The sequence below is a fragment of the Pseudodonghicola sp. genome (assembly GCF_048268305.1).
GTDB lineage: Bacteria > Pseudomonadota > Alphaproteobacteria > Rhodobacterales > Rhodobacteraceae > Pseudodonghicola.
The window spans coordinates 167,677-224,109 of record NZ_JBLWVT010000006.1; the positions used below are offsets into that span (position 1 = coordinate 167,677).

Here is a 56,433-nt window from a genome sequence, read left to right on the forward strand (position 1 = left end):
GGGAAGCGCCCCCGGGGCTAAGCTCGCCTGCTTCGATCACCGCAGGCGAGGCAAACGTCGCCCCGCGCGGGGCGCGGCTGTCAGCGACAGCAACGCCAAAGCCCCCCGGCGGATGCAACCTGCCGGGGGGTCGTTTTTTTCGCCTTCGGCCTCAGAAGCCGAGCGCCATGCCATCCTTGCGGCTGTCGCTGCCGCCGGTCAGCAGGCCTGCCCCGATGCGGATCGCCTGGCTGCCACCGAGCGGGCTGCCCACCACCTTGAGCTTGTGTCCCCGCGCGGTCAGCTCGGCCCGCGCCTCCTCGCTGACGCCCGGTTCGATCTGCAGCTCACCGCCGAAGGCAAAGCTGCGCGGCGCATCCATCGCCGCCTGCAGATCCATGCCGCGATCCAGCACGTTCGACAGGAAGGCAGCATGGCCGGCGGCCTGGTAATGCCCGCCCATCACGCCGAAGGGCATCACCGCCGCGCCATCCTTGCAGAGCATGCCGGGGATGATCGTGTGCATCGGCCGCTTCTTCGGCCCGATCGCGTTCGGGTGCCCCTCGATCAGCCGGAACGAGCTGCCGCGCGAATGGAACAGTACCCCGGTCGCCGGGTCGAGCCGGGTCGAGCCGAAACCGTGGAAGATCGAGTTGATGAAGGAGATCGCGTTACCCTCGGCATCGACCACGCTGAGATAGATGGTGTCCTTGTGCTCGGGCTCGTCCCACAGCGCCGGCGGCAGCGCCTTGTCCATCCGGATCCGCGCGGCGAGCGTGTCGATCACCTCGTCCGACAGCAATTGGTCCGCCAGCCCCTCGCATTCCGCCGGATCGGCCAGCAGCGCGTCACGGTGGTGATAGGCCAGCTTGGTCGCCTCGGCATTCAGGTGGATGCGATCGGCCTCGGACAGATCGGGCCCCATGTCGAATTTCGACAGGATGCGCAGGATGATCAGCGCCACCAGCCCCTGCCCGTTCGGCGGGCACTCCAGCACGTCATAGCCGCCATAGGGGGTGGAAATCGGCGTCACCCAATGGGCCTGGTCGCGGGCCTCGTGGAAATCCGCCTCGGTGTGCAACCCGCCGAGCGATTGCAGATGCGCCACCATCTTGGCCGCGGTCTCCCCCTCGTAGAAGCCGGCGGCGCCCTTCGCCGCGATCTCGCGCAGACGCGCGCCGAGCAGCGGCTGGGCATGGCGGTCGCCAACGGCCGGCGCCGCGCCCTCGGGCAGGAACAGCGCCGCCGCATGGGGATCACCGGCGATAACCCCGACATGGGCAGCCCAGTCCATGGCGACGCGCGGGGTCACCGGATAGCCGTTCTCGGCATAGCCGATGGCGCGGGCGAAGAGCCGCTCCAAGGGCAGCGAGCCGTGATCGGCGTGCAGCCGGCACCAGGCCGAGATCGCGCCGGGCACGGTCACCGCATGTGGGCTGGTCTGCGGGATCTCGTCGGTCAGACCGGCGGCCTTCAGCGCTGCGACCGTGGCCGCCGCGGGGGCACGCCCCGAGCCGTTCAGCGCCTTCACCACGCCGCCCTTCGGGGCGTAGAGCGCGAAGCAATCGCCGCCGATCCCGGTCATCAGCGGATCGACCACGCATTGCACCGCCACGGCGGCGAGGGCCGCGTCGACCGCATTGCCCCCGGCCGAGAGGATATCGAGCCCCGCCGCGGTCGACAGCGGATGCGAGGTGGCGATCATCGCCTTGGGCGCCAGGGTCGAGGGGCGGCGGGCAGAGAAGAAATCGAAAGTCATATCAGTCCTGTCGTGTTGAGGGGCTTAGGCGCCCGAAGCCTCTGCCCCCTCCTCCTGGGACAGTGCAGAGACGGTTGTGGCGTCACCTGCCTGCGGAAACAGACAGGCGACGAAGCGGCCGGCATCGAGCCGGCCCAGATACGGATCGCGGGCCCGGCAGTCGGCCTGCGCCACCGGGCAGCGGGTCGAAAACCGGCAGCCCTTGGGCAGGTCCAGCGGGCTGGGGATCTCGCCCGGCAGCGGCTCGGGCAGCGGTTCGAAGAACCGCGGCGCCGCGGCGCGCAGCGCGGCGGAATAGGGATGCGCCGGGGCGGAGAGCACCGCGTCGGTCGGGCCGGTCTCGACGATCCGGCCCAGATACATGATCGCGATCTCGGCGCAGAGGAAACTGGCGACGCCGAGGTCATGGGTGATGAAGACCAGCGTCAGCCCCATTTCCCGCTGCAGCCGTTGCAACAGCGTCAACAGTTGAGCCTGGGTCGAGACATCGAGGCCCGAGACCGCCTCGTCCGCGACCAGCACCGAGGGTTCGCTGGCCAGCGCCCGGGCGATCGCAACCCGGCGGATCTGGCCGCCGGACAGGCCCGAGGGATAGCGCCGCGCCGCATCCGCCGGCAGCCCCACCCGTTCGAGCAGATGCGCCACGCGGGCGGCGATCTCTGCCTCGGGCACGATGTCGAAATGGCGCAGCGGCTCGGCGATCAGTGCCCTCACCGTCATCCGCGGATCAAGCGAGCCGCGCGCATCCTGATAGACCATCGCCACGTCGCGGGCGAAGGCCGGCCCTTCGGCGCGCACCTCGCGGATCGGGCGGCCACGATAATAGGCGCGCCCGTCACTGGGGGCATCGAGCCCCAGCAGCACCCGCAACAGCGTCGACTTGCCCGAGCCGCTTTCGCCGACCAGCGCCAGCGAGGTGCCGGCCTCGACCCGCAACCGCACGCCGTCGAGCGCGCGCAGCCCCACGGTTTCGCGGGTGAAGCGGCGGCCGGGCGGGCGAACCTGAAAGATCTTCTCGACGTCGACCAGTTCGAAGACCGGCGGACGGGGGCCGGAGGCCTCCGGCAGAGGGGATGCAATCGGCTTGGTCATTCGGGATTCCAGCAGGCAAAGAGGTGATCGAACGGGCCGCCGTCACCGCCGCCGGCCGGGGTCAGCGGCGGCATCTCGGCGGCGCAGCGCGGCAGCGCCCGCGGGCAGCGAGTGGCGAACCGGCAGCCGGCGGGCATCTGATCGTGCGACGGCACGGTGCCCTCGGGCGCGGTCAGATCGTGCCGGCCGATTTCGAGCACGCAGGATTTCAGCTGTTTGGTATAGGGGTGGCGATGATGCTCCAGCACCGCATGCGCCGGCCCCGCCTCGACCACCTGGCCGGCATAGAGCACCACGATGCGGTCGCAGGACTGGCTGGCCAGCGCCAGATCATGCAGCACGAAGATGCAGCTGGCGCCACGGGTACGGGTCTGCGACAGGATCAGCCGAACGATCTGCGCCTGGATGGTCACGTCGAGCGCCGAGGTCGGCTCATCCGCCAACAGCAGATCGGGGTTGCAGGCCAGGGCGATGGCGACCATCACCCGTTGCTGCATCCCGCCCGAGAGCTGATGCGGATAGGCGGTGAGCCGCGCCTCGGCATCGTTGATGCCGACAGAGGTGAACAACTCCACCGCCTGCGCCCGCGCCGCGTCGCGCGACAGGCCCAGATTGCGGCGCAGCGCGCTGATCAATTGCCGCCCGACGGTATAGGAGGGGTTGAGCGCGGCGCCGGCGTCCTGAAAGATCATCGACAGCCGCCGGCCGCGCAGTTTCACCATCTGCCGTTCGCTCAGCGCCAGCAGATCGCCGGTGCCGGCCAGCTCGACCCGGCCCTCGACCCTCGCGCCGTTCAGCAGCCGCATCAGCGCGGTGGCGATGGTCGACTTGCCGGCGCCGCTTTCGCCGACAAGCGCCAATGTCTCGCCCCGCGCCAACGCCAGATTCACCCGGTCGAGGATCTTGGCCGCGCCGCGATAGACACTGAGGTCGGTCAGGGTCAGGATCGGATCTTCTGCGATCTCGCTCATGCGCCCCTCCTGAGTTTCGGGTCGAATTCCTCGCGGATGCCGTCACCGACGATCGACAGCGCGATCAGCAGCAGCGCCAGCGCAAAACCGGGCATCGCCGACATCCAGGGCGCGAAGCTGACAAAGGCGCGGCCCTCGGCGATCATCAGCCCCCAGTCGGGCGTCGGCGGTGTCACCCCGATGCCGAGGAAGGACAGCGAGGAGGAGACCAGGATCGCCTCGGAGATCCGGATGGTCACCTGCACCGCCAGGGGAAAGATCACATTGGGCAGGATGTGGCGCCAGATCACCAGCAGCCGCGGGATCGACATCAGATAGGCGGCCTCGACGAAGAGCTGCACCCGGACCTGCATCACATCGGCGCGCACGGTGCGCGAGAAGGGGCCGATCATCGACAGGCCGACGGCGATGATCACCTTGTCGACCCCCTGCCCCAGGATGGCGATGAAGGCCACGGCCAGGATCAGCGAGGGCAGCGCCAGGATCGAGTCGATCAGCCGCATTAGCCCCCATTCCAGCCAGCCGCCGGAGAGGCCGGCGGCAAGGCCGATGATCAGCCCGCCGATGGCGCCGATCAGCACCGAGAAGAAGCCGATCGCCAGCGCATAGCGGGCGCCGTAGATCACCCGCGACAGGATGTCCTGCCCGTAGCTGTCGGTGCCCAGCGGGTGGCTGGCCTGTGGCCCCTGCATCATCGCATCGATGGATTGCATCTGGGGATCATAAGGCGCCACCCAGGGCGCGAAGGCGGCGGCCAGCAGGTAGCCCAGCGCCACGATCAGCGCGACGGTGAAGAAGGGCCGGCGCACGAAGATCGACCTGCGCCCGCGGGCGGGTTTCGCGGCGGCAAGCGGTCGCTGCGCCGTGGTGGAGATGTCTTGCGGGCTCACTTGCGGTCCCTCAGTCTGGGGTCGAGCAGCGGATAGGACAGATCGACCAGCAGGTTGACGCCGATGAACAGCGTGGCGGTCATCATCACCCCGGCCTGCACCACGCCATATTCGCGGCCCAGCACGGCGCTGGTCAGCATCTGGCCGATGCCCGGCAGGTTGAAGACGGTCTCGGTCAGCACGGTGCCCTGCAGCAGGGTGCCCAGTTGCAGCCCGAGGATGGTGACCAGCGGCATGGCGATATTGCGCACCCCATGCACCCAGATCACCCGCCAGCCGGGTTCGCCCCGGGCGCGGGCGGCGGCGATATAGGGCTGCTCCAGCACCTCGATCAGGGTGGCGCGGGTCAGCCGGGTGATCATCGCGATGAAATAGGTCGACAGCGTCAGCGCCGGCAGGATGATGTGATAGAGCCCGGTCCAGAAATCCGTCCAGGGCGAGACATAGCCCATCACCGGGAACAGCCCGAGCTTCACCCCGAAGAACCAGATCAGCAGGATCCCCAAGAGAAACGACGGGAAGGCCGTTCCGGTCAGCGCGAAGACGGCGGCGCCGGCGTCAAAGACAGTGTCCTTCTTGACCGCCGACAACACCCCCAGCGGCACCCCGATCAGGATCGCGAAGGCCAGCGAAAAGGACGCCAGCGTCAGCGTCACCGGCAGCGCCTCGAGAAAGGCATAGGTGAAGATATCGGTGCGGGCGACGAAGGAGGTGCCCCAGTCGCCCTGCACGAAGTTCAGCGCCCAATGGGCGTATTGCTGGAAGAACGGCTGGTCGAGTCCCATCTTGGCCACGAGCGAGTCATAGGCCTCCTGCGAATACTCCGAGCCGAGCATGATCTGAACCGGATCGCCCGGTGCCAGTTTCAGAAGACCGAAACTGGCGACCGAGACGATAAACAGCACAACGGCCGTCTGTCCGATCTTGGCAAGAGCCTGTCGGAGCATCAGCTCAGGCTCACCGTGTGCAGGTTCACCAGATCCGCCGGGATGTAATTGAACCCCTGCACCTTCTTCGAGAACACCTTGTAGATCGGCATATGCGCCATGATCGCGATCGGCGCCTCGTCCATCAGCAGATCCTCGGCGGCGTAATAGAGCTTGCGACGCTCCTCGACGCCAAGGATCACCTGCGCCTGGGCGCAGTAGTCGTCGAAGCCGGTGTTCTTCCAGCCGCAGAAATTCCAGGCGCCGTCCGACTTGAACTCAGGATAGAGCGTTTCGTCGGGATCGAGGTCGGCGACCCATTCGAAATCGTACATGTCGAAATCACCGGCGTTGCGGCGCTTGATCCAGGCCGCCGGCTCGATCAACTCAAGATTGGCCTTGATGCCGATCTTCTGCAGCATCGGCGCCACGGTCTGGGCGATCCGGGTGCCGACCGGGCCACGCTCGGCCATGATATAGGTCACCTCGATCTCGCCCTGATTGGCGGCCTTGGCGCGGAAGGCCTTGGCCTTGTCCAGATCGAACCACTGACCACGGCCCGAGGTGGCGATATTGGGATCGAAGAAGCCCGACATCGGCGGCGAGATCGGCGAATAGGCCTGTTGCGCCCGGCCGAAATAGGCCTGTTTCACCAGGGTTTCGCGATCCAGCGCCCAGGCGACGGCGCGGCGCAGGTTGATATCGTCGAACGGCGCCTTGCGGCAGTTCATGCCGACGAAGGTATAGTTGCCCTCGATCTCGCCATAGAGCGTGGCGTTGGGGAAAGCGGCGGCCTGGTTGACCAGCTGCATCGGGCAGTCGGTCATGCCGTCGATCTGGCCCGCCATCAGCGCGGCAAGCGCGGTCGAGGCCTCTTTCATCAGCACGAAGGTGGCGCGTTGCAGTTTCGGCAGGCCGGGTTCGAAGTAATCCGGGTTCGCCTCCAGCTCGATCGCGTCATTCTCGCGCCAGGACACGAATTTGAACGGGCCGGTGCCGACCGGATTGCGGCCGTAATCGACGCCGTATTTCTGCACCGCCGCCGGGCTGACGATGGTGCCCGCGCGCCCGGTCGACCCGGTCAGCGCCACCGGCAGGAAGGCATAGGGTTGCGAGAACTTCAGCCGCACCGTCAGCGGATCGACGATCTCGATCTCGTCGAGCAGCGCAAGTTTCCAGGCGTGCGGCGATTTCGGCTCGCCTTCCTTGACGCGCAGCAGCGAGAATTTCACCGCCTCGGCGTCGCAGGGGGTGCCGTCGTGGAACTTCACCCCTTCGCGCAGCTTGAAGACATGGGTCTTGTCGTCTTCCAGATCCCAGGTTTCGGCCAGATCGGGTTCGAAACGCACCACCGAGCCGTCATAGGTGATCTTCAGCAGGCCGTTGTGAATGTTGTTGATGATCTGGATCGCCGACAGGAAGCCGGTGAAATGCGGGTCCAGCGTGTCGATCACCTTGACCGAGGCGATCTTGATATGGCCGCTCTGCTGGGCGCGGGCCAGCGAGGGAAAGCCGCCGGCGGTTGCTGCGGCCAGAATTCCCGCGCCCGCCCCCTGCAGGAACACCCGACGCCCGAGCCGCGCCGAAAGGCGGTCAGCCAGGACCTTCTTGTGATCGATTTCTGTCATGTCTTGTCTCTCCTGTTGGCATTGCGTCCTCCCATTTTCGGTTGGCCGGGGCGCTGGCCTTCAGCTCTTGTCGCCCCGTCTGCTCGGACGTCTGCAGGTCTCCTCTCCTGCATGGTCCAATCAGATGAATTCAGGTTGACCTCTTATGTATACATATTCAAGATGAAAGCGCACAAAATCCGGGAACAAGTACAAAGTGAGTATTCGGACAGCAGAAAGCATATTCGATGCGATGATCGCCGGGATCGTCGCCGGGCAGATGCGTCCCGGAGAGCCCCTGGTCGAACAGGCGCTGGCCGAACAATTCGGCGTGTCACGCACGCCGGTGCGCGAGGCGCTGCATCGGCTCGAACAGGCCAATCTGGCCGAACGCGGCCCGCGGCGCGCCTTTTTCGTGCGTCAGATGAAGGCGGAGGATCTGGCAGAGCTTTTCGAAGCGGCCGGTGAGGTCGAAAGCGTTCTGGCCGCGCTGGCCGCGCATCGGATGAGCGAGATCGAACGCCTCACGCTGATGGCGATTCTCGAAGAGGGTGACGCCTGCGGCGAGGATCCCAAGGCCTATGGTGAGATCAACACCCGCTTTCACGAAACGATCAAGTCCGGCGCGCATAACGCGATCCTCGCGGCGACGCTGGACGACCTGAATCTGCGCACCACAGCCTGGCGCGCCGCGAACTTCCGCGAGAATCAGCGGCGGCTCGCCACCTCCCGCGCCGAACACCGCGCCATTGCCGAGGCGATACTGGCGCGCGACGCCGACGAGAGCCGGCGCCGGATGTGCAGCCATGTCGCCGCCTCTTACGTTGTGGCCGCCGATCTTCTGGCGCGCCGCGATCTCTGACCCCTTCCCGCCGCTGAGGCGGCCATCTCTTAAGGACCCTGCCATGCCCGACCTGACACTCACGCTTGAACTTCTCGCGGTTCTCATCGTGATCGGCGGCCTTGCCGGCGTATTGGCCGGGCTGCTGGGGGTTGGCGGTGGCATCGTCCTGGTGCCCGCCTTCTTCTTCACCTTCCAGACCCTGGGCTATGACGGGCCGCAGATCATGCAGGTCTGTCTCGGAACCTCGCTCTCCACCATCATCGTCACCTCGATCCGCTCGGTACTGAGCCACAGCCGCAAGGGGGCGGTCGATTGGGAGATCCTGAAAAGCTGGGCGCCGGGCATCGTTCTGGGGGCGATCGTCGGCGTGTTGGCCGCCGCCTCGCTGCGATCGGCGAGCCTGCAGATGATCTTCGGCGTGCTGGCGCTGATCATCGGCGCCTATATGGGGTTGGGCCGCAGCGACTGGCGATTGGCCGAAACCATGCCGAAGGGCGGCAAGCAATATCTGTTCTCACCGGTGATCGGCTTTCTGTCAGTGCTGATGGGCATCGGCGGCGGCAGCTTTGGCGTGCCCTTCATGACCCTGCACAACGTGCCGATCCACCGCGCCGTGGCCACCGCCGCCGGTTTCGGCGTGCTGATCGCCATCCCCTCGGCCATCGGCTTTCTGCTGATGCCGATCGAGGCGGCTTCGCGCCCGCCCTATACCCTGGGCGCCGTGAACGGCCCGGCCTTCCTGGTCGTCATCGCGATGACGCTGCTGACCGCGCCGATCGGGGTGAAGCTGGCGCATTCGCTCGACCCCAAGCCACTGAAACGGATCTTCGCCCTGTTCCTCGCCCTGGTCGCGCTGAACATGCTGCGCAAGGTGCTTCTGGGCTGAGATCGCCCCAGCGGCCGGATCGCCCCGTCGTCATCTGGATGGTCCGGCCAGGGTGGCGACCAACAAGGCGCCTGACGGGGGCGCCGTCTCGCCCCCGTCGAAACGCGATGCCCCGCGCCAAGCCGAAAGATATGTCCCAACGTCCGGCACCAGCCCCGTGCGGTTACCGCAACCGAGCGTAAGGACGCGAGCCAAGTCATTGAAAATGGTGGGTGATGAGAGACTAGAACTTCACAATAAGTCACAAAATACCTTATTTATATGAAAATAGAGGCGCAACCTAGCCGTCCATACGCCCTTTTTGCTATACATTTTCGCCCTGCCTGCTATACATTTGCCCTAAGTAGAGGCGAGGAACGCATGGCAAAAGAGAAAGTGAAATTCGTCACCCGAACCACGGACGGACTGTATCGCTACAACAGACGCGTCCCCGACGACTGCCAGAAGGCGTTGCGAAAGAAGTTGTGGAACCTTTCTCTTGGGCGCGATTATGACGCCGCAGTACAGCGCGCCTCAGCCCTCCGCCGGGATCACGACGCACTGATTGCACGGCTACGCAACCCGGACACAGCGCGGGAGGAGGCGCGCGAACAAGTTGCCGCGCGTGCGTCAGCACGCATCGCCGAACTTGAGCGCCGTGGCGCCCCTGCGGCGGTCGATGGGGAGGAAGGGACGGTTGAGGGCACGCTTGGTGCAATGTGGCAGCGCCTCCCTGCGATCATGCAGGACGCGCGCGGCGACGCGCGGGAGTACGCCCGCTTAGTGATGGTTCAGACCTTCGCGTTTGGCGACAACAGCCGCGCGGAGGGGAGTGGCGCGTCAACGGTGCCGCCCCCAACTGACCCCGTCGAACGCATGCAGTATGACGCCTATCGCGCGATGCTGGCCCAGCGGCTGGCGGAGCTTGCGCCGATGCCGGACCAAGGCGCACCAGAAATGCGCGTCTCGGCACTGATGAACAGATATATCAAGGTGCAGGCCCTGCGCCCCAACACGGCCCGCTCCTATCGTCAAATGGTCAAGAGCCTCATTGCCAACTGCGGTGGTGACCATCCGCTCCCCCACTATAACCGGGACAGGCTGCGGCAGCACCGGGACAGACTGGAGGCGAGTCCAGATATCAGCATCCAGTCAGTGGAGAAGCACTTTGCACCCCTCAAGGCCCTTTGGCGATGGGCCGCCGATGAATATGACGAACTAGCGGACCTACAATTCCCCCGCGTGCGCCTGTCCAAGCGCGACACGACCGTAGAGGATGCCCGATGGCAGGCATTCAGTGATGCTGAAATGAAGACCGTTTGGCAGGCCCTGAATGAGGCATGGGGGCCTAAGAGCGCCAGCAGGATGGCGCCGGGACGCCGTCAGGCGTTCCTGATGGCAATCAGGGTCCTCCTTTACACCGGCCTCCGCCCTGCCGAAGTCTTCCGCCTGACGGCGGAGGACGTCGAAAACGGCATCCTCACCATTCGACGCACGAAAACAACGCCCCGAAAGCTCCCGATCAGCGAACACATTGCAGACTTCCCTACCTTCCTTGAGAATGGTGGATTTGAGGACGAACGAAAGTCAGGAACCATCGCCGTCACCCTGTCGGACAACTTCCGCAAGGTGATCCGCGCCGCCGGTCTCAGCAATGACCGACATGTTCTGTACTCTCTCAAGGATACGCTGGTGGACCGCCTGCAACGCCAGCCCGGCATGAATGATGACATCATTCGCGGGATCATCGGGCACGTTGTAGGTCAAGGAAAGCTGCGACACTATAAGACTCCGTTTGGCGAAACCGCACATGGGCGGGCAGCGATGAAAAAGGCGCTGGACGCAATCACCTACTGGTGACCCACACCCCCTCACCGAACGCAAGGCCCGCTATCCCCGGCGGGCCTTTTCCTTGCCCGTCCGCCGGGTGACCTGCCCCACATTTTGACCCCTTTTTTCCGATTCGTTGACTTCGCAACCCATATATGAGAGAAGAAGTCAATCAACTATTTGCTGGGATGATGATTTTTCTTCTGAAATGAGGGGTGCCGCCTTGCACGTCACGATTGAAAACTACTGCGCTGCAACGGGCGTATGTGCGGAAACCACCGGGCGCCGACTTCAGGCCGTCCCGTATCGTGTCCCGGAACGGCGCGGGGCTTATCGCAAGCTTTTCCCGCTCGCCGCCGCCGCCATGACGCTCAAGCGGCGTGAAATCGACGCCGGGGCGGTTGCCGAGCTGGGCCGGAGCGCCCGGCCTCTGAACAATGATTTGTACGTGGAGCCGGAGGCTTTGCCGATGGCGCGCGAGTTCGCGGATTGGCTCCCCGATCCTGCCATGCGCGCGCGGCTGCGGGCAGCGCAGAACAGCTTTACCGTGGCCGTGGCGAACTCGCGGCTGTGCACGCCCACCATCGTGTCGAACCTCGACCCCCTGCGCGATCTGTTCGCGCTGTGCCCGCAGGTCACCCGGTGGGTGCTGGCAGGCGGCACGCCGCCGGACGTTGATCACATCGGCCCCGCGTTCGCGGTCACGAACAACAGCGCCGCGCTGTCCCTTTACACAAATAAGATGATGGAGGCCGCATAAGATGGCTGAAAACAACTACGAGTCCTTCCTCGATATCGTCCGGGGGTCTGAGGCCGTGCGCGACCGCTGGGCCGCGCTTGTCGAGCGCAGCGTGACCGAGGCCGCAGAGCATGGCGTGACGCTTGAGGCGGACGACATTCTCAATCTTCGCTCGGCACGCGTCGCCGCCCTCGGCGCCCCCCTTGATGAGGACGAATATCGAGCCGAAATTCTGGCCCTCCCGGCCCTGTCCGATGCTGCCCGCCGCCGGGATATTGCCGAGGGCGATGAAGCGGCCCGCGCCGCAGCAGTCGCAGACGTAAATCGCGGCAAGTTCGACGTGTCTCCCGACCGCTGGACCGACAACGCCGCCGCGCGCCTTGCCAAGGCGCGGGACCTCGGAATCGCGGTTCCGCCTGTTGTGACCGAGAGCGCGCTTTCGCGGGACCAGATGCTTGCAGCCATCGCCGAAATGCCCCCGGCCCAGCGGGTCGCGCAGGCGCGGCGCTGGGGGCTGATCTGATGGGCACGGTTGACCAGATCGTCGGCAAGGTGCGTCGCGAGTTTCCCCATGCAGTGCACGCTGGGACGTTTGCCGCGCTCTTTCAGCGTCATGACGCCCCCGCGAATATCCTCGCGGTGCCCGGCGGCCCGCCCGTGGCGGTGGATGTGGCGGCGGGGAGCTACAGTTTTCTGCCCGATGCTTCGATCCTGACCGAACAGGAGTATCAACAGGTCTGCGAGCGACTGCGCGCAATGGCTCGGCCTCATGGCTGACCTCTTCACCGATACCGGCGTGATGAACGAGTCGGGCTGGGGCAGCGCCGGCTATGACGAGTCCGGTGACTTCATGCACCTCCCGCCGAAGCAGCGAAGGGAGGCCAAGCGCCGCCAGCTTGAGCGCCGCGACCGCTGGCAGAAGGCGGCGGCGGTCAGGGCCGACTGGACCCCCGAACAGCACGCTGCCGAGGCTGCCCGCCTCCGTGAGGAGGTGGCGGCGAACCTTGCCGCCCGCGCAGAGGAATACCGCGATGCCGCGTAGTCATGGCCTGCATGACGCCGGGCTCTTCAACGCCGCGATGGCGAAAAAGCAGCGGCGGTGCCAGCTTTGGCACGCGGCGCGGCTGGCCTGTCCGACCTATGAATCCTTCCGGCAGTCCTGCGGCGTAATCGAGCGCGCGATTGCGGAACAGCTCGAACGCGAGTTTTCGGCCCCCTGAGCGCCAACCAGACAGGCGGCGGCACTAACCGCAATCGAGGCGGCGGGTGTTCCTGTGGAAAGTTTCACCGTGCCGCCGCCTGACCGCCGGGGGTGGGCACTGCCATGCCACCCCCGGCCCCTATCCATCCCCCAAAAACAGGAGAAAAACATGGAAACTTCACCGATGGTCCGCGAGCTTGCGGACCTCATCCGAAACGCCGCCTCTCGGGCGGGCGGGCGCGGCATGCGCATCAGCTTTGAATGGTTGTGCGATGTGCTCGACGGGGACCAGCGGTTGACCCGGTGCGTGCTTGTTGCGGCGGGCTTCCAGCCGCCCGAGGCGACCGAGTGGCGCACGGGGCGCGGTGATGCGCGGCTGGCGGATCACGTGTATCCCGAGCTGCTGGCGGACCGCCTCACTGAATCGCTCGACTACTACGCGCCGGTCTGACGCCACGTCACCTTTCGCGGCGCTCGGAATCTTTTAGCACATTCCATTTTCGCACAGGGAGACAGTTGAAAGAGCTATTGGAGCTTCAAGCCTAACTTGAGTCAGCTTGAAGCCTAATTCCACCTTCCAACTGTCTCCGGATTGGAAATTCGAATGTGCTAAAACAATATTTTCATCAATGAAATCAAGGTAATGAGGGGGATATTTAGTTTTGACTCCTCGCTGGGAATCATGATTTTGGGCCATATCGAAACAAAAATGAGAGAGGATAAAGTCATGAATGTAATTGACGTTTCAGAGCGCGAGGACCGGGAAATGGCCCTCGTTTTGGCAACTGACCGGATGGCGAAAATCGCACAGACTCCGAGGTCCGACGCCCGGGAGGAGGAGCTTCGCCAGCTTCACCGGATGGTCGGCGAACTGGTGGGGGTGGTGTGATGGACATGACCGAGAGGTATATGGACAAGCTGGCCGATCTGGAAGCGACGCCCCGGCTTCACATGACGCGCGACACGAACTCGCGCGCCCATCTGCCGAGAGCGGAACGGCTGACCGCCATTGCGCGGCGTGAAAAGCGACTTCGCGACGCCAAGGAAGAGATGCGGTTTGCCATTCCACGAGCAGTTGCGGCGGGGTGTACCCGCTTTTTCGAGGCGGTGGCTTGGATTTGCGAAGAGCTATCGACGCCGGAAGACAGCCGCGATGACCGTTTTCGTGCGAGGGAGATAGTCTGGGAGGTGATGCAGGAGGGGGACGAGGATGCCGAAGGGCTGACCCGCTGGGGCGCTGCTTTGGAGAAGTACGCTTAGCGATGGCCCCCGTGAGGGGGCCGCACGTCAAACATATGGGGCGGCAGGCTTGCCTTGTTTCTGTTGCCGCCCGACGCCCCGCAGGATGGGGCCGAATGAACAGGTCGAAAGGGAGACTGCACATGCAACGTTAACCAAGGAGAAGACAAAAATGGCAGCTACTGCATCGCTGCGTATCAGCAATTGGATGCGATGGAAGGCAGTGTGATGAGCAATGTGATCGCGATGACTCCGCCGGGGCATCCCACGGTTTCGGTCCGAACCAATATGTCTCCGGGGGGAAGGAAGTTCCGGAGCCGATTCAGTGTCCGCGAGATCGAAGAAATCCGGAATGTGCCTACCTATATGGAAATCCAGCTCCGTCAGCAGATCGAAGAACGCAGCGAAGACCACCCCCTCAACAATCTTGAACTGGCCAAGTTCTATATGTCGCTGGTGAAGTCGAACATCGACACCGCCCAGATCAATATCCTTACTGATAAGATCGCCCAGAAGTGGAAGGTGGCATTGCCCAAAATCCACCTGAAGGCCGCTCACAATTTCGCTGAGTATGAGTGGTCTGCAATGGCCGTGGCGAATGACAGGGCAAAGGGTGAAGCTAATGTAAAGGGCACGTTTGGCTTCACCGACCTCGCAGACTACGCATACGGGCGGATCAAGAAGGTCAATGACACTTTCTCGCCCGAAATCTACCGGCATGGGCAGGAGCTTGTCCGGATTATCCGGGATTCCAAGACTGGCAAGGATGAGATGGAAATCTTGTTCCCGCGCAGCCTTCGCCCCATCGTAAATCGGATTGCGCCGTTTTTCGAAGGTCAGAATGGCGAGTCCCAGAGTATCAGCGCGCCGATGGATGTAGTCGAAGAGTTGTTCTATGGTGACTATTCTTTCCCGGAATTGTCACAGATCGCGACCTATCCTATTTTTGCCTCTGACGGGGGCTTGATCGAGGTTGATGGTTACGACGAAGAGACCGGTATCTACATGTCTCTTCCCAGCGACTTGCATATCCCGCGCGTTCCTAAGACCCCGTCACAGCTCGACGTGGACAGGGCTTTGGAGCGCCTCCTCGATGTGTTCGGAGACTTTCCGTTCGACGGGCAGGACTGCCGCCCCGGCGGAGAGACACTGGAGGCCGATGAGGTCCCGTCGAGCATGGCGAATATGCTTGCAATGGTGCTTACCCCCTATTGCAGGCAGATGATCAACGGGCCTCTTCCTCTTGCATTCGTGTCAAAGCCCAAGGTTGCGACCGGTGCGTCTCTGCTGGCAGCCTCTGCGTATGTCATCGCCGCAGGTGTGTCGGAACCGTCTGCCGCTTTGCCTTCGAACGAAGAAGAGCGGCGCAAGGTGATCTTCGCCAGCCTGCGCAAGCAGAAGCCGTATGGCCTGTTCGACAACGTATCTGGTGAAATCACGTCGGATGCGCTGGCGTCGGTTTTGACGGCAACGACCTTCGAAGGCCGTATCCTTCGTAAGGCGATTTTGGAAATGGAGGATTCGCGGTGCGCATTGTCAGCTACATTCGAGTATCGACCGCACGGCAGGGAGCAAGCGGTCTCGGGATCGAAGCCCAGCGGGCCGAAATCGCGGCTTACGCCGCCGCCCAGAATGCCACCATCACCGCCGAGTATATCGAGGTGGAGTCGGGTAAGAAGAACGACAGGCCGGAGCTTGAAAGGGCTATCCGGGAGGCCCGCCTTACCGGCTCAAAGCTAGTTATTGCACGCCTCAACCGACTGAGCCGAAACGCCGCTTTTCTCCTGAATCTAAGGGATTCCGGGGTCGATTTCGTCGCGGCTGACATGCCAAACGCAAACAGCATGACTGTGGGCGTCATGGCCCTTGTGGCGCAGGAGGAGCGTGAGGCCATCAGCCGCAACACAAAGGCTGCGCTCGCCGCTGCAAAGGCCCGTGGGCAGCGTCTGGGCAACCCCAACGGGGCCGCAGCCCTGCGCCGTGCAGGCAAGGGCAACGTGGACGCTGTGCAGGCCGTCAAGACGCGGGCTGACGCCCGCGCTAACCAGATCGCCGACATTCTGGAAGAGCTGGAAACTACGGGATTCACCACCTTGACCGCCATCGCGGATGAACTGAATCGTCGCGCCATCAAGACGGCGCGAGGCGGACGCTGGCATCCTTCCAGTGTCGCCAATCTGCGGAATCGGCTTAATCGGGCATAACCGCCATGCCGGGCCTGCCCGGTCGCCGCGTTAGCGGCAAAAGTCCTTGCTCTTAAAGGGCGAATCGCGATATAAGCCATTGAAAATAAACAAAAAGTAGGGTCCCGCATGGGGGTACCCACCGGGGGTGCATCGGGGCCGCAGGTGCTACCTAAATATGTTGCAGCAACATTAAGTAACGTAGAGCCATTTTTGCGCAATTTTCCTTCTATCTGTGCAACTTGTCCGGGGGACCCAGCCGCCCGACCAAGGGGCCTTTTCGCCCGCCATACCGCCCCCAAAAAATTTCAATTTTCGCCCCAAATAGTTCACATGTTAATGTGACCCGTTTTGGTCCGGTTCCTTCGTGATTCCAGCGCCTTGCTATATACTGGACATGTAAGCGCGGGGGTCTTTGTCGTCTTCTCCAGCCCGCGCCGCGCGGTTCCCAGTCGCGCACAAACTGGCGGGGTCGGTTCCTGACCCGGCCCCGCCCTTTCTCCCCAAAATTCGAGCGGTCAGGAACACGTCAGGAAAATCATAGAAATGGCTGAAACCCACGAACTTCGTCTCAAGATTGACGCGGGGGCGGCGCAGTCCGGCGCCCGCACCTTCAAGGCGGCGGTGGAAACTGTTCGCGCCGCCGTTCGGGACCTCGACCGCGACACCACGGGCGCGTTCACGAAGCTCCGCACCATCAAGCCGCAGGTTGACGTTACCCCGCTGACGCGGGCGCGCACCGAAGCAAATGCCCTCGCCACCGCCACGACCGCCGCCGGGACTGCATCCGACCGCGCGGCGGAACGTATCCGCAAGCTCGCCGTCCAGTCCGCGAACTCGCTTCGCATCTCGACCGATCAGGCCAGCCGTCTGCGCGACCGTCTCCTTTCGGTCGGCGACACTGCCGGGATTGCGAAGATCGAGGCGGCCCTCGACCGACTGCGCGGCAAGCTTATCAACGCGACGTCCAGTTTGGACGTTCAGGAGGCCCGCGCGGAATACAACACGCTTGCCAGCGAGCTGAACCGAACGGCCCGAGAGGCAGAGCGGCTGAACGCAATCGCTAATGCCGAAGCGCGCGCGCAGGAAGAGGCCAGCCGCGCCGCCGCCGATCACGCAGCACAGATGGACCGGCTGCGCGCACGGTATAATCCGCTTTATGCCGCGTCGAAGCAGTATGAGGTGAGCCTTGAAGAAATCGCGCAGGCGGAGAAGGCTGGCGTGATCACGTCCCAGCTTGCTGCCAATGCACGCGCCGAGGCGGCGAACAAGCTGGTGGCCGCGTCAGCGGCGAACGAAAAGGCCACCACCAGCATGTTCGCCATGCAGAAGGGCGCCGGGCGCATGCTGGGCTTGCAGGTGAACCAGATGGCGCAGGTCGCGGGCATGGCCACGTCCGCCGAACAGGCCTTGAAGGGTATCGCTTTTCAGGCGGCAGACGTGGGCCTTGTATTCGGCGGTATGGGCATTGCAATCGGTGCGGTCGCGGGCGTGGCCCTCCCTCTGTTGATTGACCGACTGTTCGCCGTGATCCCGGAAACCAAGACTTTCGCCGACGCGCTGGACGAACTGGAGTCCTCTATTGATGCGGCGCGCGCGGCTGCATCGAAGACGCGGGACTACACCGCCCTGCGCGATGAATATGGCCTTGTAACGGCGAGCGTCCGCGACCTTGTGGACGTGCAGAAGGAACTGGCGCGACTGGACGCCGCCGACACCCTGCGCAGCATGCGCGATGCCATGGCCTCGGACGCGGGAGTCGGCTGGATGGACGCGCTGGCAGGCTATGCCCGGCGCCTGCGTGATGAACTGAGCCTCACCAAGACCGAAGCCGCCGGGCTTGAGGCTCTTTTCCGGGAGTCTCAGATGACGACCGACGCCGGGCGGATCGCCGATATTTATGCCACCATCCGCGAGCGCATTGTTTCCGCCGCTGGCGGGGTCGAAAATCTGACCTCGGAACAGTCGGCAATGGTGCGGAAGCTGGTGGAAGGGGAAGACGCAGCCCGCCACCTCGCTGCGGTGGACTACTCCGGCCCCATCGCCGCCGCCACGGGCCAGACGAACGCGTGGGCCAGCGCCATGGCGGGGGTCAATAGCGAGATTCAGGCAATCATGTCTTCGCTCGCGTCCGTCGGCGGCAGCATGATCAGCAACGCGGCCAAGAGCGCCGAACTGACCGCTCTGCAGGCGGGAAAGACCGTGAGGGAATCCGCAGTCGCGCGCGAGCGGTACCGCAAGGAGGCGGAATGGTCCGCTCGGGAGCAGGCCGCAGGCGGTGGCGTCGGGGGATGGATGCAGCGTCAGCTCATCGACGCGGAACGGTACCAGTTCAACGAGTCCGTTCGTCTCGACTCTGAGCTGGAAGCCGCCCGGACGGCTGCCCGCAAGGCCGCGTCCAGCGGTGGCGGGTCCAAGCGGGTGGAGACGCTGGGCGACGAGTCCCGGCAGCTCGAACGCCTGATTAAGCAGATGAATAATCGCGTCTTTTCTCTCAATCAGGAGAATGAGGCGCTGGCCCTTGTCGTCAGTGGACAGGCCGACACAATGGAAACGGCGCAGTTCATGGCGGCGGCTATGACGGCAAACGGCGGCGCCCTCGACGAAACCACCGCTGCCATGGTCCGCCAGTATGAGGCCGCGCAGAAGCTGAACGACAAGCTTACCACGCTGGCAAACGACCCTGTGAAGAAGTGGATGGACTCCGTCCCCAACTGGATCGAAGCCGGGCAGCAGATCGAAATGGGGGCAATCAACAGCCTCTCGGACGCGATCAGCGAAATGATCAAGACCGGCAAGTTCGACATTGAAGCCCTTGGGGAGGCGATCCTCGGCACCATCGCCGATATCGTCGCGGATCAGGCTGTTGCTGAACTTGCTAATCTGATGGGCCGGGGCGAAGGCAACGGGCTGGGCGGACTTCTGGGCGATCTGTTGGGCGGAGACGCGGCGGCACCTACCGGCGATGGCGCCGCCGTCGCGCAGGGTGGCGTTCAGGCCGGGGCGTCAATCTCGCAGGCGATGATTCAGGCGGGCAGCGCGGTCAGTCAGCAGATCAGCGCGGCAATGATGCAGGCAGGGACGCAGGCCGGGCAGCAGACCCGCATGGGCCACGTGCAGGGCGGTCAGCAGGCGGCGAACGCCACGCGCCTTGCGGGGATGCAGCACGCCCAGCAGGTCCGCACTGCGACCACCACTAGCGGGCAGCAGCACGCTACCAAGGTACGCACGGCCATCACCTCCGCCGGGTCCCAGCATGCCGGTATGATCCGGCAGGCTCAGAGCGGCGGCGGTGGAGGCATCCCCGGCGGCGGCGGCGGTGGGGGCATCCTCGATATGTTCGGGGGCTGGCAGGGCATCCTTGGGATGGCAGTCGGGGCTTTCGATGTGGGCGGCGTATCCACCGCCCCGGCAAACTATGCCAACGCCCCCTTGCGCGTATTCCAGAACGCCCCGCACTACGCGCAGGGGACCACCAACACGTCGGGCATCCCGGCGGTGCTCCACCCGAATGAGGCCGTGATTCCGCTGTCCAAGGGGCGGAAGATTCCGGTTGAGCTGGGCGGCTCCGCTGCCGGTGATGGGGGGACTGTCATCAACATGCCTCAGACCTTCAACGTGACCGCGACCGACGCCGACTCTTTCCGCCGCAGCCGTGACCAGATCGCGGCGGACATGGCGAGCGCGGGCCAGAAGGCCGCGAGGAAGAATCGTTAAATGGCACCCCTCGCGAATCCACAGCATGAAGAATTCGCCCGCCTTCTCGCCACCGGCATGAAGCAGGGGACGGCATACGAAAAGGCCGGATATGCTGCCGGGTCAAAGTCTGCCGCCAGCCGCCTCGCGAACTCCCCCGAAGTGGTGGCGCGCGTAGAGCACCACAAGCGCCAGATCGCGCGCGACGTGCGGCGCGTCATGGAAGCAAACAATGACCTCGAAGCGTGGGGCGACCTCGCCCGGCAGGGTATCAACTTGATGTGGATCGCGGATAGCTATGTGACGATCTATCGCCGCGCGCTGGAGGCGCAGCGGTTCGGGGACGCCGTCAGGGCTGTGGAAAATATCGTTCGCCTGATTCAGCTCGAACAGAACGCGCAGGACGCGCAGGAGACCGGCGGCGACAAGATCGCGATCAAGGACACGCTGGCCCTGCTGGGCGGTCTTAAGGACGCGCTGAGGGGCGCCCCTGCACTGGCCCCCGACCATCAGCGGAGGAATCTTCTACAGTATCGAGCAGCAGAACAGGACGAAGCATGAATCGCGAAACTCTCCCCCCGGGTCATCCCCTCGGATCGCGCCGCCAAAAGTTCGAGGAACTGGCCCAGCAGCGCGGAATCGCGCGCGGCTTCATGGCAGACGGCAGCGACCCGGCAGCGGCGGAAAAAGAGGCCATGGAACAGGCGTTGTATCGCCACGCGGATGCCCACATGGAGTCTTTCGCGTCGGCTCTTGGGGCCTCTGGCGGGGCGGGGAGCGAGGACGAAGAAGGGCGCTAACGCGCCCCTTGCATGAGATGTCTAGCACCCTCGTCTGCTATACATTTTTCGGCAGCCTGCTAGACATTTCAAAACGCGCGCCTCTCTCAGAGCTATAAAAATAAGGCGTTTCTGAGATCGGGGGAATGGTGGGTGATGAGAGACTCGAACTCCCGACATCTTCGGTGTAAACGAAGCGCTCTACCAACTGAGCTAATCACCCGTGGCGCCCTGATTACCCATTCGGGGCGAAGGGCGCAAGAGTGGTTTCCGCCCGGCGGGACCCTGCGCCAAGGGGCCGGCGGCGCGGCGCCCCCGCTCCCCGGTCTGCCCGGGCGCCATCGGGCCAGGAGGGACATCCGGGCTTAGCCTTGCCTCCCGATACCGCCCCGCGGGCGGCGCTGGCCCGTGGCCGCCTCAGGGTTACTGGCCGTCTCAGGCGTACTCCCAGCCATTCAGAAAGTCGGTCACCGCGGGATCCGCCAGCGCCTCAGCCCGCGCGGCAAAGTGAAAATCCGCGGCAGTCAGGCCCTCGGCGACCACGCCCTGCAACACGGTCCTCCGGATCATGGTTTCGATCATCGCATCGCCGGCGGCGATGCGGCCGCTCATGAAACCGCGCCACATCCGTCAAGGCGATTCGATCCTCGCCCGGCCGGAAATCGGCCAGAACCGTCCGGCCGGCGCCGCCCCGGATGACGAAGACATCGGCGCCCTCGCCGCCGATCAGCCTGTCGCTTCCAGCCTCCGCGATCGGCACATCCGCCCCAGAGCCCCCATTGAGACGGTCGCTTCCCGCCCCGCCCAGCAGCAGATCGCGACCACCTGCCCCCGGCATCGAAGACGAGAGCCAGCCAGGGCAAAATCCCGCTCGCCTGGAAGGCTGGCCACATAGGCGCTATCACAAGCGTCGCCGGGGATCTCGCCAAGGCTGTCATCGGCAAAGGTCAGTTCGCCATCTCCCCAGACGGATAGGCCTCGAAGAGATCGAAGTCGGGGGCCGCAAGCCCCCATTGCATGTAAACCGCCATCGCAAACCCGCCCGAAATCAGGCACTTCAGCCCTGTTTATGCGCATTCACCGTCAGAACAATGGCCTTGCTGGATCGGTCCCCCCCCGAAAGCCCCCTGGGGCAGAGCATCGTTGTGGCGGCAGATCGCCTTTTGTAAGACAGGACCATGCGTCGCGTTCTCCCCTCGCTGCCGTCGCTGACGGTCTTCGAAGCCTCCGCCCGGCACGGCAGTTTCACCCGGGCGGCGGAAGAACTGAACATGTCGCAATCGGCAGTCTCCAAACGCATCGCCGGGCTCGAGGATTGGCTGGGCACCCGGCTGTTCGAACGGGTGCGCCAACGGATCGTGCTGACCGAGGCGGGCGACCACTATCTGGCGCGTATCCGCACCGCGCTGGAGATCATGGAAGAGGCCACGATGGAGACCCTGGCCCATCGCCCCGAGGCCTCGACGCTCAATCTCGCCAGCCTGCCCTCCTTCGGCCATTACTGGCTGGCGCCGCGACTGACCCGCTTCAACGCCGCCCATCCGGCGATCGCGCTCAATGTCACCGCCCGGCAATGGCCCTTCGACTTCCAGCAGGAGAATATCGACGCCGCCATCTTCTATGGCCCCGCCCCCTGGCCCGGCGGCCTGTCGGACCGGCTGTTCGGCGAAGAGATGGCGGTGATCAGCGCGCCCGGGATGGTGCAACCGGGCGATACCGGCGCGCTCGACCGGTTGACGCTGCTGCATCACCGTGCCCGCCCGCGCGACTGGCAGACCTGGCTGGAGCAGGGCGGGCTGACCACGGTCAACGCCTATCGCGGCAATCGCTTCGAACAGTTCGACATGATCATCCGCGCGGCACAGACCGGCCTGGGCCTTGGGCTGGTGCCGCTGTTCATGGCGCAGGAAGGGCTGGCAGCCGGCAGGCTGGAACAGCCTTTCCCCAGGGTCATGACCAATGGATCCGCCTATTATCTGATCTCCCCCGAGCGCAAGCGCGGCGGCGCGGCGCTTGCCGCCTTCCGCGACTGGATATTGGCCGAGGCGTCGCAGACCGCCTCCGGCGCACCGAAAACGCCGGCATCCCCCCGGATCATTCCCTGAAGGAATGATTTCACGCAAATTCGTCGTTTTGCGCCGCAATGCAGCGGACCTATAGTCACCCTCAGACAGCGGGGTTCCCTCCCCACGTCACAATCATAATCCGGCGAGGCAGCCTTTTCGCCCAAGCCCGGAGCCACCGGGCCGGCCCTCTCACCGGCCCAGCTAACAGGAGAGTTCCATGACCATCCCCCGCCGCGCGCGGGCCCTGTCGGGCTGCCTCGCCGCGCTGACCACAACCCTGTCCCTGACCACCCTCGCCACCGCCGCGCAGGCGGAAACCAGCGTCACCCTCGGCCGCGCCTTCGATGCCGACCGCTATGATCCGCAACGTTCCTCGGCGCTGGCGGCGGCAGAGGTGCTCTATATGGTCGGCGACACTCTGGTCACCCTCAGCCCCGATCTTAAGACGGTGGAACCAGCGCTGGCCGAAAGCTGGGAGGTCAGCGAGGACGGCCTCACCTATACCTTCCATCTGAAGAAGGGCGTCAGCTATTGCGACGGCAAGCCGCTGACCGCCAAGGAGGTCGTCGGCTCGATGGACCGCTGGTTGGCCCCGGATGCGCCCAATGTGGCGGTCTGGAAGGCGGGCAAGGTCGACAGCGTCACCGCCCCTGACGATTACACCGTGGTCTACAAGCTGAAGACGCCGTCATCGAACCTGCTCTATCAGATGGCGCAGTTCAATTTCACCATCATCGACCCGGAACAGGCGGCCGCCCTTGGCGACGATTTCGGCGTCACCGCCTTCAATGGCACCGGCCCCTTCTGCTTTGAAAGCTGGACGCCGCGCGATCAGGTCGTTCTGAGCAAGCACGCGGGCTATACTTGGGGCAACCCCGCCAACGGCAACCCGGGGCCCGCCAAGGTCGACAAGATCGTCTGGAAGATCGTCCCCGAAGGCGCCACGCTTGCCGCCACCATCCCGGCGGGCGAAATCGACGCCTCCTATGCCGTGCCGGCCTGGGCGCTGGCCCAGTTCGAGGCCGACCCGAGCGTGCAGGTGCTCAAGCCGATCGCGGCCTTCCGCACCCATTACCTCGGCATGAAAACCTCGCGCCCCTTCCTTCAGGACATCCGGGTGCGCAAGGCGGTATCCCATGCCATCGACCAGGCCGCGGTCGCCGAGGCGATCTATTTCGGCACGGTGGAGCCGGCCTATTCCTACTATTCGGACAAGGTGCTGGACTATGCGCCGGATACCGATACCTCGGCCTTCACCTTCGACCCGGCTCAGAGCAAGACGCTGCTGGAAGAGGCCGGCTTCACCATGGGGGCGGACGGTTTCTGGCAGAAGGACGGCCAGAAGCTGAGCCTGGTCTACTACGGCTTCAACGACGCCACCTCGCGCGAGGTGGCCGAGGCCGTGCAAGGCGATCTGCGCAAGGCGGGGATCGATCTGCAGGTCGAGACGCTGGATTCCACCGCGATCTGGGCCAAGCTGCGGGACCAGACCTATGACCTGTTCCAGATGGATTACCCCTATCAAAGCGCCGGCGACGCGCTCAATCTCTACTTCGCCTCCTCGCTGATCCCCTCGCCGAACCGGATGATGTGGAACGATCCCGAGACCGACAAGCTGTTGGCCGAGGGCAATGCCGCCACCTCTCCCGAGGCGCGCGCCACGGCCTTCGAGGCGCTCGGCCGCCGGGTGCACGAGGCGGTGCTGTGGAAACCGATGCTGCTGCAGACCCCGACGGTGGCCGCCGGCCCGCGGCTGAAACCCTTCCAGCCCGCCGGCATCTCGGGCGCAGTCTTCGGCAAGGGTCTCGATCTCGAGCTGAAGTGAACCGCCCTGAACGACCCGAGGGGGCCACAGGCCCCCTCTTCTCCCCTCTCCCCCAAGGACAGACAGAATGACCGGACGCCTGGCCCATCGGGTCGTCACCTCTTTCTTCGTGCTGGTGGGCGTGCTGCTCGTGGGCTTTCTGATGCTGCAGGTGCTGCCCGCCGATCCCGCCGCCGCCATCGCCGGCCCCACCGGGACGGAGGAGGAGATCACCGCCATCCGCCGTCACCTCGGCCTTGATCAGCCGGTGCTGGTGCAATTCGGCCTCTACCTGCAGCGCGTCGCCATGGGCGATCTCGGCCGCTCGGTCATCAACAATGCCGCCGTCGGCGACGAACTGCTGCGCGCCGCCGGCCCGACGCTGGAGCTGATGCTGGCGGCGATGGTCTGGTCGCTGCCGCTGGGGCTGGCGCTGGGGATCCTCGCGGCGCTGAAACGCGGCGGGCTGATCGACCGGGGCGTGATGGCGGTTTCGGTCGCGGGCGTGTCGATCCCGGTGTTCTGGGTCGGCCTTCTGATGATCCAATTCGCCGCCAGGACCCGCGCCTTTCCGATCCAGGGCCGTGGCGGCCCGCTGTGGAGCGCCGAGGGGCTGGCGCATATCCTGCTGCCCGCCACCGCGCTGGGGCTGATCCTCTTGGGCCCGATCGCCCGGATGACCCGCACCACGCTGTCCGAGGCGCTGAGCGCCGATCACGTCCGCACCGCCCGCGCCAAGGGCGCCGGAGAGTTGCGGGTGATCCTGGGCCATGCGCTGCGCACCGCGCTTTTGCCGATCATCACCCTCGTGGGCCTGCAGATCGGATCGCTGATGGGCGGCGCGGTGATCACCGAGACGATCTTTTCCTGGCCCGGGGTCGGCCGGCTCGCCGTCTCCTCGATCACCACCGGCGATTATCCGATGGCCCAGGGGGCGATCCTGTTCCTCGCCGTGGCCTTCATCCTGGTGAATGTCGCCGTCGACCTGCTGTCCGAACTGGCCGACCCGCGGCTGAGGGGGCGCTGAAGATGACCGAGATCCCCCTTTCCCCGCAAGGCGGCAGCGGCGCGCGCACCTGGCGGCGGTTGAAGAAGAACCCGATCGTGGCGCTTGCCGTCACCGCCCTGACCTTCATCGCGCTGGCCGCGCTCCTCGCGCCCTGGATTGCGCCCTATGATCCTTACGAGACCGCGCTGCGGCTGCGGCTGAAACCGCCGAGCGGCGCCCATTGGCTCGGCACCGACAGCCAGGGGCGCGACATGCTGACCCGGCTGCTTTTCGGCGCGCGCACCACGCTGATGCTGGGGCTGTCGGGCGTCGTCTTCGGCGCGCTGGTCGGCGGTTCCATCGGCTTGATCGCAGCCTTCTACCGCCGGCTCGACAACCTGCTGATGCGGGTGATCGACGTGATGCTCTCCTTCCCCTCGATCCTCTTCGGACTGGCGCTGGCGGCGATGATGGGCCCCGGGCTCGACAGCCTGATCCTGGCGATTGGTCTCTCGATCATGCCCGGCATCGCGCGGATTTCGCGTGGCGCGGCGCTGTCGGTGATGGCGCAGGACTATATGGACGGTGGCCGCGCCATCGGCCTGCCCGACCGCATCCTGATGACGCGCTATCTGCTGGCCAATGCCTTCGCGCCGATCCTGACCTATACCACGCTCGCCTTCGGCGACGCGGTGCTGCTGGCGGCCTCGTTGGGCTTTCTGGGCCTTGGCCTGCAGCCCCCCACCGCCGAGCTCGGCTCGATCGCCGCCGAGGGCCGCGCCTTTCTCTTCATCGCGCCGCATGTCTCCTCCGCCGCCTCGGCGCTGATCTTCATCATCGTGCTGTCGGTGAACCTGCTGGGCGACGCCCTGCGCGATGCCAGCGATCGGAGAGCCGCATGAGCCCCGCCCCGATGACCGCCCCCCTCATTGCCGAACCGCTGCTGGTCGCCCGCGGCCTGAGCGTCACCTTCGCCACCGAACAGGGCCCGCTGCGGGCGCTCGACGCGGTGGATCTGACCATCGCAGCGGGCGAGACCCTCGCCGTGGTGGGCGAATCCGGCTCAGGCAAATCGGTGCTGTCGCTGGCGCTGATGGGGCTCTTGCCCCCCACCGCCACGATCGAGGCCGAGGAGCTGCGCTTTGCCGGCCGCGATCTGCTGCACCTGTCGCGACACGACCGTCAGGCGCTGCGCGGCTGCGAGATGGCGATGATCTTCCAGGAACCCGCCACCGCACTGAACCCGGTGCGCCGCATCGGCGACCAGATCGTCGAGGCGATCCGCCTGCATGAGGATATCGCCCCCGAGATCGCCCGCAAGCGCGCCGTCGAGGCGCTGGCGGCCACCGGTATCCCGGCGCCCGAAGAACGCGCCCGCGCCTATCCGCATCAGCTTTCCGGCGGGATGCGGCAGCGGGCGCTGATCGCCATGGCGCTGATCCACCGGCCGCGCCTGCTGATCGCGGACGAGCCGACAACCGCGCTCGACGTCACGGTGCAGGCGCAGATCCTCGATCTGATCCGCGACCTCGCGCGCGAGACCGGCACCGCCACGCTCTTCATCACCCATGACATGGGGGTGGTGGCCGAGATGGCCGACCGGGTCACCGTGCTCTATGCCGGGCGGATGGTCGAAACCGCGCCGGCGCCGGCGCTGTTTGCCGGGCCGGAGCACCCCTATACCCTCGGCCTCCTCGGCTCGATGCCGCAGATGAACGCGCGGGGCGAGCCGATGCTGCCGATCTGGGGCACCGTGCCCGATCCGCGCCAGATGCCACCCGGCTGCCATTTCCACCCGCGCTGCCCCTTCGCGGGCGCGCAATGCCGCAGCGACCGCCCCGCCCTGCGGGAGATCCGCGCCGGCCAGGCCTCGGCCTGCCATTTCGCCCCCCTTCTCGAAACTCTGGGAGGTGCGGAATGACCCAGCCGCTTCTGACGCTCAGGGCGCTCACCCGCGACTTTCCGATCAGCGCCGGCGCCTTTCGCAAGCCCAGGATCCTGCGGGCGCTGGATGGCATCGACCTGACCATCAACGCCGGCGAGACGGTGGCGCTGGTCGGCGAATCCGGCTGTGGCAAATCCACCCTCGGCCGCATCGTCGCCGGGCTCTTGCCAGCCAGCGGCGGCGCCATCCTCTTCGACGGCAAGCCGCCGGCGCGGGGCAAGGCGCGGGCGCGGCAGATCCAGATCATCCTGCAAGATCCCTTCGGGTCGCTGAACCCCAAGATGACGGTGGGCGAGCTGATCGCCGAACCCGCCCTGCTGCACGATCTGGTGCCGCGCGGTGAGGCCCATCGCCGGGTGGCAGAGCTGTTGCAGCTTGTCGGCCTGCCCGAAGGCGTCGCCGCGCGTTATCCCCACGCGCTGTCGGGCGGGCAGCGGCAGCGGGTCGCCATCGCCCGGGCGCTGGCCACCGAACCGCGGCTGATCGTCTGCGACGAGGCGGTCTCGGCGCTCGACGTCTCGGTGCAGGCGCAGATCGCCAACCTGCTGCAGGACATCCAGCGGCGCACCGGGGTCAGCCTGCTGTTCATCTCGCACGGGCTGTCACTGGTCGAACATATCAGCGACCGGGTGGCGGTGATGTATCTGGGCCGGATCGTCGAGGAAGGCCCGGCCGAGCGGCTGTTCACCGCGCCGCGCCACCCCTATACCCAGGCGCTGATCTCGGCCACGCCGGAACCGGTGCCGGGCGCCGGCGCCCCCCGCATCCCGCTGACCGGCGAGGTGCCAAGCCCGCTGTCCCTGCCCTCGGGCTGCCGGTTCCGCAGCCGCTGCCCGGTGGCGCGCCCGGCCTGTTCCGGCACCGATCCGATGCTCGCACCGCTGAGCACGGCGCACGATCACCGTATCGCCTGCCTCTTCGCCGAGGAGATCGCGCCGCTCGTCCGGCCCGATGTCGACCCGCCGGAAAGGCTGATGCGCGCCCTCGCGCTCTATCGTCGGGCGGCCGACCTTCAAAAGACCTCTCAGGAGACTTCATCGTGACCACCCAAATCTGGTCCACCGTCGATTTCGACGCCAAGGGCGTGCAGACCGGCGATCTCTGCCTGCCGCATTCGGTGCACCGTTCCGCCTATGGGGTGATCCCCATCCCCGTCGCCGTGGTCAATGGCGCGCCGGGGCCGACGCTGCTGCTGACCGGCGGCACCCATGGCGACGAATACGAAGGCCCGATCGCCATCCGCCGGCTGCTGTGCGGCCTTGATCCCGCCAGCCTGAAGGGCCGCGTCATCGCCCTGCCGATGCTGAACGCGCCCGCCTTTCGCGCCGGTCTCAGAACCTCGCCCGAGGATGGCGGCAACCTCAACCGCGCCTATCCGGGCGATCCCCAGGGCGGGCCGACCAGCGCCATTGCCCATTACATGTCCTCGGTGCTGCTGCCGATGGCGGATTACTTTCACGACATCCACGCCGGCGGCTCGTCGCTGCAATACCAGCCCTTCGTGTCGATCCGCCGCAGCGGCGACGTGGCGCTGGACCAGGCCGCGCTCTCGGCCGCCCGCGCCTTCGGGGCCGAGCGGATCCTGATCTGGGATTACAGCCCCGATCCCCGGCTCTCGACCTCGGAATCGAACCGGCAGAAGGTGGTGTCGCTGGGCGGAGAGTTCGGCGGCGGCGGCTCGGTCTCGCGCCCCGGTGTGGCGCTGGTCGAGGCCGGGCTGCGCCGGGTGATGGCGCATTGGGGGATGATCGAGGACGCGCCCGCCGCGCCCGGACGCCCGGCGCGCGAACTGCAGATCAAGACCCGCGATTACTATGTCTACGCTACCCGATCGGGCGTGTTCGAACCGGCGGTGGATCTGGGCACCGAGATTGCCCAGGGCGATCTTGCCGGCCAGGTGTGGAGCACAGAGGATCTGGCCGACCGACCGAGTGAGCAATTTTTCCGCCATGACGGCACCGTTCTGTGCCTGCGCCACCCCGGACTGGTGCAGCGCGGCGACTGTCTGGCCCATCTGGCAACCGAGGTTCCGCAATGACGACCGTCACCGAACTGCCCCCCACCGCGCTGCCCGAGGGCGCGCTGCAGGCCCAACGCCCGAACGCCTCGCATATCACCGCGCTCGGCATCCGCGATGCGGCGGGCAAGATCCTGGCCTATGCCGGGCTGCGCCAGCGCCGCACGGCCGAGGTGATCCATGTGATCGCCTGGTCGGCACCCGAGCCGCTCGCCGCCGATCTGGCCGCGGGGGTCGAGGCCTTCGCCCGCGCCCGCCAGGCCGATCTGCTGCGCGCCATCCCGGAGCAGGCGACGGCCATCGCCGCGCTTGGGCTTGAGGACAGCGGCCGCGGCTATGCCGAGCGCTGGCTGAGCGATCCGATCCCGCTGACCCATCCGGTGGCGAAATACAATCAGTCGACCGATTACACCTGCGGCCCGGTGTCGCTGTCCATGGCGATGGGCCAGATCACCCGGTCGCAGGAATTCGAGATCTGGCGCGAGGCCACCACCATGGTCGGGCTGACCGGCCCGGGCGGCTGCGGCCCCTATGGCATGTCGCTCGCCGCAGTGAAACGCGGCTTCCGGGTCGAGCTGCATTTCGACAGCAACGGCCCGGTCATGCTGGACCGCGCCAATACCCCGGGCAAGCGCGACATCTCGACCTTCGTGCAGACCGAATTCCGCCAAAGGGCCGAGGCGGAACCCGCCATCGAGATCCATGCCGACCGACTGCCGGCCGAGGCGATGGTAAGCGCGGTGGCTGAGGGCGCCATGGTGATCCTGCTGATCGACCAGTGCCACACCCACGATCATCACGCACCACATTGGATCCTTTTGCATTCGGTGCGCGCCGACGGCACCTTTCTGGTCAACGACCCCTGGGTCGAGCCCCCCGATCAGGAAACCGGCGCCGATGTCGACTGCCTGCCGATGAAGGCCGAAACGCTCTACAAGATGGGGGCCTATGGCGATCCCGCCTATCACGCAGCGCTGATCCTGCGCCCCGCGTAAGGCGCCCAGAGGCCGGGGGAAGCGATCAGCCCCCCGGTCCATCCCCGCGCATGGCGCGACCTCTGGCCTGCGGGCTCTTGGGGGCGCGATGGATTGTCGTCGCGCCAACAAGCGGCTAAGCGACATCCGGACGGACCCGCAGCCAGAAAAGACATGGGATGGACCAGTTCGACCGCCGCATCCTCGCCCTCGTGCAGAGGAACTGCCAGCTCAAGACCGAGACCATCGCCGCGGAGATCGGCCTTTCCGCCTCGGCCGTCCAGCGGCGGCTGCGCGCGCTGCGCGCCAATGGCACCATCGCCGCCGAGGTCGCGGTGGTGCAGCCGCGCGCCGGCATGACCTTCATCGCCGGGCTCGAGATCGCGCGCGACAATTACGAGGCGCTCGACCGGCTGCGGCACTGGGCCGAGACGCACGACAATATCCAGCAGCTCTATTACGTCACCGGCGGTGTCGATCTGATCGCCGTGGTGCTGGCCCGGGACGCCGAAGACTATGACGCCATCACCGCCGCGATGATGCGCGACAATCCGATGATCGAGCGGATCACCACCAATGTGGTGCTGCGGCCGATGAAGGTGGGTCTCTACCGACCGATGGACGAGACCTGAGCCGCCCGGCGGCGCGCATCCCCGCCTTGACGCGGGAAATCCGCGCGGCCAGGGCGATGATCGACGCCCGGCGGCGCGATGTCCAGGTATCGTCGCGGCGAACAGCAAGACGAGCCCCGACGATGACCGATCCCCTTCTTCGCCCCCTGCCCGCAGACCTGCGCCCGGAAACCCTGGCGCTGGATGCCGGGCTGACGATCAACCCCGCGACGCGGACGATCCAGCCCGACATCGCCATGTCGGTCAACAATCTGGTGACCCCGGGCGAAGGCGCCTTTTCCGCCGCCGGTCTCGGCGATATCGCCGATGAACCCTATACCTATGCCCGCTGGCTGAACCCGACGGTGCGGGCGCTGGAAACCCGCCTCGCAGCGCTGGAGGGGGCCGAGGACGCGCTGGCCGCCGCCACCGGGGTGGCCGCGATCGCCGGGCTGTTCCTGACCTTTCTCAAGGCGGGCGACCATCTGATCATCAGCGACGTCACCTATGCCGGCGCGGCCGAGCTGGCGCGGTCGATCCTGACCGATCTCGGCATCGAGGTGACGCCGGTCAACCTGTCGCGTCCCGAGGCGCTGCGTGCGGCGCTGCGGCCGAACACCCGGCTGGTGCATTGCGAGACGCCCTGCAACCCGATCCTGCGCCTGACTGACCTGGCCGAGATCGCCACCATCGCCCATGCGCAGGGCGCGCTGGTCTCGGTGGACAGCACCCTGGCGACGCCGGCCTCGACCCGGCCGCTGTCGCTTGGTGTCGATCTGGTGGTGCATTCACTGACCAAGTTCATCAATGGCCATGGCGATGCGCTTGGCGGCGCGGTGGCCGGGCGCAAGGAGTTGGTGGCACGGATGCGCGGGCGCGCCGGGGTCTATCTGGGGGCGGCGATGTCGGCCTCGAACGCCTGGCTGATCCTGCGCGGCATCGACACCTTCTATCCCCGGATGAAGCAGATCAACGACAGCGCCGGGCGGATCGCCCGGTTCCTGGAAACCCATCCGGCGGTCGAACGGGTGATCTGGCCCGGCCTGCCGTCGCATCCGCAATATGAGCTGGCCCGGCGGCAGATGGATCTGCCCGGCGGGGTGATCGCCTTTCGCACCGCCGATCCGCAGGCGATGGCACGCCAATTGGCCCACCGTCTGCGGGTGGCGCATTACGCCTTTTCGCTGGGCCACCAGCGCAGCATCGTGACGCTCCTCGACACCGAGGAGATGATCGAGGGCACCTATCGGCTGAGCGGCGAGGCGCTGGAGGACTATCGCCGCTTTGCCGGCGACGGGCTGTTCCGCCTGTCGGTCGGGCTGGAGGCGGCCGAGGATCTGATCGCCGATCTCGATCAGGCCCTGACCACCTGAGTCCTCAGTCGTTCAGATGGGTGGCGAGATGGTGGATATGCTCGGTTCCGATGCCACAGCAACCGCCGATGATCGTCGCCCCCTTCGCGGTCCAGCGCTCGGCCCAGCCGCAATAATGCGGCGGGTCGAGATCGTCGCGCAGAACCGACACCACCTCGTTCGCGGCGCCGTCCTCGTCTTGGGATTCGTCGAAGGCATTGGCATAGACCCCAAGCGGCAGATCCGGCGCGACGGCACGGGCGGCGACCAGCGCCGCCTCCATCACCTCGGGGCGCGAGCAGTTGAACAGCATCGCCGCCGCCCCGACCCCCAGCGCCAGCCGCGCGGCCTCGGCCACCGACTGGCCCGAGCGCAACTGCGGCTCAGGCATCTGGTCGGGCTCGACGTCATCGCGCAGGGTGAAGGAGAGCCACAGGGGCTTGCCCGTCTGGCTGACCGCCTGCGCTGCCGCTGCGGCCTCTTCCAGGCTGCTCTGCGTCTCGGCCAGCCACAGATCCACATGCGGGGCGAGGCCCGCCACCAGCACGCCCAGAATTTCCTGACCCCGATCGGCGCGGAACAGATCAGGTCGATAGGAGCCGAAGACCGGCGGCAGCGATCCCGCCACCTTCACCCCCGGCGCCGCATCCGCCGCCTGCCGGGCCATCTGCCCGGCCAGGTCGGCCAACCGCGCGCCATCGGTGCGAAACCGTTCCTCTCCGATGTGGAAGGGCACCAGCGCATAGGAATCGGTGGTGATGACCTGCGCGCCGGCGCGGATGAAGTTCTCGTGCACCTGACGGACGGTCTCGGGCGCCTCGATCAGCGCCAGCGCCGACCATTCGGGCTGCCGGAACGGCGCCCCGATGCGTTCGAGTTCGCGGCTCATGCCGCCGTCGAGGATGGTGATCTTGCTCATGGTTTCTCCTGCGTCGCGGCAAGCGACAGATAGCCCGCCACATCGAGTTCGATGGAGGCGTCGATATGGGTGCGCACCTGCTGTTCGGCCTGATCCGGGGTTCCCGACCGCAGCGCGTCGAACAATGGCTGATGTTCGGCAACAAGCGGGTTGCGGCGCGGCCAGCGCTCTTCCGACCAGCGATAGAGCCACTCCATCTTGTCGGCCAAGAGCGCGTGGCGACGGATCAGATGCTGATGCCCGGTCTGGCGCACAAAGCTCATGTGAAAGCCGAGATCGGCCTTGACCCGCGCGTCGGTCCCCGCCTCTTCCGCCGTGGCCAGACCGGCGAAGGCGGCCGACACCAGCTCAAGCCCGAGGCTGTCGCGGCGTTCGGCCAGGATCCGCGCGGCAAGCCCCTCATAGGCCGAGCGCAGGGTATAGATCTCCCAGATCGCGCGATCGTCCAGCTCGGCCACGCGCCAGCTCGAATAGGGCGAGCGGGTGACCATCTCCTGCGCCTCGAGGTCGAACAGAGCTGAGCGCACGGTGCCCCGCCCGGTGCCGATCCGTTCGGTCAGCGCCTGTTCGGTCAGAACCTCCGCCGGCGCGAACTGGCCGCGCACGATGGCGTCGCGCAGCCAATCGGCCGCCTGCTGCTGAAGACTTCGCCGTTCGATCGGTGTGCGCATGGAAACCTCAGCGGTTGCGGTCGAAATGGCTGGCAAGAAAGGCGCGGGCGCGGTCCGACCGCGGATTGCCGAAGACCTCGGCCGGAGTGCCGTCCTCTTCGATGCGGCCCTGGTGCAGGAACACCACCCGCGAGGACACTTCGCGCGCGAAGCCCATCTCGTGGGTGACGATCAGCATGGTGCGACCCTCCTCGGCCAAGCTCTGGATCACCTTCAGCACCTCGCCCACCAGTTCGGGGTCGAGCGCCGATGTCGGCTCGTCGAACAGGATCGCCCGCGGATGCTGGGCCAGAGCGCGGGCAATCGCCACGCGCTGCTGCTGCCCACCGGAAAGCTGCATCGGCCAGGCGTCGCGCTTCTCGGCCAGCCCCACCTTCTCAAGCAGCGCCAGCGCCTCGTCCACCGCCTCGGCCCGCGGGCGCCCCTGCACGAAAAGCGGCGCCTCGATCACGTTTTCCAGCACGCTGCGGTGCGGCCAAAGGTTGAAGCTCTGGAACACGAACCCCAGTTCGCGCCGCATCAGCCGGGCGGTGGCCTCTTCCTTGCGGCTGAGACGTCCGCCCTTCGGCGAGAGGCTGTCGGTGCCCACCGTGACGGTGCCGCTGTCGGGCACCTCGAGCATCGGGATGCAGCGCAGCAGCGTGCTCTTGCCGGAACCGGAAGAGCCGATCATCGAGATCACGTCGCCATCATGCGCGCTGAGGTCGATGCCGCGCAGCACCTCGTTGTTGCCAAAGCTCTTGTGCAGCCCGGTGATGGACAGCGCAGGCCCTTGTTTGTCTTGCTCGGTCATCGGGCGGTCCTTCCGAATTGCCAGGGCGAGAGGCGGCGCTCAAGCCAGGTCGCGGCCCTTGCGACCAGGATGGAGAGCGCCAGATAGATGACGGCGGCGCAGAGCAGGATCTCGACCGCGCGCCAGGTTTCCGAGATCGCCGCGCGGGCGATGCCGGTCATGTCCATCAAGGTGATGGTCGACACCAGCGCCGTCGCCTTGAGCATCGAGATGATCTCGTTGGTATAGGCCGGCAGTGCCTGGCGGATCGCGATCGGCAGGGTGATGCGGCGCAGGATGGTCAGCCGCGACATCCCCGACACTCTCCCTGCCTCGATCGCACCCTTGGGCACGGCGCGCAGGCCACCGCGCAGGATTTCCGACGTATAGGCCGCGTCATTCAGCACCAGCGCCAGCAGGCCGCACCAATAGGGTTCGCGCAGGAAGGGCCAGAGAAAGCTGTGGCGGATGAACCCGAAGTTCGCCAGCCCGAAGTAGATCATGAAGATCTGGATCAGCAGCGGCGTGCCGCGGAACAGGAAGACATAGGAGGAGGCGACCGCATCGCCCGCCCGCGTCGTCCGGAGGAGGTTCAGCAGCAGCGCCAGAACCCCGCCGCCCAGCAGCGACAGCAGCCACAGGTTCAGCGTCAGCGGCAGGCCGGTCAGGATGCGGCCGAAAATACCGGTGAGAAAGCTCAGGTCCATTCTACAGCCCCCCGTGCTGATGGCCGCGCAGGCTGCGCCGCTCGGCCAGACGGAAAAGCTGATCCGACAGCGAGGTGATGATCAGATAGATCACCGCCCCCGCCGCGTAGAACAGGAAATGCTCCTGCGTGGTGCCGGCGGCGACATTGACCTGGCGCATGGTCTCGACCAGCCCGGTGACCGAGACCAGCGCCGATTCCTTGATCACCGATTGCCACTGGTTGCCCATGCCGGGCAGCGCCGTCACCATCGCCTGCGGCGCGATCACCCGGCGAAACAACGTCAATCGGGTCATGCCGACGACGCGCCCGGCCTCGACCGTGCCCTTGGGCACCGCCTGCCAGGCGCCGCGCAGCACCTCGGACTGGTTCGCGGCCGAGATCAGCCCGATCGCCAGCATCCCGGCCACGAAGCCCGAGATATCGAAAGGGCCGGCAAGGCCGAGAGCGGTTCCGACGGCCGTCACCACCTGACGGCCGCCGAAGTAGAACAGATAGATCACCAGGATCTCGGGCACGCCGCGCAGGACGACGGTATAGGCCTCGGCCAGCGCCCGCAGAACGGCATTGCCGCCGATCCGGGCCCAGGCGATCAACATCCCGAGCCCGAGGCCCCAGAGAAAGGCCGCGACCGAGACGGCGAGCGTCATCAACCCGGCCTTGACCAGGACAAGGCCCCAGCCTTCGTCGCCGAAGCCCAGCAGTGCGAGATCCCCTATCTGCATCAGAGCGTCGGGGTCACGACCATGCCGAACCATTTCTTCGACAGCTCGGCCAGCGTGCCGTCATCCGACATCGACTTCAGCGCGGCGCTGAGCTTGTCCGCCAGTTCGGCATTGCCCTTCTGCACGGCGACACCGACACCCGCCCCCATGATGCCGCCCTTGAACGACGGGCCGGTGGCAACCGCCTCGTCGGCGTGTTTCTTGAGGAAGGCCGAGATATTGGTGACCGAGGCCATCGCCGCGTCGAGACGGCCGTTCAGCAGATCCTGATAGACATCGGAGCTGTTCGGATAGGCCCGGATGGTGACGCCCATGGGCGCCAGATACTTATCGAGGAAATCCGACTGGATGGTCGCGACCTGCACGCCGACGGTCTTGCCCTTGAGCACGGCCGCGACGGCTTCGATCGCCGCCTGGGTGGCCGCCTCGTCGTCGAGATCGACGGCGGTGTCGAGGCCGGGCAATTCGACGCCGCTCTCCTTGGTCACCGCGAAGGTCGACCCGCCGGTGGTGTAGGGCAGCGAGAAATCGACCACTTGCAACCGTTTCTCGGTGATGGTGACCGCGTCGACGACGGCGTCATACTTGCCGTCGGCAAGCCCCTGGATCATGCCGTCCCAGGCTTGCGAGATGAGCTTGAACTCAAAACCGGCGCGCTTGGCCATTTCGGCGACCAGGTCGGGTTCGAAGCCATAGATCGTCCCGTCCGGCTTGGTCATGTTGAACGGAGGGAAAGCGCCCTCGGTGGCGAATACCAGCGTCTTGCTCTCGGCCCGGGCGGGACCGACGACAAGGACGGCGGCGGCGGCGATACCGCTGCGCAGGAAGGTGGCGCGGGTGATGGTCATGGAAAATCTCCTCGATCTTGGGCGATGCTGGTTCAGGACAGGAATTCGACGGCGATGCGGCTGAGCGAGATGGCGCTGGCAGCGATGCAGCGCTCGTCCGGCTGATAGTCGGAATTGTGCAGCCGGTCGTCGCGCTCGGGCTGGGCCGAGCCGACGTGAAGCTGGATCGACGGCAGGCGCTCCGAGAAATACGAGAAATCCTCGGCGCCGAAGCTGGTGCCCTGCTCGATCGCGACGGGCTTGCCGAATTGCAGCGCCAGCGCCGATGCGGCGCGGTCGACCAGCGCGTCGTCATTCATCAGTGGCGGGCAGCCGCGCACATAGTCGATCTCGACGCCCAGGTTCAGAGCCTGGGCCGCGCCTTCGCAGATGCGCCGAAAGGCGGTTTCGGCCCGGTCGCGCGACTGCGGCGAGCGGCAGCGCACGGTGCCCTCGAACATGCAGCTGTCGGGGATGATGTTCTGGGTCGCTCCGCCTTCGATATGGCCGATGGTCAGCACCGCAGACAGCGCCGGGTCCATCTCGCGCGAAATCACGGTCTGGAGCTGGGTGATCACATGGGCGGCGCCGACGATCGGGTCGATCGCCGCATGGGGCCGCGCGGCATGGCCGGACTTGCCGTGCAGCACAACGCGGAACTCGTCGCTCGACGCGGTGCTGGCGCCACGGTTCAACTGCAGCTCGCCCGCCGGCGCCTCGGGCCGGTTGTGGAAGGCGACGGCCATCGCCGCCCCTGCGGCCGCGCCGTCGGCGATCATCGCCGCCGCGCCGCTGTCCTGGGTTTCCTCGGCCGGCTGGAACACCAGCCGCACCGTGCCGGCAAGCTGCGGCGCGATCTCGACCAACGCCCGCGCCGCGCCCAGCAGCGAGGCAGTATGCACGTCATGCCCGCAGGCATGCATCCGCCCCGGAATGGTCGAGGCGAAGGCGAGCCCGGTCTCTTCCTGGATCGGCAGCGCATCCATGTCGGCCCGCAGGATCAGACAGGGGCCGGGACGGCCGCCGGCGATCTCGGCCACAACCCCGGTCCTGCCCACACCGGTCTTCGGCGTCAGGCCGAGCGCGCGCAGTTCCTCCGCGACCATCGCCGCGGTCCGGATCGTGTCAAAGCCGGTTTCCGGATGGGCGTGAATATCGCGCCGGATCTCGATCAGTCGAGGCTCGATCTCGCGCACGATGCGTTCAATCTGGGGGCCGGGGTCGTTGGGTGTATGGGTCATGATCAGGGGTCTGCTACAGGCGAAAGTCCGGGGCATGACTCGGTTCTGACGCCGGAATTGTCAAGGATCGAGGATCGATCATTTGCATCGCGCTGAAAATCCCGGGCTGAAAACGCCTCGAAATCCGTATCAATGGGCATCCGGAGCCCGTTCGCGGAGGGCAGCCAGGTCGGCCGGGGGAGAGATTCCCTGCGGCCCGCATCCGACCGCCGGGCCCGACAAGCCGCCTGAAGGGGCCTTTCCGGGGCGCCGGGCCTGCCCCATGGGCAAAGCCCCCGAGAAGACATCGCAGATCACATCACGGGCCGCGACCCGACCAAAGGGGCCATCCCCCCGCGACGGCGATCACAGCGGGATGGCGATCACAGCGGGATGACGAGCCGGAACAGCAGCTTGCGACCGGTATCCTCCAGACTGTCGGGCGTGGTCCAGGGCAGCGCGGCGATGATCTGGACGCGGACCCTGTCGGCCAGCAGGCCGCTGATCCCCAGACCATAGGATCCCAGGCTCTCGCGACCGGGGCCGCCCCCCGCATCGCGGTTCCAGACGGTGCCGAAATCGGCGAAGGCCGACAGCGACAGGCCCGGAAGCTGCGCCAGCCCGGTGTCGATGTCATGCCCGATCTCGATCGCCACCGCCGCGCCGCTGTCACCGGACAGGCTGCCATTGTCGAAGGCCCAGCCATAGGGATCGCCTCCCAATGCGAACTGGACGGCACCGGGCAAGGCTCTGGGCGAATACTGACCGGACGCCCGTAGCCGAAACTGCGTATCCTCGCCGAGTGGCCGGGTGTAATCCAAACCGGCGGTGAGGAACTGAAAATCACCCGGCACATTGCCCATGTCGATATCCGAGGCGTTGCCGAAGCTCAGCCCACCTTCGGCGGTCAGGCTGCCGGCCTTGAGCGTGCGGTCGTATTGCAGCGAGGCAGTCGCCCAGCGGGTCTTGCCGCGCGCCACCGGGTTGCCGCCGGCGTCGACATCGTCGTTGCGCGCGGTCAGCTCCAGCCGCGCGAAAAGGCTCGCCTCCAGCCGACGCAGCAGCGGATAGGACAGAGAGGTCGTGCCGATGGTCGAGGCGACGTCGATATCCTGCGCCGCCAGCGACCCGCCGGGGCGTTGCCGCAGATGGGTCAGGCTGAATCCGGCGACCAGCCCGTCGTGACCGATCGGATAGTCCTGCGCGATCTGGATCAGCCCCAGTTCGCGCGGATCGTCGGGGATGGTGACGCCGGTCAGGGTCGTGGTCTCGAACCGCCCGAAGACATCGTTCAGCTTCAGATTGCCGGCGATCTCCACCGGCCCCACCGCCTCGGACCCAAGGTTGTCGAGCGCGATCACCCCGCTGCGCCGCTGCTGCGCGATGTCGAGCTTGAGAAGCCCGCCGCCGGTGGGCTTGTCGGGGCGCACAAAGGTGCCCTCGATCTCCAGCCCGCCCAGATCGCTCATCAGCAAGAGAACACGCTCCGCCTCGGCCACGCGGATCGGATGCATCGCCAGGATGCGGTCGAGATAGGGCGCCAGTCGCCTCTCGATCCCCGCAATGTCGCTGGTGATCTCGATCCGCGCGACATAGCCCTCGTAGACCTGCAGCCGCACCCGGCCAGAGGTGAAATCCTGCACCGGCACCACTGTTTTCGAAAAGTATCCGGCGGCGAGATAGGCGGCATCGACCGCCTCGGCGATCTTGTAAAGGTCCGCCAGGGTGATCTGCTGCCCGATCCGGTCCTGCCACAGCCGCGCGAGATCGCCCGCCGGCACCACAGCGGCACCCTCGACGCTGAGCGCGCGCAGGCGGAAGCGGACCGCCCGGGCCGCCTTGATGTCAAGCCGCCCGCGCTGATCCTCGACCGCGATGCCGACGCTGCCGGCCTGCGCCGGCGGGGTGAACCGCTGCAGGATCACCGTCTGCCCGGCGACCACCCGGTCGATGGTGCCAGAGCTGATGGATTGCGCCAGGACCGGCCCCGACAGCGCGGCAAAGGCAAGCGTAAGGAGGGCCAGACTGTGTCGGCGCGGTGCGGGCGGGGTCGATGAGACCATGTTCAGCGCCCCCCCCTACTGGGCCGGAGCCATGGCGAACGGATGGCCGAGCGCCAGCGAGATCGCGGCGAAGACGCGCGAGGCAGGCGAGGAACAGGCGATCCCCGATGGGTTGCCCGGCAGAACCTCCTCCTCTCCGCAATCGCCAGAGGGGATGTCGCTGTTGGCCTGCACCACCACGGTGGTATCCGCCGTCGTGTCATAGAACACGGTGGTATTGTAACCCGGCAGCTCTCCGGTATGGCCGATCCAGCCGCCGGAACAGCCGATCCCCAGGCCATAGCCCGCCGGCTCGGGGAAAGAGGTCAGCCGCTCGATCTGTGCGGCCTCGCCAAGCAGCCCCTCACCGGTGCCGAGCGCGCGCCCGTAGATCAGCAGATCCCCCAGGTTTGAGATCATCTCGCCCGCGGTCCAGCCCCAGGCCGGGTTCCAATGCGTCGCGTTCGACGGCGCCTCGGGCGTGGCCGCATTGCCCTGCAGGGTGAAGCCCTGCGGGAAGGGCACCGGCAGATCGGTGCTCGCTCCCGGCCAGGAGGTGTTCCGCAGCCCCAGCGGCGCGAAGATCAGGCGGTCGAAGACCGTGGCGATCGGCTCCCCCGTGACCTGCTCGATCACCATGCCCAACAGAACGGTGTTGGTATTGGAGTAATCGAACCGCTCGCCCGGCTCGAAGATCGGCGAGCCCGGAATCGCGAAGGCCAGCAGCTCCTCCGGGGTGAACACAGTTTCGGGACGTTCGAAGAAGATGTCGAGGAAAGCCTCCGCCCGGGTATAGCTGAGCAGACCGCTGGTCATATTGGCAAGCTGGCGCAGGGTAATCCGGTCGCCATTGGGCAGGTCCGGGACATATTGGCCGATGGGATCGTCAAGCGACAGCTTGCCCGCCTCGGCCAATTGCATCAGCGCGGTGCCGGTGAAGGTCTTGGTCACCGATCCGATGCGGCTATGCATGCCCACCTGCATCGGCGCCCCGGTGGCGGGATCGGCCAGCCCCCAGGCGCCAGACCAGTGACCCTCGGGGGTGATCACGCCGGCGATGATGCCGGGCGCCGCCGCCTGCCCCAACGCGCCCCGGACGGCAGCGTCGAGCTTTTCGGCCAGTTCCGCCGGCAGGGGGGCGGAACTGGGTTGGGTCTGACGCGCCGCGATCACGGCAACCGGATCGGCCACGCAGGCCCCGGCCCGGGCGGTGCCGGCAAGCGCCCCGCCCACGAGAACGGCGGTGCCCGCCAACGCCATCCAGCGCCCCATCCTCACCTCGAACCCGCGTTCCGTCATCCTGCATCGCCTCTTCGCTAGTTGCCCTGGCGGCACCTTGGCCCAGGGCGAAGGCCAAACAAAGTGGCGTAATGGTTCAATATCGGTATAATTCACTTCAGAATAAGTGAAATCTGATCGCGGGCGCGACCGCTCCGCTGCCCCCTGATCGCCCGGCAACCCCCAACGGAACGGCTCTTGAACCTCATGGAACTGGATATCGCGGGCAGCGCCCTGCTGCGCGGCGACGAGGTGCTGAAGCTCAGGCCGAAGACGCTGGCGGTGCTGGTCGCACTGATCGAGCGGCAGGGCGAAATCGTCAGTCAGGACGAGCTGCACCGTCTGGTCTGGGGCAAGCGCCATGGCAGCGACGCGGGGCCGAAGCAATGCATCCGTGAATTGCGCCGCCTGCTGGGCGACAGTGCCACCGCCCCTAGGTTCATCGAGACGGTGGGACGCCGGGGCTACCGGCTGACCGGCCGGATCGAAACGCGCTGCGGCCTTGGCGCACGGCCCCGGCCGGAAACCACGCGCTGCGTCGGGCGCGCGGCGGAACGCGCGATATTGGCCGAAAGCGCCGCCGCCGCCTATCAGGGCCGCCATGCGATGACGCTGATCGCCGGCGAGGCCGGCGCCGGCAAGACCCGGCTGGTCGAAGGGTTCCTGGCCGATCTGTCGGCACATCCCGCCGTCTGGATCGCACGGGGTCAGTCGATCTCTCACCCCGGCGCGCGGGAACCCTATGGTCCGCTGCTGGAGGCGCTGTCGCAATTGCTCGCCGGCCCCACCGGCGCCCCGCTCTCCCGTCTCCTGCCCGAGGTGGCGCCCGCCTGGGCCGATCAGCTCCCCGGGGCGGGCCGAAGCCTGGATGCGGTGGGTTTCGAGGTCGATCAGCGACGCCCGGACCCGATGCCGCGGGAATTTTCCACCCTGATGGAGCGGCTGACCCAGATGGCGCCGGGCATTCTGGTGCTGGAGGATCTGCACTGGGCCGATGCCAGCACGCTGGCCTGGCTCAGCGCCTGGGGGCTGCGGCGAACCGAGGCCCGGCTGCTGGTGCTGGGCACCTACCGCTGTGACGAGCTTGACCGCGCCGGCGATCTTGCCACGACGCTGCGCCACCTGAGCCGGCAGCCGGACACCCGGGTGCTCACCCTCGGCGGGCTGGATGCGGCGGCGGTGGCCGATTACCTTGCCGGCCGGTTTCCCGGCCACCGCTTCCCGCCCAGACTGGCCGCCGCCCTTGCCCGGCGCACCGAGGGTCACGCCATCCTGATCGAGGCGGTGGTGGACCGCTGGCTGACGCAGGGCGACATCCGGCAACAGGAAGGCCATTGGGCCCTGAGCGAACCGGTCGACACCCTCGTCCCCGCCATCGCCCCGGACATGCAGGCCTTTATCGAAGGCGACCTGGTCGGTCGGCTCGATCCCCCGGAACGGGCGCTGCTCGAGATGGCGAGCGTCGCCGGCCCCGACTTTTCCGCCCTTGCCCTCGCCGATGACCGCAACGGGCGCGAGGCGGTGGAGCGTCGGCTCGATCATCTGGCCCGCAACCGTCGCTTCATCGAGCGGGCCGGCCTCGCCCATCATCCGGATGGCAGTGTGACCACCCGCTTTGCCTTTCGCCACGCCCTGCATCACGAAGCGCTCTATGCCGGCATCCCGGCGGCCAACCGGCAGGGGTTGCATCGGCGGATCGGGACCCGGCTGGAAGCGCTTTATCGCAACAAGGCCGCCGAGATCGCCCCCGCGCTCGCCGATCATTTCGAACGCGGCGCCGACTGGCCCCGGGCGGCCCGCTATCGCGGCCTGTCGGGCCTGCGCGCGCTGCGACGCAGCGCTGAGCAGGTGGCAGCCGCCCAGTTGCGGCAGGCGCTGGATCTGCACGCCCGCTGCGACGATCCCGACCAGCCCCTGCAGATGGCAGAGCTGCAGGCCCTCCTCGGTCTCGGCGCGGCACTGATCATCTCGGAAGGCTTCACCACCGAAGAGCTGAGATCGGTCTATCGACGGGCCGGGCCGCTCGCCGCGCGGGTGGGCGAGCCTGCCAATACGGTGCCGGTGCTGGCGGGGCTGTGGAACGATCATATCTCCCGCGCCGAACTGGACCGGGCAGCGGACCTGGCGCAGACCCTGCACCAGCTGGCGGGCGACGCCCCCGCGCCGATCGCCATGGCGGCGCAGAATGCGGTCGGGCAGACCCGGTTCTTCACCGGCGCCTTCACCGATTGCCTGCCCTGCATCGACACCGTTCTGCGACTGCATGCAACCAGGGTGCCGGACGGCACAGCCACGCTCTTTGGCGAAGAACCGGGCATCGTCTGCCGCCAATATGCCGCCTGCGTCAGCCAGATCCTCGGGCGCGAGGCCGAGGCCGAGACGCATCTTGCTGCCGGCACCGACCTGGCCGGCGCGCTGGATCAGCCTTTCGGCCAGGCGCAGATGCTCTGGGCCGGGGCGGTGGTGGCGCGCCTGCGCGGCGACCGGGCCCTGACAGGCGCAAGGGCCGAGGCGCTGACCGCCCTCTGCCGGCGCGCCGGCATTCCCTATTGGCTGCCCGCCGGGATCATGCTGACGGGCTGGGCCCGCGCCATGGATGGCGATCCCGAAGGGCAAGCCCTGCTGGACAACGGGCTGGCGGCCTATGCCGAAATGAATGTCCGCCTCACCCTCCCCCTCGGTCTGGCCCTCTCGGCCGAGGTCGCCGCCCGGCGCGGCGATGCGGCGCGCGGGCTGCCGCTGCTACGCCGCGCCCTCGCCGCTGCGCGGACGACCGGAGAACGGTGGTACGAGGCAGAGCTGCACCGCCTCTGCGCCGTGCTGATGGACCGGGCCGGACGGCCGGACCATGCCCGCCGCGCCCTGGGCCGGGCGCAGGAGATCGCCCGCCGACAGGGTGCAACGGCCTTCGAAGCGCGGGCGGCCCGGGCGATCGCGGCATTGTCCTGAAATGGCGGCCTGCCCGAGGGGCAAGCGCCCCGCCCTCAGCTCCGGATGCCGTAGCGGCTGATCTTGTCGTTCAGCGTGCGCCGCGCCATCCCCAGCGCCCTGGCGGCGCGTTCGGTATTGCCGCGGCAGCGTTCCAGCGTCAGCTGGATTTCCCGCGCCTCGAAGGCCGCAACGCGGTCGGCAAGGCTTTCCGGCGCGCCGACCGGGCCGGCGGCATCCTCGGGCATGTCGAGCCCGAGCGCGAAGCGTTCCGCCAGGGCCTTGAGTTCGCGCACGTTGCCGGGCCAGGCCCGGCGCAGCAGCCGCTGTTTCAGCGCATAGTCCAAGGGCGGCAGCGGTCGGCCATAGCGCGCCGCGGCCAGCCCCGCGTAATGGCTGAAAAGCAGCAGCACATCTTCGCCAAGCGCGCGCAGCGGCTCCACCGCGATCTCCGCCCCGGCAAGGCGATAGAACAGATCGGCGCGGAAACTGCCATCAAGCGTGAGCGAGCGCAGATCGGCCTTGGAGGTCGCCACGATCCGCAGATCGAGCGGGATCAGCCGGTTCTCGCCCAACCGCTCCACCGCGCGTTCCTGCAAGGCGCGCAACAGCTTGGGCTGGATCGCCGCCGGCATCGCCTCGACCTCATCCAGCAGCAATGTGCCGCCCGAGGCGGCCTCAAGCTTGCCGGGCTTGTCCTGAGCACCGGGAAAGGCGCCGGCGACATGGCCGAAAATCTCGATCTCGAACAGGCTTTCGGGCAGCGCCGCGCAATTGACCGCGACGAAGGGCCCGGCGGCGCGGGCGCTGCCGGCATGCAGCGCGCGGGCCACCAACTCCTTGCCGGTGCCGGTCTCTCCGATGATGACGATATCCAGATCGGTGGGCGCCAGGGCGTCGATCCGGGCATGCAGCGCGGTGATCGCGGCGGACTGGCCCAGAAGCCCACCCTCTGCCGCCCGGGTGATCTGATCTTGCAGGCGGCCGATCTCGGCCCGCGCGGCCCGCGCCCTCAGGCTGCGTTCGATCACCGTCAGCAGGTGCATTCCGTCATAGGGTTTCTCAAGGAAATCCTCGGCGCCGGCGCGCATCGCCTGCACCGCCTGCGCCAGATCGCCATGGCCCGAGATCATCACCACCGGGCAATCGGGATCGCGGTCGCGCACCGCCTCGAGCACCGCCTGCCCGTCCATTCCCGGCATGCGCAGATCGGTCAGCACCAGATCCGGCCGGCTGGTGGCGGCCAGCGCGGCGCGCCCCTCGGCGAAGCCCTCGGCGCGATAGCCGGCGGCCTCGATCAGATCGCAGAGCGCATGGCGGTGATCGCTGTCATCCTCGACCACATGGATCAGCGCGGTCATTCTGCGGCCTCTTTCGTCTCGGTCCCCTCGAACAGCGGCAGAACCACCGAGATCTCGGTCCCCTCGCCCGGGGTCGACCGGATGTCGAGCCGCCCGCCGAATTGCTGGACCACCTCGAAGCTGATCGCAAGACCAAGGCCCAGCCCCTCGCCGCCGATCTTGGTGGAAAAGAACGGCTCGGTCACCCGGGGCAGCACATCGGCGGGGATGCCGGGGCCATTGTCGCGCACCGACAGGATCAGCTCATCAGCCTCTTGCCAGACCGCCAGCGTCACCTCGCCATGGCCGGGCTCTACCGCCTCGATGGCATTGTGCAGCAGGTTGACCAGCACCTGTTCCAGCCGGGCGTGACCGGCGCGCACCATCGGCGCGCCCTCGGGCGCCTCGAACCGGGGATGAATGCCCGCCGCATCGGCGCGCGGCTTGGTCAGCGCTAGAGCGGAGCGCGCCACCTCGACCACCGGCACCGGCGACAAGGGCGCCGCCTCGCGCCGCGAGAAGTTCTTGAGATGCTTGGTCATCCGCTGCATCCGCCGGATCAGCCCGCGCGCCGATTGCAGCCGTGCGGCGGTCTGTTCGGGCGCCCGCGACAGGCTGAATTCGGCCGCCGTCAAGGTCGCCTCCATCGCCGCCAGCGGTTGGCTCACCTCATGCACGATGGCGGCTGACATCCGGCCGAGCGCCGCCATCTTCTCGGATTGCACCAGCGTCGCCTGGGTGGCGCGCAGGTCGGCCTCGACCCGGGCGCGCGCCTCGATCTCGCGGCCAAGTTCGGCGGTGCGCTCGCGCACTTTGCGCTCCATCACCTCGGTCTGGCGCAGACGTAGCGCGATCAGCCGCTGACGATGCCGGCGCAGATCGGCAAGCCCGAGGCCCAGCAACCCGGCCAGCAGCGCCAGCGCCATGGTCGCGCCCCCCGCCGCGCGCGCCGGCCAAAGCGGCACCGCCGCCAGCAGGCGCCAGCCCTGTTCGAACGGCGGGCTGCGCAGGGTGGCGGCCCTGCCCTGCCCCTCGATCATCAGCACGGTGCCCGAGGTCAGCAGCGGCGTGGCGCGTTCCAGTTCCGAGCTGTCATAGAGCCGCGAGGTCCCGAGCCGCGCCCGCACCGGCGCGCTGAGCGGCATCAACGGGCGATAGCGCCAGCGCGGGATCGACGACATGAAGATCACGTCGTCCTTGTCGGTGACGGCGATCCGCTGCCCGGTCTCGGCCCAGGCCTGTTCCAGCGGCCGCAGGTCGATCTTGACCACCATCACCCCGCGCACCCCCAGCCCCGGATCGTCGACCCGGGTCGCGATGAAATAGCCGGGCTCGCCGGTGGTCACGCCGATGGCATAGACCGCACCGCTGCCGGTGGCGCGGGCATCGGTGAAATAGGGGCGAAAGCTGTAATCATGGCCGACATAGCTGTCGATATCGGTCCAGTTCGACGAGGCCAGCGTGACCCCTTCCGTGTTCAGCAGATAAAGCTGTTCGGCCCCGGTCTGGGCAACGATCCGTTCGAGATAGCGGTTGGCGGCGTCGATCGCCGCCGGGTCGCCCGGACGGGCCAGCGCCGCATGGATGCGGGCATCCTCGCCGGTGACGCGTGGCAGATAGCGGAAGCGGTCGATCTCGGTCTGGATCGCGCGGTGGCTGACCAGCAGCGTCTGCTCCAGCCCCTGGCGCAGTTGCGACATCGCCACCTGCCAGGCGAGCGCCCCGCAGAGCAGCGCGCCGATGGTGACCAGCACCAGCCGCAACCGCCAGGCCGTGCCGATGCGGCGCAGGAGGGCGCGGCGGCTGGCCATTGTCTCAGCCCGCCTCGGCGCAGGGCGCCACGGTGACCGGCTGGCCCGAGGCGGCGCCGATCTGGACACAATCGGCGGCGCAGAGCATCCAGGCCGAGGGTGTCTGCCCCGAGGCGGCCAGGATCAGCGAGGGCACCGGCGGCAGTTCCGGGGCCCAGACCCACCAGCCATCCTGAAAATGGCCACCGGGGCCGGGCTCCATCCCCGCCCCCGATCCCTTGACCGCCGCTTCGACCAGATGCAGGCGGTGATCCTGCGTGATCTCCCAGGTCTCGCGCCAGGCCTGGCGTTCGACCGAATGGGTCCATTCCAGGGTGAACTGCCCGCTGCCGGAGAGGGCGAGCATCGTCGCCCCCGCCATCAGGCAGCCGGTCATGCCGACACCGCGCCCCGGCGGCGCCACAGCAGCAGGCCGAACAGAAGGGTCAGTCCAAAGCCGATCTCATCGGTGATCGGCAGGGCGGCAACCAGCGAGAAGGCGGCGACGACGGCGATGCCACGTTCCCAGATCGCCAGCGGGCGGCCGAGCCAGCCGATCACGCAGGAGCCCCAGAGCGCCAGCGCCAACAGCGCCTTGAAGATGATATAGGCCACCGCCGGCCAATAGCCGATGGTTGCGGCCAGGGTGCCGCCATCCTGCAGCATCAGCGCCGGCGTATAGACCGCCATGAAGGGCACCACGAAACCGGCGGCAGCGACCTTGATCGCCTCGAAGCTGATCTTCAGCCCGCTTTCCTTGGCGATCGGCGCCGCGGCGAAGCAGGCCAGCGCCACCGGCGGCGTCAGATCGGCGAGGATGCCGAAGTAGAAGACGAACATGTGGCTGACGATCAGCGGCACCCCCAGCGCCAGCAGCGCCGGCCCGGCGATCGAGGAGGTGATGATATAGTTCGGGATCGTCGGGATCCCCATGCCGAGGATGATACAGGTGATCATCGTCAGCACCAGCGACAGGAACAGGCTGTCCTGCCCGACCGAGACGATGAACTGGCCAAAGGTATTGGCCGCCCCGGTCAGGGTCATCACCCCGATGATCACGCCGACAAGCGCACAGGCGATCCCCACGGGCAGCGCCGTCTTGGCGCCCTCGGCCAGGCTGTCGCGGCAGACCCCCAGGGTCTCGCGCCCGCCCTTGAACAGGACCGAGGCGAGGATCAGCGCCGCCAGGACCAGAAGCAGGGCATTGATGCCGAACTTGAAGAAGGCCGAGGCACAGAGCCCGAGGAAGATCCAGAAGATCACCCGCACGGTCATCGACGACATCCCCATGGCGATCGAGGCGCCGAGGATCAGCATGCCGGTCAGGGCCAACCCGATGGTCCCGGCGAAGAGCGGCGTATAGCCCGAGAACAGCAGCCAGACCAGCACCGCGAGCGGCAGGATCAGATACCAGCCCTCCTTCAGCGCCTTGCGGGCCGAGGGCAGCTCGTCCGCGGCAAGCCCGCGCAGATCGCGCTTGCCGGCCTCGAGATGGACCATCCAGAAGGCGCCGGCGAAATAGAGGATCGCGGGCACCAGCGCCGCCTTGACGACCTCGACATATTGCACGCCGAGCGTCTCGGCCATGATGAAGGCCACCGCGCCCATCACCGGCGGCATGATCTGCCCGCCCATCGACGAGGTCGCCTCGACCCCGCCGGCGAAGGCCGCCCGATAGCCGAACCGCTTCATCAGCGGGATGGTGAACTGGCCGGTGGTGACGACGTTGGCGACGCCCGAGCCCGAAATGGTGCCCATCAACCCGGAGGAGAGCACCGAAACCTTGGCGGCCCCGCCCATCCGGTGACCGACCAGCCCCAGAGCCACATCGGTGAAGAGCTTGATCATCCCGGCCTTTTCCAGGAACGAGCCGAACAGGATGAAGAGAAAGATGTAAGTGGCCGAGACATAAACAGGAATGCCATAGATGCCTTCGGTGCCATAGGCGATCTGCTCGACCACCTGCTCGAAGGCATAGCCACGGTGATTGAAGGGCGACGGCAGGTACTGACCGAACAGTGCATAGGCCAGGAAGAACCCGCAGATGATCGGCAGCGCCGGCCCCATCAGGATCCAGGCGGCGACGAAGACCCCGACGACGGCGACGCAGCCGACGATCAGGTCCAGGGTGTTCGGATCACCGGCGCGGAACAGCAGCGGCGTGTATTCGATCCACTGATAGGCGGCAACGGCCACCCCGGCGAGGGCGAAGAGCCAGCACAGCGCCTTGGCCAGCGGGCCAAAGCCGCGCCCCAGCGCCAGCAGCGGAAAGCCAAGCGCCATCAGAAAGGCGACATGGACCGCGCGCATCACCTGGCTGGGCAGGTCGATGACATGGGCGGCAATCGAGATCTGATAGACCGAGAAGGCCACCGCCAGCCAAAACAGGAACCGGCCGACCAGCGAATTGGGAAAGCTGTCGGCGAGCGGATCGTGGATCTCGTTCGATTCCTCGGCGCGCGAATTGGCCGAAGGCGTGGATGCTGTCATGGAGTCCTCCCGTAGAGACGACGGCCCGGACCAGCCGAGCCGTCTTTGGGCAAGCTGCCCGGGGCCTTACATCAGGCCCTTTTCCTTATAGTATTTCACCGCGCCCGGATGCAGCGGGATCGGAGAGTTCTTCACCGCATTGGCGATGTCGATGGCGCCGGCGGCGGCATGGGCGGCCTTCATCTGGTCCAGATGCTCGAACAGCAGCTTGGTCATCTGATAGGCCAGCTCGTCCGACACGTCCGAGCTGGTCACCAGGATATTGGTGATGGTCAGCGTCGGGACATCGGCGTCCTGCCCGGGATAGGTGCCGGCGGGGATCACCCCGGCCGCATAGGGCGCGCCCAGTTTCTCGGCCACTTCGGCGGGGACAGACACAAAGGTCACATCCTGGGTCGAGGCCAGATCCTTCAGCGCCGCCGAGCCGAGGCCCGAGCTTTGCAGCGTCGCGTCAAGCTGGCGGTTTTTCATCAGCTCGACGGATTCGGCGAAGGGCAGGAATTCGACCTTGCCGAGATCGTCATAGGACATCCCCAGCGCGCCGAGGATCTTGTGCGCGTTGACCTCGGTGCCGGATTTGGCGGCGCCGACCGAGACGGACTTGCCCTTCAGATCGGCGACGGTCTTGGCACCGGAAGCGGCCGAGGCGGCGATCTGGATATAGTTCGGATAGATGGCGGCAATGGCGCGCAGCTTGGTCAGCGGCTTGGTGAAACCGACATCGGCGTTGCCTTCATAGGCGTCCTTGACGGAGTCCCCCAGCGCAAAGCCGATCTCGCCGCGGCCCTGCTGCAGCAGGTTCAGGTTCTCGACCGAAGCCTTGGTGGATTGCACCTGGGCGCGGGAATCCGGGATGTTCTGCCCATAGATATCGGCCAGGGCAACGCCGAGCGGATAATAGACGCCCGAGGTGCCGCCGGTCAGAACGTTGATGAATTCGGTGGCCATGGCGGCCGGAGCGGACAGCGCGATGCCGCCGGCGATGAGGGCGCCGAGCCCAAAGGATCTGATCATGATGTTCCTCCCAAAACGAGCGCGCCTGTGGCACGCGGTGGGAACAACCTTGATTAAGGAACCCTCGCCATACAACCCTGTCGGGGCGACCGCCGCGAAATTTTCCACGCGAGGTTTCGCCCCGCCCCTGGCAGAAATCCGCCATTCCCCGCCCGCCGGGAGAAGACAGGACCGCCGCCGACCGCGGCGGTCCCGGGCTCAGCCCAGTCCGACGATCCGGGTGACGATCGCATCGTGATCGGACAGTGGCCGGCCGGCCTCATCCAGCGACGGGCGGATCTCGGTCTCGCTCAGCCGCAGACCACGCGCCAGGAACCAGTCGAGCTTCATCGCCCGTTCGGGCCAGCGGGTGATCAGGCTGGGCCGCGTGGTCGGCTGATCGTCCGGGCCACCATGCACGGTGAAGCCGGCGGCGCGGGCCACGTCGAACAGCCCCTCCGCCCGCCAGACGCCATCGTTATGGTTGCCGGTGTTCAGATCGCCGCCGATCAGCACCGGCAGGCCGGGAAACGCCGCGTCAATCGTGGCGATCAGCCCCGTCACCTGCCTTTCCCGATGGGCCGGACCACAGGCGCTTTCCAGATGGGTCGAGACGGCGAGAAACGGGCCGGCCTCGGTCTCGACCGTGGCGCCGATCGCGATCCGTTCGCCCAGACGCGGCTGTTCGGCATCCGAGAACCACTGCCGTTCGCCCCACAGACGCAGCGCGAAGGGGGCGCGCAAGGCGGTCTTCGCCATCAGCCCGTTGCCGTGATAGCCGAGCGCGTTGTGATCGTCGTCGCAGAACTGATGTTCGATCGGCGAGCCGAGGCCGAGTTCGAGAAACTCCACCGCATAGGCATAGGACATGTCCAGACCGTCGGCCATGTCGCGGGTGGTGTTGCGCTGCTTGGTGCGCGCCATGCCATTGTCCATCTCGGACACCAGGATCACGTCGCAGTCGCGCATCTTCGCCGCCGCCTCGGGGAAGAGACAACGTTCAAGGTTCCAGGCCCCGACCGTGACCGGCAGGGGCAAGGGCGCCGTGCCGCCTGCCCCGCCGATCTCGATCAGGTTCATGCCGGCAACCCGCGCCATATGGGCGTCATGCACCGCGATCTCGCGCGGCAGATCGCGGATCGCCAGATCATCGGCGCCCGGCACCGGCAGCGCCGGGGTGGTGTCGCGGATCATTGCGCGAATTCCGCCGCCACGCGGCCGCGCGCCTCGATCCGCCGGCCGGTCACCGCGTCGAACAGATGCAGCCGGGCCGGATCGGGCGCGACATGGATCAGATCGCCCGGCGCCTCCGCCCCCTGGTCGACCACGGCGAGCGCCTGGTCGCCGACCATGCCGTGCAGCACACGGTGCGCGCCCAGCTCCTCGACATATTCCACCCGCATCGGCATGCCGCCACGGGCGACCAGGCGCAGATCCTCGGCCCGGAGCCCCAGCGTCACCGGGCCCGCCGCATGATCGACCTCGGCCAGCGCATGTCCCTCCAGCATCAGCCGGCGACCTTCGACACGGGCGTCCATGAGGCTCATCGCCGGGGAGCCGATGAAGGCCGCCACGAAGGTCGAGGCCGGCTTGCGGTACACCTCGAGCGGCGCGCCGATCTGTTCGACCCGGCCGCCGTTCAGCACCACCAGCCGATCGGCCAGCGTCATCGCCTCGAGCTGGTCGTGGGTCACGTAGAGCGAGGTGGTGCCAAGCCGCCGCTGCAGCTTGCGGATCTCCATCCGCATCGACACCCGCAGCTTGGCGTCGAGGTTCGACAGCGGTTCATCGAACAGGAAAGCCGCCGGCTGACGCACGATGGCGCGGCCCATGGCGACCCGCTGCCGCTGCCCGCCCGAAAGCGCCCGCGGCTTGCGGTCAAGGTATTGGCCCAGTTCCAGCATCCGCGCCGCCTCGGCCACGCGGCTCTCGATCTCGGCCTTGGGGGTGCGGCGGTTCTTCAGCCCATAGGCCATGTTGTCGCGCACCGTCATATGCGGATAGAGCGCATAGTTCTGGAACACCATGGCGATATCACGTTCCGCCGGATCGAGCTGGTTGACCAGCCGCGAGCCGATGTGGATTTCGCCATCGGTCACCGTCTCGAGCCCCGCGACCATGCGCAGCAGGGTGGACTTGCCACAGCCCGACGGCCCCACCAGCACGATGAATTCGCCGTCGGCGATCTGGATATCGACGTCCGCCACCGCCTTGACGCCGCCGGAATAGGTCTTGCCGACCGCTTTGAGAGTAAGCTCTGCCATGTCACTTGTCGCTTTCTGTCAGGCCCTTGATGAACATGCGCTGGAAGATCACCACCACGGCAACGGGCGGGACCATGGCCAGCACCGCAAGGGCGAAGGCTTCGTTGTAATCGGGGATCTGGCTGCCGACCCAGACCTGCAGGATCGACTTGATGCCGCGCATGAGGGTGTAGAAACTCTCGTCCGTGGTCATCAGCAGCGGCCAGAGGTACTGGTTCCAGCCGTAGATGAACATGATGATGAAGATCGCCGCCATCATCGTCTTCGACAGCGGCACCAGCACGTCGATGAAGAACTTCCAAGGGCCGGCGCCGTCGATGCGGGCGGCCTCCAGCAGCTCGTCCGGGACCGATTTGAAGAACTGCCGGAAGAAGAACGTGCCGGTGGCCGAGGCCAGCAGCGGCACGATCAGCCCGGTATAGCTGTTGAGCAGGTGCAGCTGGCTCATCACCTGGTAAGAGGGCATGATGCGCACCTCCAGCGGCAGCAGGAGCGTGGCGAAAATCATCCAGAACAGCACGGTGGCGAAGCGGAACCGGAAATAGACCAGCGCATAGGCCGCCATCATCGACAGCACGATCTTGCCGATCGCAAAGCCGAAGCCCATGATCAGCGAATTCTTCAGCATCAACAGGCCGGTGACGTCGCCGGTGAACCCGCCCCGATGGGTCAGCACCTTTTCGTAGGTGGCATACCCGTTGCTGCCCGGTGTGAGATAGAGCCCGTTGGAATGGATATCGACGCCGGTATGGGTCGAGGACATCAGCGCCATGATCACCGGCACGCAGAGAAACAGCGTGCCGAGGATCAGGATCAGATGGTCGAAGGGTTTGATCTTTTGCATGGTCTCACCTCACCCGTAATGCACGCGACGTTCGAGAAAGCGGAACTGCAGCACCGTCAGCGCGGCGACGACGATCATCAGGATCACCGATTGCGCCGACGATCCGCCGATATCGTTGCCTTTGAAGCCGTCCAGATAGACCTTGTAGACCAGCGTCATCGGGTTGTTGGCGGGCTTGTCCTTCACGATCACGTCGATGATCGGGAAGGTGTCGAACATCGTATAGGTGATGTTGATGATCAGCAGGAAGAAGGCGGTCGGCGCCAGCAACGGCAGGGTCACGTCCTTGAACCGCCGCCAACCGGACCGCGCGTCGATCAGCGCCGCCTCGCGGACCGAGACGGGAACCGACTGCAGCCCTGACAGGAAGAAGATGAAGTTATAGGGGATCTGCTTCCAGACCGAGATGGTGATCAGCGCGATGGCGGTGTCCCAGTAATCCACCCCCACCCTCAGCTCGTGTCCGAACAGCGCGAAAAGCCGGGTGAAAGGCCCCATGTGCATGTCGAAGAACATCATGCCGATCAGCCCCGCCACCGGCGGCGCGATCGCATAGACCGAGATCAGCAGCGTCTTGTAGGTCTCCGCCCCGCGGATCACCTTGTCGGCCTTGACCGCCAGCAGCAACCCGATGCCCAGCGCCAGAGCCGTCACCACCACGCAGAAGAAGGCGGTGAACCAGGCGGTCGAGAGATATTCCTTGTTGCCGAGCGCGTCGGCGTAATTCTCCATCCCCACGAAGGTGGAGCCGAAGCCGAAGGGATCCTCGATATAGAAGGACGATGTCACCGCCTGCGCCGAGGGCCAATAGAAGAAGATCACCACCACGGCGAGCTGTGGCAGCACGAAAAGCCAGGGCGTGATGCCGTGGCCGAACTGCACCCGCTTGACCGGGTTGGCGGTTTCGCCGGACCACCAGTCGCGCAGACGGTGGAGCAATGAGGGGGCGGTTGGTCCCTGGGCGCTGAGGGGCGTGTCGGTCACCGGGTATCTCCTGTCCGGAGGCACGGGCCGGAGGCGCGGCCCGCAAATTGCGAAAGGGTCCCGGGCGAAAATGCCCGGAACCCCGTTGATGCGGTCAGTCTAACGCTCAGCCCGCGGTCTTGGCGAAACGCGCCAGCAGGGCGTTGCCTTCGGTCTCGATGGTGTCGAAAGCGTCCTTGACCGAGACTTCCCCCGAGAAGATGCGGTTGAATTCGCGTTCCATCACCGAGCGGATCTGCGGATAGAAGCCCATCCGATAGCCCTTGGTCCATTCGCCGCCCGGCAGCATCAGCTGCTGGATGCCGACCTCGGCCGCCGGTTTTTCTTTGTAATAGCCTTGCGACTTGGCCAGCTCATAGGCGGCTTCGGTCACCGGCACGTAGCCGGTGTTCTTGTGCCAGTAGACCTGGGTTTCCGGCGCGGTCAGGAAGGTGAAGAACTTGGCGGTACAATCGTTTTCCGCCTTGGGCTTGCCGGCCATGGCGAAGAGTGCCGCGCCACCGATGAAGCTCTGGGTGCCGGCGCCCTCGATCGAGCCCCAGTAAGGCATGAAGACCGCACCGAAGGGGAATTGAGCCGACTTCTGCAGCCCGCCGAAGGAGCCCGAGGAGCCGATCCACATCGCCGCCTTGCCTTCTTCGAAGGGTTTCAGGTTGTCCGACCAGCCGGCGCCGTAGAAGCCGTAATAGCCTTCGTCGGCCCATTCCTTCAGCTTTTCGAACATCATCACCTGATTGGGATCGTTGACGATGATTTCGGTGCCCTTGATGGCGTCATAGCCGTTGTTGTTGGTGGCGAACTGCTGATTGTTGCGCGACTTGAAGTTCTCGACCATCATCCAGGTCAGCTGCGAGGCGGTCATCGGCAGATAGCCGGCCGCTTTCAGCTTCGGCGCGATCGCTTCGAAATCTTCCCAGGTCTTCGGCGGCTCGACCCCGGCCTTCTCGAAGGCTTCAGTGTTCAGGTACATGATCGGCGCCGAGGAGTTGAACGGCATGCCGATGAACTTGCCATCGCTGTCGGCATAGAAATTGCGCACGCCGGCGATGAAGTCTTCGCGGCTGAACTTTTCGCCCGCGCCCTTGATCAGATCCTCGGCCGGGATGGTCGCGCCCTTGGCGGCGATGATGGTGGCAGCACCGGCATCGAAGACCTGCAGGATGTTCGGCTGTTCGCCCGAACGGAAGGCGGCGATGCCCGACGACAGAGCTTCCTCATAGGTGCCCTTGGAAATCGGCGTCAGCTTGCACTGATCCTGCGCGTCGTTGAACTGTTGGGAAATC

Annotated in this window: 53 protein-coding genes, 1 tRNA gene and 1 pseudogene (2 of these 55 cut by a window edge); 27 read left to right on the forward strand and 28 right to left on the reverse strand. The window is 66.4% G+C overall.

Annotated elements, in window-relative coordinates; all coding sequences use genetic code 11:
- A protein-coding gene (locus tag ACN0V4_RS12935; RefSeq protein WP_417676701.1) for a GntR family transcriptional regulator crosses the window boundary here: on the forward strand, positions 1-21 show its 3' portion. The gene continues 660 nt to the left of window position 1, outside the view; only the last 21 of its 681 coding nucleotides appear in the window; the start codon falls outside the window, past its left edge; its stop codon occupies positions 19-21.
- A gap of 130 nt (positions 22-151) precedes the next feature.
- Here the strand turns inward: ACN0V4_RS12935 and ACN0V4_RS12940 are convergent, their stop codons facing one another.
- Genes ACN0V4_RS12940 through ACN0V4_RS12965 form a run of 6 tightly spaced genes read right to left on the reverse strand, consistent with a single transcriptional unit; the run spans position 152 to position 7,245 of the window.
- A complete protein-coding gene (locus ACN0V4_RS12940; RefSeq protein ID WP_417676703.1) occupies positions 152-1,738 on the reverse strand; it encodes a gamma-glutamyltransferase family protein in 1,587 nt (528 codons plus the stop codon).
- Between the two features lie 24 nt (positions 1,739-1,762).
- Positions 1,763-2,830, reverse strand: a complete 1,068-nt coding sequence (locus tag ACN0V4_RS12945) for an oligopeptide/dipeptide ABC transporter ATP-binding protein (RefSeq protein ID WP_417676705.1) — start codon at positions 2,828-2,830, stop codon at positions 1,763-1,765.
- Positions 2,827-3,801, reverse strand: coding sequence for an ABC transporter ATP-binding protein (locus ACN0V4_RS12950; RefSeq protein ID WP_417676707.1), 975 nt, complete (start codon positions 3,799-3,801; stop codon positions 2,827-2,829). The genes ACN0V4_RS12945 and ACN0V4_RS12950 overlap by 4 nt, the downstream gene beginning before the upstream one ends.
- On the reverse strand, positions 3,798-4,691 hold the full coding sequence (locus tag ACN0V4_RS12955; protein WP_417676709.1) for an ABC transporter permease: 894 nt from the start codon (positions 4,689-4,691) through the stop codon (positions 3,798-3,800). The genes ACN0V4_RS12950 and ACN0V4_RS12955 overlap by 4 nt, the downstream gene beginning before the upstream one ends.
- Positions 4,688-5,638, reverse strand: coding sequence for an ABC transporter permease (locus ACN0V4_RS12960; protein ID WP_417676711.1), 951 nt, complete (start codon positions 5,636-5,638; stop codon positions 4,688-4,690). Before ACN0V4_RS12960 ends, ACN0V4_RS12955 begins: the two co-directional genes overlap by 4 nt.
- Positions 5,638-7,245: an ABC transporter substrate-binding protein gene (locus tag ACN0V4_RS12965; protein WP_417676713.1), complete on the reverse strand. Its 1,608-nt coding sequence runs from the start codon at positions 7,243-7,245 to the stop codon at positions 5,638-5,640. Before ACN0V4_RS12965 ends, ACN0V4_RS12960 begins: the two co-directional genes overlap by 1 nt.
- A gap of 196 nt (positions 7,246-7,441) precedes the next feature.
- Between ACN0V4_RS12965 and ACN0V4_RS12970 the strand changes: the two genes are divergently transcribed.
- The 15 genes from ACN0V4_RS12970 (at position 7,442) to ACN0V4_RS13040 (ending at position 20,621) form a co-directional block, all read left to right on the forward strand.
- Positions 7,442-8,086, forward strand: coding sequence for a GntR family transcriptional regulator (locus ACN0V4_RS12970; RefSeq protein ID WP_417676715.1), 645 nt, complete (start codon positions 7,442-7,444; stop codon positions 8,084-8,086).
- A gap of 43 nt (positions 8,087-8,129) precedes the next feature.
- Positions 8,130-8,954: a sulfite exporter TauE/SafE family protein gene (locus ACN0V4_RS12975; protein WP_417676717.1), complete on the forward strand. Its 825-nt coding sequence runs from the start codon at positions 8,130-8,132 to the stop codon at positions 8,952-8,954.
- A 360-nt stretch (positions 8,955-9,314) separates the two neighbouring features.
- Positions 9,315-10,793, forward strand: a complete 1,479-nt coding sequence (locus ACN0V4_RS12980; RefSeq protein ID WP_417676719.1) for a DUF6538 domain-containing protein — start codon at positions 9,315-9,317, stop codon at positions 10,791-10,793.
- Positions 10,794-10,986: 193 nt separating this feature from the next.
- Positions 10,987-11,523 carry a hypothetical protein gene (locus tag ACN0V4_RS12985; protein WP_417676721.1) on the forward strand — a complete coding sequence of 179 codons (537 nt, stop codon included), beginning with the start codon at positions 10,987-10,989 and terminating at the stop codon, positions 11,521-11,523.
- Position 11,524: 1 nt separating this feature from the next.
- Entirely contained in the window at positions 11,525-12,025 is a 501-nt protein-coding gene (locus ACN0V4_RS12990) for a hypothetical protein (protein WP_417676723.1), read from the forward strand.
- The gene (locus ACN0V4_RS12995; protein WP_417676725.1) at positions 12,025-12,279 is read left to right on the forward strand and encodes a hypothetical protein; all 255 of its coding nucleotides are present in this window, start codon (positions 12,025-12,027) and stop codon (positions 12,277-12,279) included. Before ACN0V4_RS12990 ends, ACN0V4_RS12995 begins: the two co-directional genes overlap by 1 nt.
- Positions 12,272-12,544 (forward strand): hypothetical protein, encoded by a 273-nt coding sequence (locus ACN0V4_RS13000; RefSeq protein ID WP_417676727.1) that lies wholly within the window; start codon positions 12,272-12,274, stop codon positions 12,542-12,544. Before ACN0V4_RS12995 ends, ACN0V4_RS13000 begins: the two co-directional genes overlap by 8 nt.
- The gene (locus tag ACN0V4_RS13005) at positions 12,534-12,722 is read left to right on the forward strand and encodes a hypothetical protein (protein WP_417676729.1); all 189 of its coding nucleotides are present in this window, start codon (positions 12,534-12,536) and stop codon (positions 12,720-12,722) included. Before ACN0V4_RS13000 ends, ACN0V4_RS13005 begins: the two co-directional genes overlap by 11 nt.
- Before the next feature lie 150 nt (positions 12,723-12,872).
- Positions 12,873-13,154, forward strand: coding sequence for a hypothetical protein (locus ACN0V4_RS13010; protein WP_417676731.1), 282 nt, complete (start codon positions 12,873-12,875; stop codon positions 13,152-13,154).
- Positions 13,155-13,346: 192 nt separating this feature from the next.
- Complete coding sequence (locus tag ACN0V4_RS13015; protein WP_417676733.1) at positions 13,347-13,592, forward strand: hypothetical protein; 246 nt, start codon at positions 13,347-13,349, stop codon at positions 13,590-13,592.
- On the forward strand, positions 13,592-13,963 hold the full coding sequence (locus ACN0V4_RS13020) for a hypothetical protein (RefSeq protein WP_417676735.1): 372 nt from the start codon (positions 13,592-13,594) through the stop codon (positions 13,961-13,963). Before ACN0V4_RS13015 ends, ACN0V4_RS13020 begins: the two co-directional genes overlap by 1 nt.
- A 1,505-nt stretch (positions 13,964-15,468) precedes the next feature.
- A complete protein-coding gene (locus ACN0V4_RS13025) occupies positions 15,469-16,146 on the forward strand; it encodes a recombinase family protein (protein ID WP_417676737.1) in 678 nt (225 codons plus the stop codon).
- 525 nt (positions 16,147-16,671) lie between these two features.
- Positions 16,672-19,842, forward strand: coding sequence for a phage tail tape measure C-terminal domain-containing protein (locus ACN0V4_RS13030; RefSeq protein WP_417676739.1), 3,171 nt, complete (start codon positions 16,672-16,674; stop codon positions 19,840-19,842).
- Positions 19,843-20,382, forward strand: a complete 540-nt coding sequence (locus ACN0V4_RS13035) for a hypothetical protein (RefSeq protein WP_417676741.1) — start codon at positions 19,843-19,845, stop codon at positions 20,380-20,382.
- Entirely contained in the window at positions 20,379-20,621 is a 243-nt protein-coding gene (locus ACN0V4_RS13040) for a hypothetical protein (protein WP_417676743.1), read from the forward strand. Before ACN0V4_RS13035 ends, ACN0V4_RS13040 begins: the two co-directional genes overlap by 4 nt.
- A 126-nt stretch (positions 20,622-20,747) precedes the next feature.
- Here ACN0V4_RS13040 and ACN0V4_RS13045 read toward each other — a convergent pair.
- The 3 genes and pseudogenes from ACN0V4_RS13045 to ACN0V4_RS13055 form a co-directional block, all read right to left on the reverse strand.
- Positions 20,748-20,823 (reverse strand) — tRNA-Val (locus ACN0V4_RS13045).
- A 212-nt stretch (positions 20,824-21,035) separates the two neighbouring features.
- Positions 21,036-21,212 (reverse strand): hypothetical protein, encoded by a 177-nt coding sequence (locus ACN0V4_RS13050; protein WP_417676999.1) that lies wholly within the window; start codon positions 21,210-21,212, stop codon positions 21,036-21,038.
- Positions 21,213-21,366: 154 nt separating this feature from the next.
- Positions 21,367-21,438: pseudogene (locus ACN0V4_RS13055) on the reverse strand (hypothetical protein); the annotation flags it as partial.
- A gap of 340 nt (positions 21,439-21,778) precedes the next feature.
- On the opposite strand from ACN0V4_RS13055, the gene ACN0V4_RS13060 reads away from it, so the two are divergent.
- From ACN0V4_RS13060 to ACN0V4_RS13105, 10 genes are all read left to right on the forward strand, one after another.
- Positions 21,779-22,705 (forward strand): LysR substrate-binding domain-containing protein, encoded by a 927-nt coding sequence (locus ACN0V4_RS13060; RefSeq protein ID WP_417676745.1) that lies wholly within the window; start codon positions 21,779-21,781, stop codon positions 22,703-22,705.
- 178 nt (positions 22,706-22,883) lie between these two features.
- Positions 22,884-24,491, forward strand: a complete 1,608-nt coding sequence (locus ACN0V4_RS13065; RefSeq protein WP_417676747.1) for an ABC transporter substrate-binding protein — start codon at positions 22,884-22,886, stop codon at positions 24,489-24,491.
- A 67-nt stretch (positions 24,492-24,558) separates the two neighbouring features.
- The gene (locus ACN0V4_RS13070) at positions 24,559-25,497 is read left to right on the forward strand and encodes an ABC transporter permease (RefSeq protein WP_417676749.1); all 939 of its coding nucleotides are present in this window, start codon (positions 24,559-24,561) and stop codon (positions 25,495-25,497) included.
- A gap of 2 nt (positions 25,498-25,499) precedes the next feature.
- Entirely contained in the window at positions 25,500-26,360 is an 861-nt protein-coding gene (locus ACN0V4_RS13075; RefSeq protein ID WP_417676751.1) for an ABC transporter permease, read from the forward strand.
- A gap of 11 nt (positions 26,361-26,371) precedes the next feature.
- Positions 26,372-27,379: an ABC transporter ATP-binding protein gene (locus tag ACN0V4_RS13080; protein WP_417676753.1), complete on the forward strand. Its 1,008-nt coding sequence runs from the start codon at positions 26,372-26,374 to the stop codon at positions 27,377-27,379.
- Positions 27,376-28,446 carry an ABC transporter ATP-binding protein gene (locus ACN0V4_RS13085; RefSeq protein WP_417676755.1) on the forward strand — a complete coding sequence of 357 codons (1,071 nt, stop codon included), beginning with the start codon at positions 27,376-27,378 and terminating at the stop codon, positions 28,444-28,446. Before ACN0V4_RS13080 ends, ACN0V4_RS13085 begins: the two co-directional genes overlap by 4 nt.
- Positions 28,443-29,441 carry a succinylglutamate desuccinylase/aspartoacylase family protein gene (locus ACN0V4_RS13090; RefSeq protein WP_417676757.1) on the forward strand — a complete coding sequence of 333 codons (999 nt, stop codon included), beginning with the start codon at positions 28,443-28,445 and terminating at the stop codon, positions 29,439-29,441. Before ACN0V4_RS13085 ends, ACN0V4_RS13090 begins: the two co-directional genes overlap by 4 nt.
- The gene (locus tag ACN0V4_RS13095; protein ID WP_417676759.1) at positions 29,438-30,415 is read left to right on the forward strand and encodes a peptidase C39 family protein; all 978 of its coding nucleotides are present in this window, start codon (positions 29,438-29,440) and stop codon (positions 30,413-30,415) included. The genes ACN0V4_RS13090 and ACN0V4_RS13095 overlap by 4 nt, the downstream gene beginning before the upstream one ends.
- A gap of 158 nt (positions 30,416-30,573) precedes the next feature.
- Positions 30,574-31,026 (forward strand): Lrp/AsnC family transcriptional regulator, encoded by a 453-nt coding sequence (locus ACN0V4_RS13100; protein WP_417676761.1) that lies wholly within the window; start codon positions 30,574-30,576, stop codon positions 31,024-31,026.
- A gap of 122 nt (positions 31,027-31,148) precedes the next feature.
- On the forward strand, positions 31,149-32,378 hold the full coding sequence (locus ACN0V4_RS13105; protein WP_417676763.1) for a trans-sulfuration enzyme family protein: 1,230 nt from the start codon (positions 31,149-31,151) through the stop codon (positions 32,376-32,378).
- 4 nt (positions 32,379-32,382) lie between these two features.
- On the opposite strand, the gene ACN0V4_RS13110 is transcribed toward ACN0V4_RS13105, so the two are convergent.
- The 9 genes from ACN0V4_RS13110 to ACN0V4_RS13150 all read right to left on the reverse strand — a co-directional run bounded on the left by ACN0V4_RS13110 (position 32,383) and on the right by ACN0V4_RS13150 (position 41,538).
- The gene (locus ACN0V4_RS13110; protein ID WP_417676765.1) at positions 32,383-33,276 is read right to left on the reverse strand and encodes a homocysteine S-methyltransferase family protein; all 894 of its coding nucleotides are present in this window, start codon (positions 33,274-33,276) and stop codon (positions 32,383-32,385) included.
- Positions 33,273-33,947 (reverse strand): GntR family transcriptional regulator, encoded by a 675-nt coding sequence (locus tag ACN0V4_RS13115; RefSeq protein ID WP_417676767.1) that lies wholly within the window; start codon positions 33,945-33,947, stop codon positions 33,273-33,275. The genes ACN0V4_RS13110 and ACN0V4_RS13115 overlap by 4 nt, the downstream gene beginning before the upstream one ends.
- A gap of 7 nt (positions 33,948-33,954) precedes the next feature.
- Positions 33,955-34,740, reverse strand: a complete 786-nt coding sequence (locus ACN0V4_RS13120) for an ABC transporter ATP-binding protein (RefSeq protein WP_417676769.1) — start codon at positions 34,738-34,740, stop codon at positions 33,955-33,957.
- The gene (locus tag ACN0V4_RS13125; protein WP_417676771.1) at positions 34,737-35,426 is read right to left on the reverse strand and encodes an ABC transporter permease; all 690 of its coding nucleotides are present in this window, start codon (positions 35,424-35,426) and stop codon (positions 34,737-34,739) included. The genes ACN0V4_RS13120 and ACN0V4_RS13125 overlap by 4 nt, the downstream gene beginning before the upstream one ends.
- Position 35,427: 1 nt before the next feature.
- Positions 35,428-36,150 (reverse strand): ABC transporter permease, encoded by a 723-nt coding sequence (locus ACN0V4_RS13130; RefSeq protein ID WP_417676773.1) that lies wholly within the window; start codon positions 36,148-36,150, stop codon positions 35,428-35,430.
- Positions 36,150-36,998, reverse strand: a complete 849-nt coding sequence (locus ACN0V4_RS13135; RefSeq protein ID WP_417676775.1) for a transporter substrate-binding domain-containing protein — start codon at positions 36,996-36,998, stop codon at positions 36,150-36,152. Before ACN0V4_RS13135 ends, ACN0V4_RS13130 begins: the two co-directional genes overlap by 1 nt.
- 32 nt (positions 36,999-37,030) lie before the next feature.
- The gene (locus ACN0V4_RS13140; RefSeq protein WP_417676777.1) at positions 37,031-38,218 is read right to left on the reverse strand and encodes a M20 metallopeptidase family protein; all 1,188 of its coding nucleotides are present in this window, start codon (positions 38,216-38,218) and stop codon (positions 37,031-37,033) included.
- A 362-nt stretch (positions 38,219-38,580) separates the two neighbouring features.
- Positions 38,581-40,260, reverse strand: a complete 1,680-nt coding sequence (locus tag ACN0V4_RS13145) for a ShlB/FhaC/HecB family hemolysin secretion/activation protein (RefSeq protein ID WP_417676779.1) — start codon at positions 40,258-40,260, stop codon at positions 38,581-38,583.
- Positions 40,261-40,275: 15 nt separating this feature from the next.
- Complete coding sequence (locus ACN0V4_RS13150) at positions 40,276-41,538, reverse strand: serine hydrolase domain-containing protein (RefSeq protein ID WP_417676781.1); 1,263 nt, start codon at positions 41,536-41,538, stop codon at positions 40,276-40,278.
- Between the two features lie 186 nt (positions 41,539-41,724).
- Here ACN0V4_RS13150 and ACN0V4_RS13155 point away from each other — a divergent pair, with 186 nt between their 5' ends.
- Positions 41,725-44,466: an AAA family ATPase gene (locus tag ACN0V4_RS13155; RefSeq protein WP_417676991.1), complete on the forward strand. Its 2,742-nt coding sequence runs from the start codon at positions 41,725-41,727 to the stop codon at positions 44,464-44,466.
- Between the two features lie 35 nt (positions 44,467-44,501).
- Here ACN0V4_RS13155 and ACN0V4_RS13160 read toward each other — a convergent pair whose 3' ends face one another.
- The 10 genes from ACN0V4_RS13160 to ACN0V4_RS13205 form a co-directional block, all read right to left on the reverse strand.
- Positions 44,502-45,806, reverse strand: coding sequence for a sigma-54-dependent transcriptional regulator (locus ACN0V4_RS13160; protein ID WP_417676783.1), 1,305 nt, complete (start codon positions 45,804-45,806; stop codon positions 44,502-44,504).
- Positions 45,803-47,596, reverse strand: a complete 1,794-nt coding sequence (locus tag ACN0V4_RS13165; protein WP_417676785.1) for a sensor histidine kinase — start codon at positions 47,594-47,596, stop codon at positions 45,803-45,805. Before ACN0V4_RS13165 ends, ACN0V4_RS13160 begins: the two co-directional genes overlap by 4 nt.
- 4 nt (positions 47,597-47,600) lie before the next feature.
- Positions 47,601-47,972: a DUF1850 domain-containing protein gene (locus ACN0V4_RS13170; protein ID WP_417676787.1), complete on the reverse strand. Its 372-nt coding sequence runs from the start codon at positions 47,970-47,972 to the stop codon at positions 47,601-47,603.
- Positions 47,969-50,065 carry a TRAP transporter permease gene (locus ACN0V4_RS13175; protein ID WP_417676789.1) on the reverse strand — a complete coding sequence of 699 codons (2,097 nt, stop codon included), beginning with the start codon at positions 50,063-50,065 and terminating at the stop codon, positions 47,969-47,971. Before ACN0V4_RS13175 ends, ACN0V4_RS13170 begins: the two co-directional genes overlap by 4 nt.
- Before the next feature lie 66 nt (positions 50,066-50,131).
- A complete protein-coding gene (locus ACN0V4_RS13180; protein ID WP_417676791.1) occupies positions 50,132-51,079 on the reverse strand; it encodes a TAXI family TRAP transporter solute-binding subunit in 948 nt (315 codons plus the stop codon).
- A 198-nt stretch (positions 51,080-51,277) separates the two neighbouring features.
- Positions 51,278-52,252, reverse strand: coding sequence for an endonuclease/exonuclease/phosphatase family protein (locus ACN0V4_RS13185; protein WP_417676793.1), 975 nt, complete (start codon positions 52,250-52,252; stop codon positions 51,278-51,280).
- Complete coding sequence (locus ACN0V4_RS13190; protein ID WP_417676795.1) at positions 52,249-53,322, reverse strand: sn-glycerol-3-phosphate import ATP-binding protein UgpC; 1,074 nt, start codon at positions 53,320-53,322, stop codon at positions 52,249-52,251. Before ACN0V4_RS13190 ends, ACN0V4_RS13185 begins: the two co-directional genes overlap by 4 nt.
- 1 nt (position 53,323) lies before the next feature.
- Positions 53,324-54,166, reverse strand: coding sequence for a sn-glycerol-3-phosphate ABC transporter permease UgpE (gene ugpE / locus ACN0V4_RS13195; RefSeq protein ID WP_417676797.1), 843 nt, complete (start codon positions 54,164-54,166; stop codon positions 53,324-53,326).
- A 9-nt stretch (positions 54,167-54,175) separates the two neighbouring features.
- A complete protein-coding gene (locus ACN0V4_RS13200; RefSeq protein ID WP_417676799.1) occupies positions 54,176-55,150 on the reverse strand; it encodes an ABC transporter permease subunit in 975 nt (324 codons plus the stop codon).
- A 106-nt stretch (positions 55,151-55,256) separates the two neighbouring features.
- On the reverse strand, positions 55,257-56,433 hold the 3' portion of the coding sequence (locus ACN0V4_RS13205) for an extracellular solute-binding protein (RefSeq protein ID WP_417676801.1). It continues 119 nt past the right edge of the window; only the last 1,177 of its 1,296 coding nucleotides appear in the window; its start codon lies off the right edge, out of view — the gene reads right to left on this strand; it ends in the stop codon at positions 55,257-55,259.

Bases quoted from the DNA above. Each gene is read 5' to 3' on its own strand.
- ACN0V4_RS13115 (WP_417676767.1), bottom strand. From the start codon at position 33,947: ATGCGCACACCGATCGAACGGCGAAGTCTTCAGCAGCAGGCGGCCGAT.
- ACN0V4_RS13030 (WP_417676739.1), top strand. From the start codon at position 16,672: ATGGCTGAAACCCACGAACTTCGTCTCAAGATTGACGCGGGGGCGGCG.
- ACN0V4_RS12980 (WP_417676719.1), top strand. From the start codon at position 9,315: ATGGCAAAAGAGAAAGTGAAATTCGTCACCCGAACCACGGACGGACTG.
- ACN0V4_RS13120 (WP_417676769.1), bottom strand. From the start codon at position 34,740: ATGACCGAGCAAGACAAACAAGGGCCTGCGCTGTCCATCACCGGGCTG.
- ACN0V4_RS13190 (WP_417676795.1), bottom strand. From the start codon at position 53,322: ATGGCAGAGCTTACTCTCAAAGCGGTCGGCAAGACCTATTCCGGCGGC.
- ACN0V4_RS13150 (WP_417676781.1), bottom strand. From the start codon at position 41,538: ATGACGGAACGCGGGTTCGAGGTGAGGATGGGGCGCTGGATGGCGTTG.
- ACN0V4_RS13165 (WP_417676785.1), bottom strand. From the start codon at position 47,596: ATGGCCAGCCGCCGCGCCCTCCTGCGCCGCATCGGCACGGCCTGGCGG.
- ACN0V4_RS13080 (WP_417676753.1), top strand. From the start codon at position 26,372: ATGACCGCCCCCCTCATTGCCGAACCGCTGCTGGTCGCCCGCGGCCTG.
- ACN0V4_RS13180 (WP_417676791.1), bottom strand. From the start codon at position 51,079: ATGATCAGATCCTTTGGGCTCGGCGCCCTCATCGCCGGCGGCATCGCG.
- ACN0V4_RS13135 (WP_417676775.1), bottom strand. From the start codon at position 36,998: ATGACCATCACCCGCGCCACCTTCCTGCGCAGCGGTATCGCCGCCGCC.
- ACN0V4_RS13185 (WP_417676793.1), bottom strand. From the start codon at position 52,252: ATGATCCGCGACACCACCCCGGCGCTGCCGGTGCCGGGCGCCGATGAT.
- ACN0V4_RS13040 (WP_417676743.1), top strand. From the start codon at position 20,379: ATGAATCGCGAAACTCTCCCCCCGGGTCATCCCCTCGGATCGCGCCGC.
- ACN0V4_RS13155 (WP_417676991.1), top strand. From the start codon at position 41,725: ATGGAACTGGATATCGCGGGCAGCGCCCTGCTGCGCGGCGACGAGGTG.
- ACN0V4_RS13015 (WP_417676733.1), top strand. From the start codon at position 13,347: ATGAGGGGGATATTTAGTTTTGACTCCTCGCTGGGAATCATGATTTTG.
- ACN0V4_RS13035 (WP_417676741.1), top strand. From the start codon at position 19,843: ATGGCACCCCTCGCGAATCCACAGCATGAAGAATTCGCCCGCCTTCTC.
- ACN0V4_RS12950 (WP_417676707.1), bottom strand. From the start codon at position 3,801: ATGAGCGAGATCGCAGAAGATCCGATCCTGACCCTGACCGACCTCAGT.
- ACN0V4_RS13125 (WP_417676771.1), bottom strand. From the start codon at position 35,426: ATGGACCTGAGCTTTCTCACCGGTATTTTCGGCCGCATCCTGACCGGC.
- ACN0V4_RS12990 (WP_417676723.1), top strand. From the start codon at position 11,525: ATGGCTGAAAACAACTACGAGTCCTTCCTCGATATCGTCCGGGGGTCT.
- ACN0V4_RS13170 (WP_417676787.1), bottom strand. From the start codon at position 47,972: ATGACCGGCTGCCTGATGGCGGGGGCGACGATGCTCGCCCTCTCCGGC.
- ACN0V4_RS13050 (WP_417676999.1), bottom strand. From the start codon at position 21,212: ATGAGCGGCCGCATCGCCGCCGGCGATGCGATGATCGAAACCATGATC.
- ACN0V4_RS13060 (WP_417676745.1), top strand. From the start codon at position 21,779: ATGCGTCGCGTTCTCCCCTCGCTGCCGTCGCTGACGGTCTTCGAAGCC.
- ACN0V4_RS13110 (WP_417676765.1), bottom strand. From the start codon at position 33,276: ATGAGCAAGATCACCATCCTCGACGGCGGCATGAGCCGCGAACTCGAA.
- ACN0V4_RS12960 (WP_417676711.1), bottom strand. From the start codon at position 5,638: ATGCTCCGACAGGCTCTTGCCAAGATCGGACAGACGGCCGTTGTGCTG.
- ACN0V4_RS13065 (WP_417676747.1), top strand. From the start codon at position 22,884: ATGACCATCCCCCGCCGCGCGCGGGCCCTGTCGGGCTGCCTCGCCGCG.
- ACN0V4_RS12940 (WP_417676703.1), bottom strand. From the start codon at position 1,738: ATGACTTTCGATTTCTTCTCTGCCCGCCGCCCCTCGACCCTGGCGCCC.
- ACN0V4_RS13130 (WP_417676773.1), bottom strand. From the start codon at position 36,150: ATGCAGATAGGGGATCTCGCACTGCTGGGCTTCGGCGACGAAGGCTGG.
- ACN0V4_RS13005 (WP_417676729.1), top strand. From the start codon at position 12,534: ATGCCGCGTAGTCATGGCCTGCATGACGCCGGGCTCTTCAACGCCGCG.
- ACN0V4_RS13075 (WP_417676751.1), top strand. From the start codon at position 25,500: ATGACCGAGATCCCCCTTTCCCCGCAAGGCGGCAGCGGCGCGCGCACC.
- ACN0V4_RS12965 (WP_417676713.1), bottom strand. From the start codon at position 7,245: ATGACAGAAATCGATCACAAGAAGGTCCTGGCTGACCGCCTTTCGGCG.
- ACN0V4_RS13160 (WP_417676783.1), bottom strand. From the start codon at position 45,806: ATGACCGCGCTGATCCATGTGGTCGAGGATGACAGCGATCACCGCCAT.
- ACN0V4_RS13070 (WP_417676749.1), top strand. From the start codon at position 24,559: ATGACCGGACGCCTGGCCCATCGGGTCGTCACCTCTTTCTTCGTGCTG.
- ACN0V4_RS13145 (WP_417676779.1), bottom strand. From the start codon at position 40,260: ATGGTCTCATCGACCCCGCCCGCACCGCGCCGACACAGTCTGGCCCTC.
- ACN0V4_RS12975 (WP_417676717.1), top strand. From the start codon at position 8,130: ATGCCCGACCTGACACTCACGCTTGAACTTCTCGCGGTTCTCATCGTG.
- ugpE (WP_417676797.1), bottom strand. From the start codon at position 54,166: ATGCAAAAGATCAAACCCTTCGACCATCTGATCCTGATCCTCGGCACG.
- ACN0V4_RS12945 (WP_417676705.1), bottom strand. From the start codon at position 2,830: ATGACCAAGCCGATTGCATCCCCTCTGCCGGAGGCCTCCGGCCCCCGT.
- ACN0V4_RS13095 (WP_417676759.1), top strand. From the start codon at position 29,438: ATGACGACCGTCACCGAACTGCCCCCCACCGCGCTGCCCGAGGGCGCG.
- ACN0V4_RS12995 (WP_417676725.1), top strand. From the start codon at position 12,025: ATGGGCACGGTTGACCAGATCGTCGGCAAGGTGCGTCGCGAGTTTCCC.
- ACN0V4_RS13140 (WP_417676777.1), bottom strand. From the start codon at position 38,218: ATGACCCATACACCCAACGACCCCGGCCCCCAGATTGAACGCATCGTG.
- ACN0V4_RS13105 (WP_417676763.1), top strand. From the start codon at position 31,149: ATGACCGATCCCCTTCTTCGCCCCCTGCCCGCAGACCTGCGCCCGGAA.
- ACN0V4_RS13010 (WP_417676731.1), top strand. From the start codon at position 12,873: ATGGAAACTTCACCGATGGTCCGCGAGCTTGCGGACCTCATCCGAAAC.
- ACN0V4_RS13175 (WP_417676789.1), bottom strand. From the start codon at position 50,065: ATGACAGCATCCACGCCTTCGGCCAATTCGCGCGCCGAGGAATCGAAC.
- ACN0V4_RS13100 (WP_417676761.1), top strand. From the start codon at position 30,574: ATGGACCAGTTCGACCGCCGCATCCTCGCCCTCGTGCAGAGGAACTGC.
- ACN0V4_RS13020 (WP_417676735.1), top strand. From the start codon at position 13,592: ATGGACATGACCGAGAGGTATATGGACAAGCTGGCCGATCTGGAAGCG.
- ACN0V4_RS13000 (WP_417676727.1), top strand. From the start codon at position 12,272: ATGGCTGACCTCTTCACCGATACCGGCGTGATGAACGAGTCGGGCTGG.
- ACN0V4_RS13085 (WP_417676755.1), top strand. From the start codon at position 27,376: ATGACCCAGCCGCTTCTGACGCTCAGGGCGCTCACCCGCGACTTTCCG.